Annotated in this window: 52 protein-coding genes (2 of these 52 only partly in view); 28 read left to right on the forward strand and 24 right to left on the reverse strand. The window is 70.9% G+C overall.

The genetic code is table 11. The features are described 5' to 3' along the window. The 3 genes from OG587_RS38990 to OG587_RS39000 all read right to left on the reverse strand — a co-directional run. On the reverse strand, positions 1-1,533 hold the 5' portion of the coding sequence (locus tag OG587_RS38990; protein ID WP_329083842.1) for a hydantoinase B/oxoprolinase family protein. 369 nt of this gene lie to the left of the window's left edge; the window shows 1,533 of its 1,902 coding nt (coding positions 1-1,533); its start codon is at positions 1,531-1,533; the stop codon falls past the left edge of the window. Positions 1,534-1,706: 173 nt separating this feature from the next. After that, a complete protein-coding gene (locus OG587_RS38995; protein WP_329083843.1) occupies positions 1,707-3,986 on the reverse strand; it encodes a hydantoinase/oxoprolinase family protein in 2,280 nt (759 codons plus the stop codon). A gap of 196 nt (positions 3,987-4,182) precedes the next feature. Beyond that, a complete protein-coding gene (locus OG587_RS39000) occupies positions 4,183-4,629 on the reverse strand; it encodes a hypothetical protein (RefSeq protein WP_329083844.1) in 447 nt (148 codons plus the stop codon). A gap of 302 nt (positions 4,630-4,931) precedes the next feature. On the opposite strand from OG587_RS39000, the gene OG587_RS39005 reads away from it, so the two are divergent. Continuing rightward, entirely contained in the window at positions 4,932-5,570 is a 639-nt protein-coding gene (locus OG587_RS39005; RefSeq protein WP_329083845.1) for an SRPBCC family protein, read from the forward strand. Between the two features lie 249 nt (positions 5,571-5,819). Next, positions 5,820-6,452, forward strand: a complete 633-nt coding sequence (locus OG587_RS39010; protein WP_329083846.1) for a thymidine kinase — start codon at positions 5,820-5,822, stop codon at positions 6,450-6,452. A 20-nt stretch (positions 6,453-6,472) separates the two neighbouring features. Here the strand turns inward: OG587_RS39010 and OG587_RS39015 are convergent, their stop codons facing one another. From OG587_RS39015 to OG587_RS39035, 5 genes are all read right to left on the reverse strand, one after another. Then, the gene (locus OG587_RS39015) at positions 6,473-7,171 is read right to left on the reverse strand and encodes a DsbA family oxidoreductase (protein ID WP_329083847.1); all 699 of its coding nucleotides are present in this window, start codon (positions 7,169-7,171) and stop codon (positions 6,473-6,475) included. 421 nt (positions 7,172-7,592) lie between these two features. Continuing rightward, positions 7,593-8,048, reverse strand: coding sequence for an ATP-binding protein (locus OG587_RS39020; RefSeq protein WP_329083848.1), 456 nt, complete (start codon positions 8,046-8,048; stop codon positions 7,593-7,595). Continuing rightward, complete coding sequence (locus tag OG587_RS39025) at positions 8,045-8,239, reverse strand: DUF5999 family protein (protein WP_329083849.1); 195 nt, start codon at positions 8,237-8,239, stop codon at positions 8,045-8,047. Before OG587_RS39025 ends, OG587_RS39020 begins: the two co-directional genes overlap by 4 nt. Before the next feature lie 37 nt (positions 8,240-8,276). Continuing rightward, positions 8,277-8,492, reverse strand: a complete 216-nt coding sequence (locus tag OG587_RS39030) for a hypothetical protein (protein WP_329083850.1) — start codon at positions 8,490-8,492, stop codon at positions 8,277-8,279. A 263-nt stretch (positions 8,493-8,755) separates the two neighbouring features. After that, entirely contained in the window at positions 8,756-9,943 is a 1,188-nt protein-coding gene (locus tag OG587_RS39035) for a LysR substrate-binding domain-containing protein (protein WP_329083851.1), read from the reverse strand. A gap of 180 nt (positions 9,944-10,123) precedes the next feature. On the opposite strand from OG587_RS39035, the gene OG587_RS39040 reads away from it, so the two are divergent. After that, on the forward strand, positions 10,124-11,005 hold the full coding sequence (locus OG587_RS39040) for a serine hydrolase (RefSeq protein WP_329083853.1): 882 nt from the start codon (positions 10,124-10,126) through the stop codon (positions 11,003-11,005). Between the two features lie 197 nt (positions 11,006-11,202). After that, on the forward strand, positions 11,203-12,177 hold the full coding sequence (locus tag OG587_RS39045) for an MBL fold metallo-hydrolase (RefSeq protein ID WP_329083855.1): 975 nt from the start codon (positions 11,203-11,205) through the stop codon (positions 12,175-12,177). 199 nt (positions 12,178-12,376) lie between these two features. On the opposite strand, the gene OG587_RS39050 is transcribed toward OG587_RS39045, so the two are convergent. The 3 genes from OG587_RS39050 to OG587_RS39060 all read right to left on the reverse strand — a co-directional run bounded on the left by OG587_RS39050 (position 12,377) and on the right by OG587_RS39060 (position 15,475). Continuing rightward, complete coding sequence (locus OG587_RS39050) at positions 12,377-13,276, reverse strand: hypothetical protein (RefSeq protein ID WP_329083856.1); 900 nt, start codon at positions 13,274-13,276, stop codon at positions 12,377-12,379. A gap of 237 nt (positions 13,277-13,513) precedes the next feature. Further along, the gene (locus tag OG587_RS39055) at positions 13,514-14,260 is read right to left on the reverse strand and encodes an SRPBCC family protein (protein WP_329083857.1); all 747 of its coding nucleotides are present in this window, start codon (positions 14,258-14,260) and stop codon (positions 13,514-13,516) included. Positions 14,261-14,407: 147 nt separating this feature from the next. Further along, positions 14,408-15,475 (reverse strand): fatty acid desaturase family protein, encoded by a 1,068-nt coding sequence (locus tag OG587_RS39060; RefSeq protein ID WP_443075326.1) that lies wholly within the window; start codon positions 15,473-15,475, stop codon positions 14,408-14,410. 276 nt (positions 15,476-15,751) lie between these two features. On the opposite strand from OG587_RS39060, the gene OG587_RS39065 reads away from it, so the two are divergent. The 3 genes from OG587_RS39065 (at position 15,752) to cydB (ending at position 19,644) form a co-directional block, all read left to right on the forward strand. Beyond that, positions 15,752-16,639: a polysaccharide deacetylase family protein gene (locus tag OG587_RS39065; RefSeq protein ID WP_329083858.1), complete on the forward strand. Its 888-nt coding sequence runs from the start codon at positions 15,752-15,754 to the stop codon at positions 16,637-16,639. A 591-nt stretch (positions 16,640-17,230) separates the two neighbouring features. Then, the gene (locus tag OG587_RS39070; protein WP_329083859.1) at positions 17,231-18,691 is read left to right on the forward strand and encodes a cytochrome ubiquinol oxidase subunit I; all 1,461 of its coding nucleotides are present in this window, start codon (positions 17,231-17,233) and stop codon (positions 18,689-18,691) included. A gap of 11 nt (positions 18,692-18,702) precedes the next feature. Beyond that, on the forward strand, positions 18,703-19,644 hold the full coding sequence (gene cydB, locus OG587_RS39075) for a cytochrome d ubiquinol oxidase subunit II (protein ID WP_329083861.1): 942 nt from the start codon (positions 18,703-18,705) through the stop codon (positions 19,642-19,644). Between the two features lie 125 nt (positions 19,645-19,769). Here the strand turns inward: cydB and OG587_RS39080 are convergent, their stop codons facing one another. Next, a complete protein-coding gene (locus tag OG587_RS39080; RefSeq protein WP_329083862.1) occupies positions 19,770-21,386 on the reverse strand; it encodes an LLM class flavin-dependent oxidoreductase in 1,617 nt (538 codons plus the stop codon). A gap of 149 nt (positions 21,387-21,535) precedes the next feature. Here OG587_RS39080 and OG587_RS39085 point away from each other — a divergent pair, with 149 nt between their 5' ends. After that, positions 21,536-22,105, forward strand: a complete 570-nt coding sequence (locus tag OG587_RS39085) for a MarR family winged helix-turn-helix transcriptional regulator (protein ID WP_329083863.1) — start codon at positions 21,536-21,538, stop codon at positions 22,103-22,105. Positions 22,106-22,212: 107 nt separating this feature from the next. On the opposite strand, the gene OG587_RS39090 is transcribed toward OG587_RS39085, so the two are convergent. Beyond that, on the reverse strand, positions 22,213-22,746 hold the full coding sequence (locus OG587_RS39090; RefSeq protein WP_329083864.1) for a hypothetical protein: 534 nt from the start codon (positions 22,744-22,746) through the stop codon (positions 22,213-22,215). A 469-nt stretch (positions 22,747-23,215) separates the two neighbouring features. Here OG587_RS39090 and OG587_RS39095 point away from each other — a divergent pair, with 469 nt between their 5' ends. The 7 genes from OG587_RS39095 to OG587_RS39125 all read left to right on the forward strand — a co-directional run bounded on the left by OG587_RS39095 (position 23,216) and on the right by OG587_RS39125 (position 29,891). Continuing rightward, positions 23,216-24,121, forward strand: a complete 906-nt coding sequence (locus tag OG587_RS39095; protein ID WP_329083865.1) for an LLM class flavin-dependent oxidoreductase — start codon at positions 23,216-23,218, stop codon at positions 24,119-24,121. Positions 24,122-24,310: 189 nt separating this feature from the next. Continuing rightward, complete coding sequence (locus OG587_RS39100) at positions 24,311-25,942, forward strand: hypothetical protein (RefSeq protein WP_329083866.1); 1,632 nt, start codon at positions 24,311-24,313, stop codon at positions 25,940-25,942. Then, a complete protein-coding gene (locus OG587_RS39105) occupies positions 25,939-26,373 on the forward strand; it encodes a FixH family protein (protein ID WP_329083867.1) in 435 nt (144 codons plus the stop codon). The genes OG587_RS39100 and OG587_RS39105 overlap by 4 nt, the downstream gene beginning before the upstream one ends. Before the next feature lie 11 nt (positions 26,374-26,384). After that, positions 26,385-27,503 carry a hypothetical protein gene (locus OG587_RS39110; RefSeq protein WP_329083869.1) on the forward strand — a complete coding sequence of 373 codons (1,119 nt, stop codon included), beginning with the start codon at positions 26,385-26,387 and terminating at the stop codon, positions 27,501-27,503. Then, entirely contained in the window at positions 27,500-28,090 is a 591-nt protein-coding gene (locus OG587_RS39115) for a hypothetical protein (RefSeq protein WP_329083870.1), read from the forward strand. The genes OG587_RS39110 and OG587_RS39115 overlap by 4 nt, the downstream gene beginning before the upstream one ends. Further along, a complete protein-coding gene (locus tag OG587_RS39120) occupies positions 28,087-29,223 on the forward strand; it encodes a sensor histidine kinase (protein WP_329083871.1) in 1,137 nt (378 codons plus the stop codon). The genes OG587_RS39115 and OG587_RS39120 overlap by 4 nt, the downstream gene beginning before the upstream one ends. After that, positions 29,220-29,891, forward strand: a complete 672-nt coding sequence (locus tag OG587_RS39125) for a response regulator transcription factor (RefSeq protein WP_329083872.1) — start codon at positions 29,220-29,222, stop codon at positions 29,889-29,891. Before OG587_RS39120 ends, OG587_RS39125 begins: the two co-directional genes overlap by 4 nt. 210 nt (positions 29,892-30,101) lie before the next feature. Here the strand turns inward: OG587_RS39125 and OG587_RS39130 are convergent, their stop codons facing one another. After that, complete coding sequence (locus OG587_RS39130; protein ID WP_329083873.1) at positions 30,102-31,328, reverse strand: glycosyltransferase; 1,227 nt, start codon at positions 31,326-31,328, stop codon at positions 30,102-30,104. 150 nt (positions 31,329-31,478) lie between these two features. Here OG587_RS39130 and OG587_RS39135 point away from each other — a divergent pair, with 150 nt between their 5' ends. Beyond that, on the forward strand, positions 31,479-31,643 hold the full coding sequence (locus tag OG587_RS39135) for a hypothetical protein (RefSeq protein ID WP_329083874.1): 165 nt from the start codon (positions 31,479-31,481) through the stop codon (positions 31,641-31,643). A gap of 238 nt (positions 31,644-31,881) precedes the next feature. Here OG587_RS39135 and OG587_RS39140 read toward each other — a convergent pair whose 3' ends face one another. Both OG587_RS39140 and OG587_RS39145 read right to left on the reverse strand, forming a co-directional pair. Continuing rightward, positions 31,882-32,301: a PPOX class F420-dependent oxidoreductase gene (locus tag OG587_RS39140; protein ID WP_329083875.1), complete on the reverse strand. Its 420-nt coding sequence runs from the start codon at positions 32,299-32,301 to the stop codon at positions 31,882-31,884. 541 nt (positions 32,302-32,842) lie between these two features. Continuing rightward, positions 32,843-33,328, reverse strand: a complete 486-nt coding sequence (locus tag OG587_RS39145) for an ATP-binding protein (RefSeq protein WP_329083876.1) — start codon at positions 33,326-33,328, stop codon at positions 32,843-32,845. Positions 33,329-33,720: 392 nt separating this feature from the next. On the opposite strand from OG587_RS39145, the gene OG587_RS39150 reads away from it, so the two are divergent. The 4 genes from OG587_RS39150 (at position 33,721) to OG587_RS39165 (ending at position 36,870) form a co-directional block, all read left to right on the forward strand. Then, the gene (locus OG587_RS39150; protein WP_329083877.1) at positions 33,721-35,097 is read left to right on the forward strand and encodes a helix-turn-helix transcriptional regulator; all 1,377 of its coding nucleotides are present in this window, start codon (positions 33,721-33,723) and stop codon (positions 35,095-35,097) included. Positions 35,098-35,284: 187 nt separating this feature from the next. Next, positions 35,285-35,938 (forward strand): DUF433 domain-containing protein, encoded by a 654-nt coding sequence (locus OG587_RS39155; protein WP_329083878.1) that lies wholly within the window; start codon positions 35,285-35,287, stop codon positions 35,936-35,938. Beyond that, positions 35,919-36,368 (forward strand): DUF5615 family PIN-like protein, encoded by a 450-nt coding sequence (locus OG587_RS39160; RefSeq protein ID WP_329083879.1) that lies wholly within the window; start codon positions 35,919-35,921, stop codon positions 36,366-36,368. Before OG587_RS39155 ends, OG587_RS39160 begins: the two co-directional genes overlap by 20 nt. A gap of 10 nt (positions 36,369-36,378) precedes the next feature. Continuing rightward, entirely contained in the window at positions 36,379-36,870 is a 492-nt protein-coding gene (locus tag OG587_RS39165; RefSeq protein WP_329083880.1) for a hypothetical protein, read from the forward strand. On the opposite strand, the gene OG587_RS39170 is transcribed toward OG587_RS39165, so the two are convergent. After that, positions 36,850-37,563 carry an NUDIX hydrolase gene (locus tag OG587_RS39170; protein ID WP_329094137.1) on the reverse strand — a complete coding sequence of 238 codons (714 nt, stop codon included), beginning with the start codon at positions 37,561-37,563 and terminating at the stop codon, positions 36,850-36,852. The genes OG587_RS39165 and OG587_RS39170 overlap by 21 nt on opposite strands. Before the next feature lie 91 nt (positions 37,564-37,654). Here OG587_RS39170 and OG587_RS39175 point away from each other — a divergent pair, with 91 nt between their 5' ends. The 3 genes from OG587_RS39175 to OG587_RS39185 are packed head-to-tail and all read left to right on the forward strand — an operon-like array spanning position 37,655 to position 41,021. Further along, on the forward strand, positions 37,655-39,427 hold the full coding sequence (locus OG587_RS39175; RefSeq protein ID WP_329083881.1) for a hypothetical protein: 1,773 nt from the start codon (positions 37,655-37,657) through the stop codon (positions 39,425-39,427). Then, positions 39,427-40,326 (forward strand): 5'-methylthioadenosine/S-adenosylhomocysteine nucleosidase family protein, encoded by a 900-nt coding sequence (locus OG587_RS39180; protein WP_329083882.1) that lies wholly within the window; start codon positions 39,427-39,429, stop codon positions 40,324-40,326. Before OG587_RS39175 ends, OG587_RS39180 begins: the two co-directional genes overlap by 1 nt. A 41-nt stretch (positions 40,327-40,367) precedes the next feature. Further along, complete coding sequence (locus tag OG587_RS39185) at positions 40,368-41,021, forward strand: hypothetical protein (protein WP_329083883.1); 654 nt, start codon at positions 40,368-40,370, stop codon at positions 41,019-41,021. A gap of 81 nt (positions 41,022-41,102) precedes the next feature. On the opposite strand, the gene cutA is transcribed toward OG587_RS39185, so the two are convergent. The 6 genes from cutA to OG587_RS39215 form a co-directional block, all read right to left on the reverse strand. After that, a complete protein-coding gene (gene cutA, locus OG587_RS39190) occupies positions 41,103-43,493 on the reverse strand; it encodes an aerobic carbon-monoxide dehydrogenase large subunit (RefSeq protein WP_329083884.1) in 2,391 nt (796 codons plus the stop codon). Beyond that, entirely contained in the window at positions 43,490-43,966 is a 477-nt protein-coding gene (locus OG587_RS39195) for a (2Fe-2S)-binding protein (protein ID WP_329083885.1), read from the reverse strand. Before OG587_RS39195 ends, cutA begins: the two co-directional genes overlap by 4 nt. After that, positions 43,959-44,828: an FAD binding domain-containing protein gene (locus OG587_RS39200; protein WP_329083886.1), complete on the reverse strand. Its 870-nt coding sequence runs from the start codon at positions 44,826-44,828 to the stop codon at positions 43,959-43,961. The genes OG587_RS39195 and OG587_RS39200 overlap by 8 nt, the downstream gene beginning before the upstream one ends. Continuing rightward, positions 44,825-46,210 (reverse strand): uracil-xanthine permease family protein, encoded by a 1,386-nt coding sequence (locus OG587_RS39205; RefSeq protein WP_329083887.1) that lies wholly within the window; start codon positions 46,208-46,210, stop codon positions 44,825-44,827. Before OG587_RS39205 ends, OG587_RS39200 begins: the two co-directional genes overlap by 4 nt. A gap of 209 nt (positions 46,211-46,419) precedes the next feature. Continuing rightward, positions 46,420-46,635 (reverse strand): RNA-binding S4 domain-containing protein, encoded by a 216-nt coding sequence (locus OG587_RS39210; RefSeq protein ID WP_329083888.1) that lies wholly within the window; start codon positions 46,633-46,635, stop codon positions 46,420-46,422. Between the two features lie 10 nt (positions 46,636-46,645). Continuing rightward, positions 46,646-48,226 carry a PucR family transcriptional regulator gene (locus OG587_RS39215; protein ID WP_329083889.1) on the reverse strand — a complete coding sequence of 527 codons (1,581 nt, stop codon included), beginning with the start codon at positions 48,224-48,226 and terminating at the stop codon, positions 46,646-46,648. A gap of 189 nt (positions 48,227-48,415) precedes the next feature. Here OG587_RS39215 and OG587_RS39220 point away from each other — a divergent pair, with 189 nt between their 5' ends. From OG587_RS39220 to OG587_RS39240, 5 genes are all read left to right on the forward strand, one after another. Next, a complete protein-coding gene (locus OG587_RS39220) occupies positions 48,416-49,309 on the forward strand; it encodes a DUF2877 domain-containing protein (RefSeq protein ID WP_329083890.1) in 894 nt (297 codons plus the stop codon). Continuing rightward, on the forward strand, positions 49,296-50,801 hold the full coding sequence (locus tag OG587_RS39225) for an FdrA family protein (protein ID WP_329083891.1): 1,506 nt from the start codon (positions 49,296-49,298) through the stop codon (positions 50,799-50,801). The genes OG587_RS39220 and OG587_RS39225 overlap by 14 nt, the downstream gene beginning before the upstream one ends. A 67-nt stretch (positions 50,802-50,868) precedes the next feature. After that, on the forward strand, positions 50,869-52,275 hold the full coding sequence (locus OG587_RS39230) for a DUF1116 domain-containing protein (RefSeq protein ID WP_329083892.1): 1,407 nt from the start codon (positions 50,869-50,871) through the stop codon (positions 52,273-52,275). A gap of 218 nt (positions 52,276-52,493) precedes the next feature. Then, positions 52,494-54,599: a serine/threonine-protein kinase gene (locus OG587_RS39235; RefSeq protein ID WP_329083893.1), complete on the forward strand. Its 2,106-nt coding sequence runs from the start codon at positions 52,494-52,496 to the stop codon at positions 54,597-54,599. Positions 54,600-54,767: 168 nt separating this feature from the next. Beyond that, on the forward strand, positions 54,768-56,069 hold the full coding sequence (locus OG587_RS39240) for an MFS transporter (RefSeq protein WP_329083894.1): 1,302 nt from the start codon (positions 54,768-54,770) through the stop codon (positions 56,067-56,069). 101 nt (positions 56,070-56,170) lie between these two features. Here the strand turns inward: OG587_RS39240 and OG587_RS39245 are convergent, their stop codons facing one another. After that, on the reverse strand, positions 56,171-57,671 hold the 3' portion of the coding sequence (locus tag OG587_RS39245; protein WP_329083895.1) for a bifunctional 3'-5' exonuclease/DNA polymerase. The gene runs 104 nt beyond the window's last position; 1,501 of the gene's 1,605 nt are visible here — the last part of the coding sequence; the start codon falls outside the window, past its right edge — the gene reads right to left on this strand; it ends in the stop codon at positions 56,171-56,173.

The raw sequence follows: 57,671 nt of genomic DNA on the forward strand, positions 1-57,671 counted from the left end.
GACGAAGGGCTGTCCGGCCCGGCCGCCGTTCACGCCCCAGCACGACAGGATCGAACGGTCGGCGATGGACATGAACGAGGCGTCGCGGAGCATCCGCAGGTGCTTGTCGTAACCGAGGCCGCCCCGGTAGAGGCCGGGGCCGCCGGAGTCACGGGCCAGGCCGAGCCGCTCGACCCGGAACGGCCAGCGGGACTCGGCGAACTCGACCGGGATGTTGCGCGAGTCGGGCACCACGTGGATGGTGTCCTCGCCGTCGGCGTACCACCGGCCGCCGGAGCCGCCGCCGAGAATCTCCCTCATCAGGTACGGGGTGCCGTCGGCGCCGTCGCCGTAGACGCCGGTGTAGCGGATGGTCTCCTGGTCGGCGGGCATCCGGCCGCCGGTCGCCTTGGCCAGCACCCCCGCCAGCACGCCCAGCAGGCGCAGGATCACGAACGTGCGGGCGTTGGTGGGGGCGGGGAAGATGGGGGTGAGCAGGGTGCCCTTCTCGGGGAACCGCATCTCGATGAGGGGCACGACACCCTCGTTGACGTCGAGTTCGGCCATCCGCTCGGGGGTGTCGGCCAGGTTCCGCAGGATCGGCGCCAGCCACTTCTTCAGGAACACCCCGTCGGCGTAGTCGCCCGCGTGGTTGATCGGGCCCTTGGCCTGCGGGGAGGTGCCGGTGAAGTCGATGACGAGCGGCACCTCGGCGGAGTGGTCGACGGTGAGGGTCATCCGCTGCGTGTGCAGGCGGGGCTCGTCGACGCCGTCGTGTTCGGCGTAGTCCTCCCACACGTGCGTGCCCTCGGGGATCTTGGCCAGCAGTTCCCTGCGGAACGTCTCGGTGGTGTTGGAAATGATCGCGTCGAAGCACGCCTCGACCGCCTCGCGCCCGTACCGGTCGAACAGCTCCCCCAGCCGCCGCGCGCCCATCAGGCAGGCCGAGCACTCGGCGTCCAGGTCCCCGGCGAGGGAGTCGGGCATCCGGGAGTTGCGCGTCATGATCGTGAGTGCCGCCCGGTTGGGCACGCCCTCGTCCCACAGCTTGATCGGCGGGACCATCAGTCCCTCCTCGAACACGCTGCGCGCGTTGCTCGGCATGGAGCCCGGTACCGCCCCGCCGATGTCGTCGTGGTGGCCGAACGCCTGTACGAAGGCGACGACCTGCCCGTCGTGGAAGACCGGAACCGTCACGCACAGGTCGGGCAGGTGCCCGATGCCGCCCTCGGACAGGTAGACGTCGTTGTGGAAGAACACGTCGCCGGGCTTCATCTCGCCGATCGGGAAGTCCCTGACGATCGGCTGGACCAGCGCCGAGTAGGACCTGCCGGTCAGCTTGCGCAGCCGTACGTCGTGGATGCCCGCACGGAAGTCGTGCGCGTCGCGGATCATGGGTGAGCGGGCGGTACGGGCGATGGCCGTCTCCACCTCCATCTCCACCGACGCGAGCGTCCCTTCGACGATCTCCACCAGCACCGGGTCGGCCACGCTCACCGGCCGCCCGTCCGTGGTCGCCGACCCCTCACCGCGCCGGGTTCGCTGCGCGCTCATCGGTCGCTCACCACTCCTCGCTCACCGCGCGGGCCACTCGTCCCTCGCGGACCACTCCGCTCACCGCGTCGGGTTCGTAGCGCACTCATCGGTCGCTCACCACTCCTCGCTCACTGCGCGGGCCACTCGTCCCTCGCGGACCACTCCGCTCACTGCGTCGGGTTCGCTCCGCGTCATGCACGGCGTACCTCCAGGTTTCCGAACTCGTCCATGGTCGCGGTGAAGCCGGGGTGGAGCGGCAGGGTGGAGCCGTACTCCTCGATGACCGCCGGGCCGGTGATCTCCGCTCCGGTGGCCAGGTCGGGGCGGCGGTGGATGGGGACGGTGCCCCACTCGTCGTAGAAGACCTCGCGGAAGGCCGCGGGCTCGGGCCGCCGGTCGCCGTGGGGCCTGCGCCCGATGACGGGGCGGGTGATCGGGCCGATGCCGGAGACGCGGAGGTTGACCCACTCGACGCCGTGCCGGGGATCGTCCCGGTAGCCGTACCCGTAGAGCCTGCGGTGCTCGGTGTGAAAGCGGTCCAGCACCTCGGCCCGCCAGGCCTCGTCCAGCGGGCCGGAGGGCGCGGGCACCCTGACCTCATAGGCCTGGCCGTAGTAGCGCAGGTCGGCGCTGCGCGCGTAGACGTGCGCGCCGGTGGCGAAGCCCTCGCGGTCCAGGGCCGAGGCGGCCTGCCCCTCCAGGCCGCCGAAGATCTCCTCGGCGGCCTCCAGGGAGAGGTCGCGGGTGACGAAGGTGCGCACGTAGTCGTTCTTGACGTCCACGGTGAGCAGACCGAAGGCCGAGACGTTGCCCGGGTCGGGCGGGATGATCACCGACGGCAGGCCGAGGATGTCGACCAACCGGCAGACCAGCAGCGGCCCCGAGCCGCCGAAGGCGACCATGGGGAAGTCGCGCACGTCCAGGCCGCGCTTGACGGTGATCTGGCGGATGGCGTTCGACTGGTTGAACGCGCTGATCTCCAGGATGCCCGTCGCGGTCCGTTCGGGGGACAGGCCTATCTTGCCCGCGAGCGCCTCGATCCCCTCTCGGGCGGCGTCGGCGTCGAGCGGGATCTCCCCGCCGAGCAGGTGCGGGGGGACCCTGCCGAGGAAGACGTGCGCGTCGGTGACGGTGACCTCGGTGCCGCCCCGGCCGTAGCAGAGCGGTCCTGGATCGGCCCCGGCCGATCTGGGCCCGACCTTCAGCGTGCCCTCGGGTGAGATCCACGCGACGGAGCCGCCGCCCGCGCCGACGGTCACGATGTCGATCATCGGGATCTTGCAGGGGTAGCGTCCGATGCTGCCCTCGGTGGTCAGGGACGGCTCCCCGTCGACGACCACCGCGACGTCGGTCGAGGTACCGCCGCCGTCCAGGGTTATCACCGAGGGGTGGCCCGCGGTGGCGGCGATCAGCGCGGCGCCGAGCGCGCCCGCGGCCGGTCCCGAGAGCACGGTGGTGATCGGCTGGTGCACGACCTCGGCCGCGGACAGCACGCCACCGTTGCTCTTCATCACGGAGAACGGCATGCCGCTCCCCCTCCCCGCACGCGCGACACCCGCCGCGGACGACGCCACCACCGCGACACCCGCCGCGACATCCTGGGTGACATCCGGCGCGGACGACGCCACCGCCGCGCTCCCCGGCGTGACATCCGCCGCGGACGGCGCCGCGCCCGCGACGCCCCTCTCGTATATCCGGCCGCCCGCGTCGTCCGCGTTCCCCTCGTACGCCCGGACGTCCGCGTCCCGCGCGTGGCTCGCCGCCTCCAGGCGTTCGGCCAGGTTGGCGATGTAGCGGCGCATGGTCGGTTTGACCGCCGCGTCGACCAGGGTGGTCACCGACCGCTCGTACTCGCGGTACTCGCGCAGCACGTCACACGAGATCGAGACGACGGCGTCCGGGTGCTCCCGTTCGAGGACCTCCCGCATGCGCAGCTCGTGGGCGGGGTTGGCGTACGAGTGCAGGAAGCACACGCCGATCGCGGTGATGCCACGGTCGCGGAACCACCGGGCCGCCGCGACGGCCTGTTCCTCGTCGAACGGCCGTACCTCGGCTCCGGTGTGGTCCAGCCGGCCGCCGACGGTCCTGACCCGGTGCACCGGGACGATGCGGGGCGGTTTCACCCAGAAGTAGGAGTTGCCGTAGCCGTCCGGCACGCTCTGGCGGGCGATCTCCAGGATGAACTCGAAGCCCTCGGTGGTGACGAAGCCCAAATCGGCGATGCGGTCTTCGAGGAGCTGGTTCGTGGCGACCGTGGTGCCGTGCACGACGGCCGACACGACCTCCATGGTCACGTCCTCCGCACCGGCCGCCTTCCGCAGGACTTTCCGCACCCCCTCCATGAACCCGTCGGCCGGGTTGGCCGGGGTGGAGGGAGTCTTGGTCGTGGTGATCTCACCGGTCTGTTCGTCCACCGCGACCACGTCGGTGAACGTGCCTCCGGTGTCGACCCCGATACGGACGCTGCGCATGCCCCCGTGTCTACCCAGTTCCGGCGAGTCCACAAATCGGCGGACCCTGCCGAAGCTGTGCCCGGTCCTTGGGCATTGTTGGCGGGAAGCGGCACCTTGCCCGGGACGGTCCCGCCCACGGCCGCGAGCGAGGCGGCCTCGCCGGAGACGCTCCCGCCTGTCACGGTCACGGGCCGGGAGGCCGCGGAAGCGGACCCTAGCGGCGGCGGGGACCCATGGTGGTGTTGATCACCGCGTCGGCGTCGTGCGCGTGGATCTTGGCGGCGAGGCGGATGGCCATCTCGTTCGTACGGCGCAGCTCGGCCTCGACCCGGTCCTTGCCGGACTGGCCGACCTGCACGCCGAAGTAGGCGCCGATGACCGCGCCCGAGACCCCGACGAGCCCGGCGAACGGCGCGGCCGTGTCGCCCTCGCGCAGCGCGATCACCACGAAGCCGATCAGGATGACCACGAGCCCCATGACGACGACGTAGAACCCGTACCGCCAGCGAGCAGCCTCGGCCTGGGCGGCGACGGCCTCGTCCTCGGTCATCATCGCCGCGAGCGCCGTGGGCATCTCCGTGGTCTCCGTACCGGAGGGGCCGGAGGTCACGACGGCCGGTGTCTTGCCGAGGGGTGGAGCGGAGTTATTGGTGGTCGTCACAGATTCTCCCACTTTTCGATAGACCAAAAGGAATCTCCCACGGTTTTCGCCGTCAAGCCAAGTCAGGTCATGTCATGGCTTGTCAACCGGAGACCACCCACTCCTACCAGCGCATCTTCCTCCCAAACGTCCTCATACGACCCACAGTTCACTGTCATGTGTAGATCGTTATCTTTCGGGCGGACGTACGAGGACGAACCTCCACGAAACATGGAGATCACGATCCGTGACCCGGTCCACAAAACCGCGATCAGATGAGATAGAAGACATTCACTACTTTCATCTGGTTCTCAGAGGTATCTGTGACGAAGCTCCTCCGGCTCCTCGTGGCGCCGCTGTCCGCCGCCGCTCTCCTTCTCACCGTGTTCTCCACCCCCGCCCGCGCCGACACCGACCCTGTGCTCGCCGCCCAGTGGCAGATCGCGTGGGACACCTACAGGTTCTACGAGTGCCTGACCGCTCCCCTCCCGATAACGGGACGCAGCCAGGCCAAGCGCGACATATCCATTGAGATCAACGCGCCGGTGGAGCACGTGTTCGACGCCTACTCGAACATCAACAACCACCTCGGCATGCACTCGTTCCTTAAGCGGGTCGTCACCCACGCCGACCGGACCGAGGCCGGGACGCGCTACGTCGACTTCACGGCCGTGGAGGACATCCCGATCGCCGGGCTGCCCGTCACCGCCAACACGCACGCGCAGCAGCGCATCCACCGCGACGACCTCTACTACGAGACCGACACCTGGACGCTGCCGAACGTCGTCACACACCAGAAGATCGTCTTTGAGGACCTGGGCGACGGGCGGACGCGCGTCACCGAGCATCTCACCTTCGAGGCGAGCATCCTGCTCATCGACTTCACCGTGACGAACGGCGTCTCCTCCCACCAGGCGACGCAGGCGGGCCTCAAGGCGGCCATCGAGAGCGGCGAGCTCTGACCCACCGGCCGAGGGGACTCGCCCACTCGCCCACCGGAATCGGGCGCGCTCCCCTCGGCTCTCCCGCCTTTTCCACTCCCTTGGTTCTCCGGTTCTCCCGGGCCGGAAGCCTCTCCCCGTGCGATACCCGGGACGGTCCCGCCGGGCGCGGTGGGAGATCCCGTACGTCCCGGCGGCAGGCGAGAGCGGCAAACCGATCATCAGGGGTGGAGATCGCGGAGCGTGGCCGGAGTACTAGGCTGGCCCCCCGTGACCGAGTTGTCTGCCCTCTCCCCCGTTCCCGCCGGTTCCCGGGACGGAGTTCTGCGCTTCTACTTCGGCCCGATGGACTGCGGCAAGTCCACGCTGGCCCTGCAGATGAACTACAACCACGGCCGCCGGGGCAGGCGCGGCCTGGTGCTCACCAAGCACGACCGCTCGGGAACGCCGCAGCTCACCAGCCGGATCGGCCTGGGCAGCGAGGCCGTCGAGGTCGTCGACGATCTCGACCTGGTGGCCCTGGTCCGCGCGCACGAGCCCATCGACTACGTCATCTGCGACGAGGCGTGCTTCTACACGGTCGCCCAGATCGAGCAGCTCGCCGATCTCACCGACGGCCACGGCGTCGACGTCTACGCCTTCGGCCTCGCCTCGGACTTCCGCTCGCGGATGTTCCCCGCCGCCCAGCGGTTGTTCGAACTGGCCGACGAGATCAGCCGCCTGCAGGTCGAGGTCCTGTGCTGGTGCGGACGCCCCGGGCGCCTGAACGCCCGGGTGGTCGGCGGCAGGATGGTCCGTACGGGCGAGCAGGTCGTCATCGGCGACACGGGTGCCGACCCGATCCGCTACCAGGTCCTGTGCCGCCGCCACTACCGCTCCGGCGAGCTCGGCCTGCCCGGCTGACCGCCCCGCTCGGAGGGATGTCAGACGGGGCAGTACCCCTCGTCGTCGCAGGCGTCTCCGCCGTTCGTGGCGGCCTTGACGGCCCTGGCGGCCGGCGACTGGCCGGTGCGCTCGGCGACCTCTTCGAGGGCGGCGAGCAGGGTGTCCTCGGGCTGGGCTCCGGAGACGGCGAACTGGCCCTCGAAAAGGAACAGCGGCACCGAGCTGACGCCGATGGCGCGGGCCTGGGCCAGTTCCTCCTTCACCGCCACCGCGCCGTCCTCCCCGTTCAGATCGGCCTGTACGCCGAGCTCTCGGGCCAGCCCGGCGAGAACCTCACGGGAGCCGACGTCGAGGCCGTCGGTGAAGTGGGCGCGAAAGAGTGCGTAGAGCGCCTCCTCCCCCTTGCCCTGCTCTCCGGCGAGCCGGATGAGGCGGTGCGCGTCAAAGGTGTTGGCCTGGATCGAGTGATCGAAGTCGAGCACAAGGCCGTCCTCGGCGGCGACCCCGGTCACCCTCCCGAACATCTGGGCGGCCTGCTCGGCCCCGCCGAACTTCACCGCGGCCCAGGTGAGCGTGAGCTCGCCGTTGGACTTCGCGTCCGGTGCGAGCTGGAACGGCCTGAACTCGACCTCCACCTCACCGCCCTTGGCCCGGTAGCGCTCCACGGCGCGGGCGAAGCGGGTGTGGCCGATATAGCACCAGGGGCAGACGACGTCTGAGTAAATTTCAACCTTCACACAACGCTGCAACCGGTACGGGAACCCGCTGATTCCGCTGATTCGCCCAGCTGACCCGTCCCGCCTGATTCGTCTCGCCTGATTCGTCCCGTCACCTGGGATCGCGGACGCGCGAGCCGCGCGGGCGGCGGGGACGGCGCCCGTTGCCTGGCGGGGTGTTCACGCCCGGCATCGAGGGTCAGTACGGCAGCGGCCTTCCCGACGGACTCCGCAGGTCCAGCACGCTCCGGGCAGGGCGCCGTGAGTGCTTGCGGATCCGGATCTGACGGCGCATCGTTCGGGACTCCTGTCGTGTGCGTGTACGGGTCTGGCCTGCCGATTCCCGCCGTGCGCCGCCGTCCGGGCGGCGCGAGTCGTCCATGTCGTTCATGAGGAGAGATTCTCCTGTCGTGGCGGGTTCCGGCGAGGTTCCCCGAACCTCTCAGGCCGCCGTACCGTCGGGATGCGCGGGGGCGGCCAGCTCGAACCAGCTGACCTTTCCCATGGGCGTGCGGTCACTGCCCCAGTGGTCGGAAAGCATGTCGATCAGCTGCAGCCCGCGCCCTCCCTCGTCGTCATCGCGGGCGTCGCGCGGGCTGGGCAGGGCCGGATTGGCGTCACCCACCTCGCAGCGCAGCGTTCCGTCCCGGTAGGAGACGGTGAGCCGGATCGGTCCCCACGCGTGGCGCAGCGCGTTGGTGACGAGCTCGCTGGTGAGCAACCGGGCGATCTCGCCCTGCCCGTCGATCCCCCACTGGGCCAACCGGTCGCCGATCAGCCACCGAGCCCTGGGAACCGAGGCCGGGACGGGGAAGAGCGGCCAGGACGCCCTCCTGGGACGGGGCCGAGGGAACGGGACGGCGACCACGCAGAGGGCGAGAACGGTGAACGGCCTCATACCGGCCTCCCGCAGGGGCCGCGATGGGCGGGAATACCGCGTCCGTCGGGCAGGAGTTCCCCGGTGTCCTCGAAGACCACCACACCGTTGCAGAGCAGCCCCCACCCCTGCTCGGGATGAGAGATCATGAGACGAGCCGCCTCATGATCGCGGGCGTCCGCGGGCGGACAGGCGGGCATGTGCTGACACACGGCTCTACTCCGATCTTGATTGGCCACGAAAGGGACTTTACGGAAGCCCGAGCGAGGGATCGTCCTCACCGGCTCGCCTCCGGATCAGCGACGACGAGACCGGCTCCATCTCCGGGCGGGAGGGGAACCATCCCGCTTCCACCACCCCGGCGACGGCGCCTTCGCGCGCCCGCGCCTCCGTGTACTTCGGCGCGGCCGGTTCGCGGCGGGCGGTTCCGGCGATGACCGGCCCCCCGTCGGCGACCACATCCACCCGTTCGATGACCTTTACGTGACGTGGAATCTTCTGTCACGCTCCCCAAGCGAACGCGGTGTTGATTTTGCCGCCGTTTATGTGTTGATTCATCTGTGTTTACACCCGTGTGCGTTAAGGGTCGATAGAGCCATGGTCTTGTCCTGGTAGAGCATTCTTTACGGCACGGAATTCTTCCTGCGCCAGGTAAAGACGGGCGGCGGCGAGGAGTTCACGGCCGGACGCGGCCAGCCGGCGGGGAGGGCGAACGCGACCGGCGGAAACTAGGGGGTGTAAACGACGGACCAGGGACGAGGCGCGGACGACGGTGACGTCTCGGGTGCCGCCCGCGATGTCCCGGCCGCGGCGTCCCGGGTGAGGACCTCGGCGGCCAGGGCGGCGAACCCGGCGGCGGCGGGGTGGGCCGACCGCTCCGGCCAGGCGACGCAGATCCCCCGCCGGAGGGGGGCACCGGCCAGGGGGCGCCAGACCAGGCGGGGCTCCCTGCGGGCTATCGCCTCCTGCTCGAACGCCACCCCGTGTCCCGCCAGTACGAGCCCCAGCAGGAACTCCGGGTTGCGGGCGTGCTGAAGCCGTACGGGCGAGAAACCCCCCGCACGGCAGGTATCGAGCATGCGGTCGTACCACGCCGGGGAGGTCTCGCGGGGAAAGACGACGAGGTCGTGCCCGGCGAGGTCGGCCAGCGCGATCTCCCACGGCCGTGACCTCGGCCGCCGCGACTCCGGCTGAGGCTCCGGCTCTGACCGCACCCCGGACCCGGCCCCCGACTGAGATCCGGCCTCAGCCCTGGACCCCGACCCCGGCTGAGACCCGGCCTCCGAGCGCGACTCCGGCTGAGAGCCGGATCCAGAGGCCGACTGTGGCCACGGGTCCGGCCCCGGCCCGGGTCGCGAGCCCGGTCGGGGGTCCGGCCGTGCCAGTGCCAGCGGGGAGGTACGTGGCAGCACCACGCCCAGCGGGATCTCCACGACGGGGCCGGACCGCAGGCCGGGAACGTCGACGGGGTGGTGCACGAGACCCGCGTCGAGCCTGGCGGAGGTGAGACGGCTCAGCTGTTCCGGAGTGGTGAGTTCGTGGAGCTCCAGGTGCAGTCCCGGTGTCTCCTCCCCGACATGCCGCAGCAGGGCGTGCAGCGTCACGGCCGGGATCTCCGGGGGGACCCCGACCCGGAGAGTTCCCAGCTCACCGTCGCCGGCCTGGCGCATCATCGCCCGCAGGCGCTCCTCACCGGCCAGGAACCGCCTGGCCTCCCCGACGAGGAGCCGGCCCGCCATCGTGAGCTCGATCTGCCGGCGCGAGCGGTCGAACAGCTCGGCGCCGAGCTCGCGCTCCAGGCGCTGGATCGACTGGCTGAGCGGCGGCTGCGCGATGCCCAGCACTTCCGCGGCGTGGCCGAAGTGCAGTTCTTCCGCGACGACGAGGAAGTGTCGCAGATGCCGGGAGAGGTCCACGGCGTCACGATAGGCGATCGTCCGCGGCCCCGCGGACCCGCAGCGCGTCGCGGGTCCGGTGGCGGGTTTGAAACGGGTCCGGTGATGGGTCCGGTGGCGCGTCCGGTGTTTTGGAGCGGGTCCGGTAGCGGGTTCGGAGCGGGTTCGAACAAGGTCACGGATCTGGATAGCGTTGCGGGCATGTCGGCAGAGGAACGGATAGCGGGAATCTTCGCGGCCGCCGGGGTGGAGGGGCACCTGCACGCACTGGACGTCGCCGGGGGCCGCGAGATCGCCGTACGCGCCGGTGAGCAGGTCGTGATCGCCTCGATCTTCAAGGTTCTCCTGGTCCTGGAGTTCGCCCGCCAGGCGGCGGCCGGCCAGCTCGATCCGGCCGAGCGCGTTCTCGTGACGGCGGAGGACAGGCTCGGCGGATGGGGCACCGCCGGATGCGCGGACGACGTGGAGATGTCGCTGCGCGACCTCGTCCACTTCGCCATGCAGGTCAGCGACAACACCGCCGCCGACCTGCTGATGCGGAGGATCGGCCTGGACACCGTACGGATGCTGGCGGCGGAGCTGGGGCTGGCGCGCACGCGCGTGATCGGCGGACCCAGGCAGGTGCTGGAGTCGATGTTCGCGGACGTGGGGGCGCGGGACGACGCCGAGTTCGCGCAAATCTTCCCGGCACTGTCCCCCGAGCGGGTCCGGGCGCTGCGGGTCCTCGATCCCGACCACACGACCTCCAGCACGGCGCGCGATGTGACCCGGCTGCTCGGGTTGATCTGGCGGGACGAGGCGGGGCCGCCGGAGGCGTGCGCGGCCGTCCGCGACTACATGACACGGCAGATCTTCTGGACGCGGATCGCCTCGGGTTTCCCACCGGGGACGCGGGTGGCGGCCAAGACGGGGACGCTGCCGGGCCTGCACATGGAGGCCGGAGTGGTCGAGTATCCCTCCGGGGAGAGCTACGCGGTGGCGGTCTTCGCCCGCAGCGGGCAGCTGCCCACCCGGCGTCTCGACGTCGACCTGGCGATCGGCCAGGCCGCGCGGACCGCCGTCGACGCACTGCGGGCCGGGTAAGTTCCGCCGCCCCGCGTGCCGCTCGCGTCCCGCTTCAGCTGCTCTGATACGCGTTCGCCTATGGGAGGCGACGGTCGCGGATCTTGGACGTGGCCGGTCCGGCGATGGTTGGGTCCTCATCGGGCCACACTCGGCCGGCGGTCGTCACCGGAGTACTCGGGTGACGACCGTACGTTCATACGCACCGAAGGGGAGACATGTCCAAATTCGATCGAAGGGGTTTCCTGCGCACCGCGACGGTGGGGGCCGCGCTGGCGCCGATTGCCGGGAGCCTCCTGTCCCCGTCCCCCACCGGGGCCGCGACACCGCGTCCGGGCGGTCCGGGCGGGACGAAGACCGCCGCGACGTTCCGCTGGCTCGGCACGTCGGGCTGGCGCGTGGACGCGGGGTCGTCGACGCTCCTCGTCGACCCGTACGTGACGCGGTTCGACACCGGTATGGCGGATGGCGCCTTCAATCCCGACACACGGCTTGAGGTCGACGCCGAGGCGGTCGGCAGGCACACGGGCACGCCGAAGGTGGTGCTGGTGACGCACGCGCACTGGGACCACTTCAACGACGTCCCGCACATCGCGACATCGACCGGGGCGCGGGTGGTCGGCACCGCCACCACGTGCAACCTGGCACTGGCGCTCGACGTGAAGGACAGCCTGCTCAGCCCGGTGAAGGGCGGGGAGGTCCTGGACTTCGGCGACTACGTCGTCGAGGTGGTGGCGTCGCTGCACAGCCGCAACGCCAACTACTCCATGCTCTTCCCCGGCGTCCGGCTGACCAGGCCGAAACACAGGCCGAAGAAGATCTCCGAGTTGCCCGAGGGCGACACCCTGGCGTTCCAGGTGACGGTCAAGGGCGGCCCGTCGGTTTTCTTCATGGGCGGCAGCGACTTCGTCGAGCGTAACCTCACCGGTCTCGCCCCGGACGTCGCGATGATTCCCACCACCTCCTCGTCGTCCACGTACGACTACGTGTCGCGCCTCCTGCGGGCCCTGGACATGCCGCGCGTGGTCGTACCGGTGCACTGGGACAGTTTCGAGGGGGCACTTCAGAACCCGCCGCAGGCCGACGAGAAGTCGAGGAAGAGCCTCGCCGAGCTCGTCGCGGCGGTGCGCAGGGTCAGTCCCGAGACGAAGGTCGTGATCCCGGACTATCTGACGCCGCACACCTTCGGCTGACGCCCGCGCCAGGACGGGCGCCTTCCCCCCACCGGGGCAGGGGTCCCCCACGGGGGCCGGGGAAACCACGGTCCACGCCGCCGGCCCCGCCCTACCGGTCTGCTCTACCGCTCCGCCTTGCCGGTCCCCCTGCCGGTCCGCTCCACAGCTCCGCCCTGCACTGCCGGTCCGCTCTACCGCTCGGCCCTCCCGCCCCGCGCTAGGGGACGGAGACGATCTCCTCCAGGCGGGCGGCCAGCTGCTCCGGCTCGCCGTCGACCAGGGCGGACACCCCGCGCCACCAGGCGAACCACTCGCCGCTACGCCACATCCAGTCGATCCGCTCGATGGAGGCGACGACGTCGCCCTTGTCGCGCCACACCTCACCGGCCTGCTCGGCGGAGGCGCCGTGGCGCAGCGCCCAGGCGTGCAGGGTCGCGGCGGCCTCGGCGTCGACCGGCTGCGCGTACGGGTCGGGGTGCTCGTCCAGCCGGTGGGGGCCGAGCCCGGCGGCGACGCCCCAGCTCCACTGGGCCTCGGCGGGGCGGGAGTAGCGGAGGGAGTCGAAGTCGAGGTTGGAGCCGAGCTCGTTGTCGGGGCGGTGCAGGACCACCGCGTCGAGGCGGCCGCCCGCGTCGAAGGAGACCACGATCCGCTGGCCGGGGTGCGCGTCCTCGGGCAGCTCGACCCGGTCCTCGGCCTGCCAGGAGTTGAGGTCGGTGACGGCGGACGGACGGCCCCAGGTCTCGTCGGCCGCGTCGTCGGCGATCCAGGCGGCGAGCATCTCCAGGACGGTCAGGTCGGTCCACGGTTCGATCGCCGTGGAGGTCCGGAGCACCTCCTCGGGCGCGGGCAGCTTGTCGCCGCGCTCCCAGCGCCACCACTCCTCGCCGAGTTCGCGGGTGCCGACCAGCAGACCGGCCAGCGCGGCGAGTTCGGTGGATCTGCGAGTGAGGGGGGCGCCGCGGATGAGCTCGACGGAACGCGCGACGCGGTCGGCGCCCAGCGCAGCCCTCGCCTCGCTCAGCAACAGGGCGGCGTCCGGCCGCTCCTCGCCCAGAAGGTCACGGATCAGTCGTCTGGCCTCGGTCCTTGCATCCTCCGCACGTGCATCACGCATACCGACACGGTACGCCGGGAGATCCTTAGGCGCGAGCGTCGCCGGGCGCTACGGCCGTACCGTCGTCCCCCGGCGACTCGGCGAGACTCGCCGCCCTTCCCGCCGTGCATGCGGCCATCGCCGCCGTCACCACCTGGTGGACGGCGATGAGCAGCTGGGTCCCGGCGATCGCCCAGTGGGGGTGCCGTAGCCACCTGGCCGGCAGGCCGGAGCCGCCGCGCGGAACGGCCCGCGCGGTTACCGCTTCCTGCCGGTACGGCCGAGCAGCCAGCCGATCACCGCGCTGCCGAGCGCGACGCCCGCGCCCATCCCGAACGCGGCGAGGAGTGACCAGGCGGGGACCCCGGGCCTGGCCTGCTTGGCCGGGGCCGGGGCCGGGCGCTCGAAGACGTGCGCGGGTCCGGCCCCGCTCGCCGCGACAGGCGATCCCGCCGCGGCGAGCGGGGCGGACACGGCGGGTGCCACGGGCGCGCCGGGCGACGGACCTCCGCCCGGCGCGATCCGGGCGAGAGCACCGTCGGCGAGAGCGGGAGCGGCGGGAATCCCCCCGGAGACGAGGTGGCTCTCCACGGCGGAGAAGAACTCCCCCGCCGTCTTCCTCGCGACGGAACCCAGCATGCGCTGGCCGACCCCGCCGATCATGCCGCCGATCACGGCCTCGGCGTCGTAGTCGATCCGGGTGCCGCCCTCGACCTCGCTGAGGCGGATCTCCACGGTGGCGTCCACGGTTCCGGGAGCGCCCTGGCCTCGGGCCCTGAGCACGAACCGTTCCGGCGCCTCGGGCTCCGAGAGGGCGACCTCGCCCTGGTAGACGCCCTTGATGGAGGCCACCCCCGCGGTGACGGTCATCCGGTAGGTGTCCGGCCCCGTCTCCTCCAGGCGCTCGCACCCCGGGATCGTGCGTACGAGCACGGCCGGGTTCTGGAGCGCTGACCACACACGATCTCTGTCGATGCCGAGTACGGCACTGCCTGCGAGCTTCACACCAAGCACCCTAGGCAATCGCCGGGCGGGCGGATAACAGCAACATCTGCCCGCCGCCGCGACCCGCCCTTGTCAGTGCTGCCTCAGCACCCCGGGCCTCGGCGGCCACGGGACGCGGAATGCCGCGCGGGACGGGCGGGACACAGGCTAACCGGCCACGGGACTCTTCGACCGCAGGGACGCGCCCACGTCGTACAGGTGCCGCAGCGCCTGCGCGTACGAGCTGACGACCCCGGACTCCAGGTAGTCGACCCCCAGCTCCTCGCAGTACGCCCGGACGATCGGCTGGGCGCGGCGCAGGTTGGGCATCGGCATGCTCGGGAAGAGGTGGTGCTCAATCTGGTAGTTGAGGCCGCCGAGCACGACGTCGAGGACCACGCCGCCGCGCACGTTGCGCGAGGTCAGCACCTGGCGCCGGAGGAAGTCGAGCTTGTCCTCACCCCTGAACATCGGCATGCCCTTGTGGTTGGGGGCGAAGGTGCAGCCCAGGTAGACGCCGAAGATCGCCTGGTGCAGGAGGAGGAAGACCACGGCCTTGACGGGCGACAGCACCGCGAACAGCGCGCCCACGTACAGGACGACGTGCACGACCAGCAGCGCGGCCTCCACGGCCCGGTGCTTCATCGTCGGGCGCAGCAGCGCCCGGACGCTGGCCACGTGAAGGTTGAACCCCTCGAACGTGAGCAGCGGGAAGAACAGGAACGCCTGCCAGCGGCCCACGAACCTGGGCAGCCCCTTGCTCTTGGCGGCCTGCTCGGGCGACCAGACCAGGAAGTCGGGGTTGACGTCGGGGTCGTGGTCCTCGTGGTTGGGGTTGGCGTGGTGGCGGGTGTGCTTGTCCATCCACCAGCCGTAACTCATGCCGATGGCGACGTTTCCGGCCACCAGCCCGGCGATCTCGCTGGAGCGGCGGGAGCGGAAGACCTGGCGGTGGGCCAGATCATGGGCGACGAGCCCGATCTGGGCGAACACCACCGCGAGGAAGAGTGCCACCAGCAGCTGGTACCACGAGTCACCGAGGGCGAAGAAGGCGGCCCAGCCGCCGACGAAGGCGGCCGCGACCAGGCTGAGCCGCGCGGCGTAGTAACCGGGGCGCCGGTCGAGCAGCCCCGCCTGGGCGATCCGACGCGACAGGCGGGCGAAGTCACTGCCCCGCTCCCCGTTTCCTGGGGCAGCGGGAAGATCCGCGTCATCGATCGCGGTTGAGTTGGTCACGGTTCTCCTCAGGTGGGCCGGATCACTTGACATGATTACGTCAGCGAGGAACGCCACAGATCGGCGTCAAGCAAGACGACCATCCCAGGATTCCGTGGTCGCCGTGATCGCAAACCCCCGCTCCCACCCCAGCTTGTGGTAGTGCTGACCCTACCCCGGCAGATGCGTGGATTTACGGATGATCACAAAATAGCCACTGGAGCAACCACCTTCCGACCCTTCACCCCCTTCGGACCCGCTAGGTCGGACTCCCGGCTGCTGGCAGGATGGTCATCCATGGCATCGGGGACATACTGGACGATCAGTGCGACGGCGGCGACGGCCCTGGCGGTGAGCACCGGGTGCGCCACAGGTCTCGACGGTGGAACCGAGGACAGCGCCACCGGCGCCACCTCCGCGCCGGGCGCCTCCCGGGCGTCGAAGGCCCCCTCCGGCGCCGACGACCGGGCGGCGAGACCCGCCGGGCCGCCCGGGGTGACGCCCAGGCCGGGTGAGGTGGGCAGGCTCCCCCGCCCCGGCGACGGCCTGCCTCCGGTGATCAGCTCCATTCCCACCCGGCGGAAGGTCGTCTTCCTCACCATCGACGACGGCTGGGAGCAGGATCCCGGCTTCGTGGCGCAGGTCCGCGACCGGCGTATCCCGGTGGCGGCCTTCGTCACCCGCGACGCCGTGGAGGCCAGGGGCACGGCCGACCCGACCGCCCAGGGCGGCAGGTTCCTCGGTGCGGGCAAGTGGGGGTACGTGCGCGAGCTGCGCGACGCGGGAGCGACGATCGAGAACCACACGCTGACCCACCCGAACCTCCCGGCACTCGGCTACGAGGGCCAGAAGACCGAGATCTGCGGCGTCTCCAAGCTGATCCGCAGGCACACCGGCACCGCGCCCACCCTGTTCCGGCCGCCGTTCGGCAACCACAACACCCTGACCCGCAGGGCCGCCAAGGCCTGCGGCATCGACGCGCTCCTGCTCTGGACCGCGACCGTGCAGCCGGGCGGGAAGATCGCCTACCAGGTGCCCGACAAGAAGCTTCGCCCCGGCGACATCCTGCTGCTGCACTTCCGCCCGAACCTCGCACGCGACTTCCGGATCCTCGTCGCGAAGATCAAGCGCCGGGGTTTCGAGATCGGCAACCTCGACGCGTACCTGAAAGCGGCGACCCGCTGAACTTCCCCGGCCCCTCCGAACGGTAGATGTCGCCCCGGTCCCACTCGACGGCGATCCAGCCGCGACTCTTGGCCAGGTGGTTGGACGGGTAGTAGTGGCCCCGGTTCTCGCTGTGGACGTAGCTGGACGAGCCGGACTTAGCCGGACGAGCCGGTCGCGGCCGTGGCCGTGGCCTCATCGGGGCGGTGCGGATCCACCGGGGTCGCGGGCAGCGCGACGGCGGGTCCGCCGCCCGGCGTACCCGGAAATCACCCCGGAGGCGGACGCCCCGCAGGGAGCGCCCGGCCCACCATGGAGTCACGCCCCGGGGGGGAGGCGGGCGCGGGGGGCGCCCGGTGTGAGGGGACGGATGTCCCCGCCGAAAGGGACATCCGGGAGAGATCCCCGGGGGCGCGAGGGAGAGCCGGCGTCGCGAGCCGACAGAGACGATCTTGGTCCGGCGGAGAGGTGCGGTCTCCCCCCGGACCATGTGACAAAGATCGCAGTGGCTCGCGGCGCCCCTCTCACTCATTGCTCTACAAGTCGTAGTACTACTAGAAGTAGAACTACAAGCTGTAGAGCTTCAGGCCCGCGAAGGGAACACGAGGGAAGATGGACGCACTAGACCTGGCCCGGTGGCAGTTCGGGGTGACCACCGTGTACCACTTTCTGTTCGTACCCCTCACGATCGGCCTCGGCGTCTTCGTGGCCGGCCTGCAGACCGCGTGGCACCGGACGGGCAAGGAGCACTACCTGCGGCTCACGAAGTTCTTCGGGAAGCTCTTCCTGATCAACTTCGCGATGGGCGTGGTGACCGGCATCGTGCAGGAGTTCCAGTTCGGCATGAACTGGAGCGAGTACTCGATCTTCGTGGGCGACGTCTTCGGCGCCCCGCTGGCGCTGGAGGCACTGCTCGCGTTCTTCCTGGAGTCGACCTTCATCGGCCTGTGGATCTTCGGCTGGGACAGGCTGCCGAAACGTGTCCACCTGGCCACCATCTGGGCCGCGGTCATCGGATCCAACCTGTCTGCGTACTTCATCCTCGCCGCCAACGCCTGGATGAAGCACCCGGTCGGGTACGAGGTGGTCGACGGCAGGGCCAGGATGACGGACCTGTGGGCGGTGCTCACCAACTCCACGGCGCTCGCCCAGGTGCCCCACGTGGTCGCGGGGGCCTTCGTCGTGGCGGGCGGCTTCGTGCTCGCGGTCTGCGGCTACCACCTCCTGCGCGAGCGCCACGCCGACACCGCCCCCGGCGGGAGCACGGAGGCGCCGCGAGGCGGCGCGAGCGTTTGGCGGACCCCGATGCGGGCCGCGCTGCTGATGACGGCGATCGCCGGGGCCCTGGTCGCGGGCAGCGGCGACATGTCGGCCAAGCTGCTGTACGAGCAGCAGCCCATGAAGCTCGCCTCGGCCGAGGGGCTCCGGCATGACACCGCCGGCGCGCCGTTCTCGCCCGTCCCGGGGCTGGAGATCCCCATGCTGCTCAGCTTCCTGGCCACCGACGACCCGAACGCCGTCATCCAGGGCACCGAGGACCTGCAGGCGCGGTACGAGGAGCGGTTCGGCCCCGGCGACTACCGGCCCAACCTTCCGGTGGTCTTCTGGTCCTTCCGCGTAATGATCGTCTTCGGCCTGTCCACGGTGGGCCTGTCGGTGCTCGGCCTCTGGCTGACCCGCCGGAGGCGCCGCGGCGCCCCCGTGACCGCCCGCACCCCGAGGGAGATTCCCGCCTGGTTCGCCCGGATCTGCCTGCTCGCGCTGCCGCTGCCGACCATCGCGATGATCGCAGGCTGGCTGCTCAGCGAGATCGGCCGCCAGCCGTGGACCGTCCAGGGCGAGCTGCTCACGGCCGCGAGCGTCTCGCCGGGCGTCAGCCTGGCCGAGGTGGCCGTCTCGCTGGCGGTCTTCACGGCGCTGTACGGCGCGCTCGCGCTGGCCGAGGCGATACTGCTCACCCGCCACGTCAAGGCGGGCCCCGAGCCCGTCGCCCCCGCCGCTCCCCTCACGCCGCCCTCCCGCGGTGACGACGAGAGCGCGGACGCCCGGCTCCAGCCGACCCTCATGTACTGAAGGCGACGACGATGGAACTCACCACCTTCTGGTTCGCGGTCATCGCGTTCCTGTGGACCGGCTACTTCGTGCTGGAGGGCTTCGACTTCGGCGTGGGCATGCTGGCACCGGCGCTGGCCAGGAACGAGGCCGAACGCAAACAGGTCCTGGGCACGATCGGCCCGGTCTGGGACGGCAACGAGGTCTGGCTGATCACCGCGGTCGGCGCGATGTTCGCCGCCTTCCCCGCCTGGTACGCCGGGCTGCTCAGCGAGTTCTACCTGCCGATCGTGCTGGTCCTCGTCGGGCTGATAGTGCGCGGCGTCGGCCTGGAGTGGCGCGGCAAGGTCCGGCACGCCTCCGACCGCGCCTGGTGCGACCTGGGCGTGCTGGTCGGCAGCGCCCTGCCCGCGTTCCTGTGGGGCGCGATCTTCGCCGACCTGCTGCGGAGCAGCGCGACGGCCGCCCTGGTCGGCGGGGTGTTCTCGCTCTCGGTGTGCGTGCTGCACGGGGCGGTGTTCGTCGCGCTCAAGACCACCGGGCCGGTGCGCTCCCGCGCCCGGCGCGCCGCGATGATCGCCTCCGCGGTGGCGCTGCCCGCCGCGGTGGCGGCGCTGTCGCACATTCCCGTCGCGGGTACGGCGATCGGCGCCTGGTCGGCGGTCCCGTGGCTGTGGGCGGGCGCGCTCGCCTCGATGGCGGCCCTGGCCGCCGGGATCGCGCTGACCTGGCGCGGCCGGGACGGCTGGGCCTTCGCCGCCACGGCCTCGTCCATCGCGCTGGGCGGCGCCGCCCTGTTCGGCGCCCTGTGGCCGTCCCCGTTCCCCGGCCTCACCGTCGCCGAGGCCGCCTCCGGCCCGTACACGCTGGGCGTGCTGACCTGGATCGGCCTGATCGCGCTGCCGTTCGTGCTCGGCTACCAGGCCTGGTCGTACTGGGTCTTCCGCAAGCGCCTGGTCGCCGAGGTCTCCTGAGAAAACCGGCCGTCTCAAAGCGTCTGATCGCCGAAGTCTCCTGAGAAAACCGGCCGTCTCACCCGACCGGCCTCAACCGGCCTCTCAACCGGCCGCCTCGGTGCACGCCGAGCCGGGCGAGCGGCTCAGTGCACGCCGAGCCGGGCGAGCGGCTCGACGAGCTCCCTCTCCTCGTAGGACAGGTGCGACAGGAGCGTGTCGGTCAGCAGGTCCATGGCGGCCCGCAGGGCCTTGTGGCCGTCCGGTTCGGCGACGAAGGCGACCAGCGCCCGGTCGACGCCCTCGAGGACCTCGTGGATGGCGTGGTGCTCCTGCTCCAGACGGTCGACGACGGGCACCAGCCTGGGGTCCGCGCGGCGCAGGTGGGGAAAGAGGGTCTGGTCCTCGATGGTGTGGTGGGTCGTGACGACCCGGCAGTAGGACTCGCAGTACACGCCGACCGTCCAGTTGTTCTGGCGCATCGTCATCGTGTTGATGTGCGAGCGCGCGACGCCGGGATCCATCGCTCCGGAGGTGACCTCCTCGACGAGCCGCCGGACCTCGGCCAGCTCCTGGCGGAGGTGGTCGTGGACGTCGACGAGATGGCGTCCGGCCGCCTGCTCCCTGGGGGTGTAGGTGCGGGCCGGATCAGGGGCCGGGCCGGTGGGACGGGTGGTCTCGTCCCAGATCCGCACGTCGGCGAGCCGGGTGCCGTCGTCCGGGGTCGGCGTGACCCCCAGGGCGGGAGGGACTCCGCCCCCGGTGCGGGCGGGCACGTTGACGGGCGCGGCGGCGGCCGGTGGGGCGCTTCGCGCGTCCGCCGTCGTGCCCACCTCGGCGGGCAGGGGCCGGTCCGCGGTGGCGGGCGCGCTCGAACCGGCGCGCTCGGCGTCCACGAGCTCGCGCACACCGGGAACGACCTCGGCGGCGAAACGCCGGATGTCGTCGGGGTCGTCACTCGCGAGGATGTAGGCGCTCATCCCCTGCTCCAGGGTGAGCTCGGCGAGCTGCTCGACCCAGACGTCCGCCGGTCCCTGGAGGAAGGCGCGGCCGGACCCGGTGAAGGTTCCGGCGATGTTGTACAGGCGCCGGACGTCGGCGGGTGAGCGTCCCGCGCCGAGCGCGGCCTCGTCGATGATCGCGTTCATGGCCGGGAGGGCGTCCAGGCCGGCGTAGGCGTGGCTGGGCAACCAGCCGTCCGCGAGCCTGCCGGTCATGTCGAGCATGCGCCTCTTGTAGGCCCCCAGCCAGATGCCGACGTCGTGGATGGGCGCCGGGCCGGGGTGCGCCCCCCAGACGCGGTGGTGACGGCCGTCCACCCGTACGGCTCCGCCCCCGGCCTCCCACATGGCCCGGATGACCTGGATGCCCTCCTCGAGCGCGTCGACCCCCTGAGCGGCGGTCAGCCGCGGGCCGCCGACGGCGGCGATGCCGTCCCAGAAGGCGCCCGCTCCGAGCCCGAGCTCGACGCGGCCACCGCTGAGGATGTCCAGGGTCGCGACGCTGCGGGCGAGCACCGCGGGCGGGCGCAGGGGCAGGTTCGCCACGTTCGGCGACACCCGCAGCGTCGAGGTGCCGGCCGCGATGACCGACAGCAGCGTCCACGTGTCCAGGAACCGCGCCTGGTACGGGTGATCCTGCACGGTCACCAGGTCCAGGCCGGCCTGCTCGGTGAGCCTGGCGAGCGCGACGACCCTCTCGGCCTGGTCGGCCACCGGGGTCAGGAAGGTCCCGAACAGCAGCTCGTGCCCGTAGTCGGCCATGTCTCTCCTCGGTGCGTCATCTCGGATGCGCGGCACGCGTCCCCCGGACGCGCGGCACCGCGATGGTGCGGCAGGACAGATCGTATGTAAAGCAGATGAATTGTCAAACAGAAGGTCTCACAGACCGTCGATCCTGGTAATCTCGTGGCATGCCGGCAACCCGACCTTCCAGTGCCGAGATCCCGGACGCCCTGGACAGCGACCTGGGCTGGACCCTCGGAGTGGTCTTCCGCTCCTACGTCAGGACCGCGAACGCGCTGGTCAGCCACCTCCCCGGCGGCCCGCGCGGCTACCAGGTGCTCGCCGCCGCGGCCCAGGGGCTCCCCGGCGGCCAGGGCGCGCTGGCACAGCGCCTCGGCGTCGACAAGACGGTCATGACCTACCTGCTCGACGACCTGGAGAAGGCCGGGCTGGTCGAGCGCCGCCCCGACCCCGCCGACCGGCGCAACAAGCGCGTCGTCGCCACCGAGCGGGGCAGGGCGACCTGGACCGACACGCAGACCCGGCTGGAACACGCCGAGGACCACGTGCTGGCACCGCTGGACCCGGACGACCGCTCGGTGTTCCGGGAGCTGCTGCGAAAGCTGGCCGCTCAGGCCAACAGCCTGGACCCGGTGCACGACACCTGCCGGCTCGTCGAGGAGCTCGCCCCCGACAGCGTCCCCACCGTGCGGGGTCCCGCGTCCCCCGCCAAGCCGCGGCGCTCCCCCCGCGGCTGACCACCGGCCGCCGCGAGAGTCCCACGAGGACAGCCGGAATGCCTGGAGTGCCCGGAGCGGCCCGGGGGTTGCGCTCACCCCCGGGCCCAAACGGACCCGAACGCGGGTCAGCCGGTGGCCAGGATCAGCGTGGAGCTGTAGGCGGAAGAGGCTCCCGCACCGAATCGCTGGTTGTTGACCACCGATCCGTAACCGGCGCCGCTGGCCCAGTGGAACCTCATCACCGGCCGGTTCCCGCTGAAGTCGATGTTTCCCACCACCTCGGTGAAGCTACTGCTGCCGCCGATCCGCGACGAGCCGTTCGCCGCGAAGACCCAGCTGTCTCCCTGCCTCTGGAACCGGCCGCGCAGGGGATAGAGGTCCGAGCGCACATTGGTGGTGGTGAAGGCGAAAGTGCCGTTTCCCGAGAAGACCCACACCGCGTTCTGGACGCGCGAGAGCGCGCTGTTCGCCCAGGCGGCCTGACCCTTCACCTGCTCGAACCGGGTGACCCTCGCCGTACGGAACCGGTACGGGAAGGCGGCGCTCGCCACCTGCCCGGACGCGGCGGGCGCGCTCGCCCCGGCCGGTCCCCGCGTGGCCGCCTGCGCCGGGGAAGCCGACAGCACGGCCCCGGCGAGCAGCGCCGCCGCCGCGAGCACCCTCGCGGCCTTTCCCCTTCCCCTGCTTCCCCTTCCTCCTCTTTCCCCGGACGTTTCCCCGGACCTTTCCACGGACCGTGCCCCGTCCTCGTCCACCCCCGGACGGAACAGACTCCTCGACCCCATGAAATCCATGCCGATCTCCCTCCCGGCACCTTCCCCACCTATGTATCCCACCCGGCAGCAAAAGGTGCATTGCTGACTACAGGAGTAGCGTAAAGCGCCAGGCGGCCTTCGCGGAAGCGAAACATAAGACGATCGGAAGAAGTAAGGAGATACAGGCGGTGAAATACGGCACAGACCTCTGCCATCTTCATGGTTGATGCACTATTTGTCAGCATTGCCCTTAATTTAGCTGGCTATACTTATGGTCGTGTTCACCATATCGACAGAGGACGTCGAGCCACAGAAGCGCCTTCATGGACGCGAGGTTGACCTCAAGAATGCTTGAGGTTGAAGGATGGCCGCCATGGCACCCTTCATGGACATCGGAGTGATCCTGCCCACCGTCGCCGCGCAACGGGCGCAACGACTCGACCTGGGCACCGCCGCGCGGCACGCGGAGGAGGCGGGGCTGGACGGCGTCTGGCACGGTGACCACCTGGCCACCGGGACGGCGTCGCTGGACTGCGCCGTGGCGCTGGCCGTCGCCGCGGGGGCGACGACGCGGATCCGGATCGGGATCGGGACGAGCGTGTTCATCCCGGCGATCCGCCCCCTGGCGTGGGCGGCCAAGCAGGTCGCGAGCCTGCAGCACGTCTCCGGCGGGCGGCTGGTCCTGGGCGTCGGGTCCGGCGGCGGCGCCGGGCAGTGGGCGGCGGCCGGAGTGCCGTACGGGGAGCGCGGCAGGCGCACCGACACCGCGCTGGAGCTGCTGGGACGGCTGCTGGCCGGGGAGACCGTCGCACTGGTGGACGAGCCGGGAGAGGTACGGCTCGAACCGGCGGTGACACCCCCGCCGATCTGGGTCGGCAACGCGTCGGCGGTGGCCGTGCGGCGGGCGGCACGCCACGGGGACGGCTGGTTCCCGTCGATGATCCCCCCGGCGGCGGTGGCCTCGGGCAGGGCCAGGCTGACCGAGCTCGCCGCCGCCCACGGACGTCCGGAACCGGTCGTCGCCATCGGCGCCGCCGGCGTCCTCGGCTCGGCGCCCGGCCTGCCCACCCGCGAGTCCATCGCCTCGGGCATCACCGGGTACGGCATCCCCCTGGAGGAGGCGATGAGGCTCCCCGTCACCGGCGAGCCCGCACGGGCGGCCGAGCAGCTGGCCGCCTACCACGAGGCCGGGGCGCGTCACGTGGTCATGGGATTCGCGGGAGGCGACTGGCGCGAGCAGTGCGACCTGCTGGCCGAGGCCCGCGCCCTCCTGTCCTGACCCACCGGCCGGGGTGCCGCCGGTGACCCGTCACACGACCTCGCCGGGAGAACCGGTCCGGGCGGGAGCCGATCATCCGGCGGCGGCCCCGGCCCGCCTCCAGGGGCGGTCCGCTAGTTCTCCGGAACTACGCGGGTCAGTGCTCCGGCGTGATGTCCGGGGCGGGTGGTCGTTCCTAGGCTCCTCGATGTGCTGAAACGTCTGTTCCTCATCCTCGCCGTACCGGTGGCGATCGTCTTGACCGGCGCGGCGCCGGCTCTGGCGCACGGCGGCAGCGCGGAGGCCGACGTCCGGTTCGCCCAGACGATCGCCGGCATGGAGCTCACCGTGGTGATCCGGGCGAACGACCGCGTACCGGCCCCGCTGAACGTCGACGTGGTCGCCCACGGGCCGGACCGCGACGCGCGGGTCACCCTGGGGGTGCGTTCGACCGAAGGGGGCGGGACTTCCTCGGACGCGGTACGGATCGTGGCCGGGCAGGGCGGGATGTATCCGGCGGAGCTCTGGGTGGACCGGGTGGGACCGCACGAGCTGGAGCTGCGGGCCGGTGGGGAGCGATCCGTACTGCCCTTCCGCGTCCTGGTCCCGGACCTGGAGCTGTGGGAGGTCGTCGCCTACGGGGCGTTCGCCTGCGCCGCGGTGTCGCTGATCGCCGCCATGGTGTGCGCGCCGCTGTCCAGGCGGGGCGCCACCGCGGTGTTCGCCGTCGGCTTCGTGATCGCGGCGGTGGTCGCGTTCACCACGGCAGCGCTCTCCCCATGGATCCGGCCGACCCCGCCCGAAGGCGCGGCGCCGGCGCCGGGCCTCGCGTCGGATCTCGCACCGGGCTTTGTGTCGGGCCTTGTGTCGGGACGGCCGAACGCGCAGCCGGTGATCGAGGCCGTCCCGGAGCGCCCGGCACGGGGGACCGAGTTCCGTCTCCGCCTGAAACTGTTCGACGGCTCGACCGGCCTTCCGGTCGACGATCTGGTGGAGCATCACGCCGCGCTGACCCACGTCGTGGTGACCAGCGACGACGGCACCCACTTCCGGCACGTTCACCCTGCCCGCACCGCCCCGGGAACCTACGAGGTGCGGCTGCGCGCCCAGAAGCCGGGACGGCACCTGGTGTACGCCGAGTTCGAACGCGCCGACGCCGGTGGCCGGCTCGTCTCCGGAGAGTTCACGGTCGGCGACGCGACCGGAGAGGACGGCGACAGCCCTGCGCCGCGACCGGCGACGAACCGCCAGTCCCCGGACCGGCCGTCACCAAACCGGTCAACCCCGGATCAGGCCCCCTCGGTGTCGGCGAGTACCACGGTCGCGCCCCCCTCAGAGCCATCACCAAACCGGTCGACCCCAGACCAGGCACCCCCAGACCCGTCGGTTCCGAACCGGCCGGCCCCGGACCGGCCGTCCCTGGACCCGCCGGCCTCGAACCCATCGCTCCCACCCCCGTCGGCACCGGACCCGCCGTCATCGGATCGGCCGGTGGTCGTACCGATGACCGATCCGCCGCACCCGGTGGCGGGGCGGCCGGTCCGCGTCCGGCTGGACACCGGCGCCGATGACGTGCAGCCGTGGCTCGGCATGGCCGGCCACTTGATCGTCCGCAGCCGTACCGGCGACTTCCTCGGCCACGTCCACGAGCGGAGCTCCATGCCCGCGATTCCCGGCAACCCGCCGGACGAGTCCGTGGCGATCTACGGTCCGGGGCTGGAGTTCACGTTCAGCTTCCCCGCGCCGGGCCGCTACCTCCTCTGGATCCAGTACGCCCGCGACTTCGAGATCGTGACCGTGCCGCACGTCGTCGACGTCGCGGCGGAGGGGAGCCCGCGATGACATGGCGTCGTGTCATGGTCGCGCTGCTGGTCATCGCCGGTGCGATCTGGGGATACGGGGTGCTCGGGGGAGGCACGCCCGGCCCGGTCGAGCTGGCGGGAACGGGCGCGCGCTACGCGATCGGCGTCGCGCTGGACAGGGCGCGCCCCGGACCGGTCGAGATCAAGATCACGGCCACCACGGCGAAGGAGCCGGTCACCACGGCGAAGGAGCCGGTCACCCCGGCCGCCGTGGCGGAGGTCTCGGTCTTCGCGGTGATGCCGCACATGGGCCACATCACCACCGAGATCCCCGCGCGGCGGGAGCGACCCGGCCGGTTCGTCGCCCGCGGCGAGCTCTTCACCATGGCGGGGGTCTGGGAGATCGCGGTCCGGGTGGACGGACCGTCAGGCACCGAGGTCATCAGAGTCAACACGCTGGTCGGAGAATAGGAGAACCGTACATGACCGTTCAACCGAGAACAGATCCATCACCCGAAACCGAGGCGAGCATCCGTGACGTGCCGCGCCGGGAGGTGACCGGCGCCTGGTTCCTGATGGCCGGCTACGCCACGCTGCTGCTGGGCATGGTGTGGGACGGACAGTGGCACGGCGACGTCGGGCCGGACAACTTCTTCACCGCTCCGCACCTCCTGCTCTACGCCGGGACCGGAATCGTCGGCCTCACCTGTCTCACCGTCGTGCTGCTCACCACGTGGGGCGGCGGGGCGGCGAGCGGTACCCCGGCGGTGACGGTGTTCCGCACGTTCCGCGCGCCCTGGCCGTTCCTGGTCGGCGGGCTCGGCGCGTCGGGCAACCTGCTGTACGGCGGCGTCGACCTGTGGTGGCACGACGTCTACGGCTTCGACATCGCCGTCCCGGCGACGCCGTCGCACCTCGGGCTTGGGCTGTCCATCCAGGTGGAGATCTTCGCCATGGTGATGGCGTTCGCGGTGCTGCGCCGCACCCGGGCGCAGCGCTGGGGGCTGGCTCTTGCGGTCGGGCTCGCCACCATGGGATCGACATCGGCGTTCGGCATGGTCTCGGAGCTGGTGTTCGGCTGGATCCCCGGGATCGCGCCGCGCGTCCTCGGTCTGGGGGCGGTGTCCGCGCTGATGCTGAGCCTGGTCGTCGGGCTCACCCGCGGGGCGCGCTGGCCGGCCGCCACCGGTCTGGTGTTCCTCGCGGTCCAGGGCGCGCTGGCCCTGTTCGCCCCGGCCGCCACCCGGTGGTACGCCGAGGCGATCGGCCAGCCGATGCGCGACTACGCGAGGAACCTGCCGCAGTCGCTGATCGGTTTCCCCGCCACGTTCCCGCTGGTCGCGTTACTCGCGGCGGGCGCGGTGTGGTGGGCCGCGCGGCGAGGCACCGGCCCGGTCGGGGTGACCGCGGCGGTCGGGGCGGTCGCCGGAATCAACGCCGCGCTCTTCTACAACGTGGTGGGGATGGAGATGAACCTGCTCGTCACCCTCGTCGCGGTGGCCGGGGTCGGTGCCGGAACGGGGTGGCTGGGCTGGCAGTGCGCCACTCTCCTGCGCCGGTTCGGCCGGTTCGACCAGATCGGTCGCGAGGTGGCCGCATGAGACGCCTACCGAAGGCGCTGACGGCGCTGGCGGCGATCATCGTAACCCTGCTGGCGAGCGCGGCTCCGGCGTCGGCCGCGCCACCCCTCGACGGTGAGATCGCGCACACCGAGACCGTACGGATGGGCGGGTCCTCACTGACCGTGTCGTTCACCCAGTGGCCGGTCCGGGCCCTGCGATCGCTGGACTTCGCCTTCGAACCGGAGGGCGGGATCGAGGGACGCGTCGGGCTGCTCCGGACGATTTCGCCGTCCGGCGATCCCAGGGGACTGAAGGGGATTGTCCTGGAGCGCCGAGGTGACAGCATCGTGTTGCCGAGGCATCCGCGGGCGCGCCAGGTCTGGGGACTCGACGTCGTCTCGTTACAGGAGGAGGGCACATGGCGGTTCGAGTTCACCGTGGAGGACTCCGGCGGCGCCCTGACCGGCGTGCTCCCGATCGAGGTGACCAGTCCCCCGGGCCCGCCGCTCGCGCTGAGCTGGACGATCGCGCTGGCGCCCTGGCTCCCGGTCGCGCTGCTCCTGGCGTACGGCTGGCGGCGGAGCCGGCCGATCCGGCGCGGCGCCGGACCCGCCTGGAGTGGGTGAGCGACGGCCTGCTCGTCCTGCTCCCCCCACTGGTCGGCTGGCTGGTCGGGCTCGCGAGCGGGCTCGGGGACACGCTCTGGATCCTGCTCGCCCTGACCTTCACGCAGTCGCTGGTCCTGATGTGGTACCGGCGGTTCCCGCTCGCGGTGCTGGTCGTCGTCGGCGCTCTGGACCTGGTGCTCGCCCTGCTCAAGATGCCGATCATGGTCGGTTACCTGGTCGCCGCCTCCCGCCTCGGAGGGTGGGGCCGGGGCAACCGGCAGAGGATCGGTGTGCTGTCGGGACTGGCGGTGCTGCTCGTCGGACTGCCGCTCGCGGTCATCCACGACGGTGAGCCGATGACGGTGGCGGCGGTGTTCTCGGCGATGGCGGTCCTCTTCCTCGGGTTCTGGGCGGTCGGCCGAGTCGAGGGCAGGCAGCGCGCCCGGATCTGGGAGCTCCAGGCGCGCTCGCGGCGGCTGGAGGCCGAACGGGAACTGGCCGAGAGGCGTGCCGCCGAGCGCGAGCGCGCCCTGCTGGCCAGAGAGCTGCACGACATCCTCAACCACTCGGTGACCGCCATGGTGCTGGACGCCGAGGCGGCGGCCGACACCGGGGAGGAGGCCGAGGCGACGCTGCGGCGGGTGGCGAACACCGGCAGGGAGTCACTGGCGGAGCTTCGCCGGCTGCTCGGCGTGCTCAGGGAGCCACCCGACGGGCACGACCCGCTCGTCCCGCCCCCCAGGCTGGACCAGCTGGAGGACCTGGTGACGTCCTCACCTCCCGGCGGCCCGCGGGTCCGGCTGGAACGCGACGGGGACGTACGGCAGGTCGACGCCAGTATCGAGCTGGCGGCCTACCGAGTCGTCCAGGAGTCGTTGACGAACGTCGCCAAGCACGCCGGCGCGGTGGACGTCCGGGTGGTGTTGACCTACTCTCCGGACCGGCTGGAGATCCGGGTCGGCAACCCCGTACCCGGACCGCCGTCGCGGGACGGTGACGGCGGGCCGGGGGGAACGCCGGGGAACGGGGGCGGGGTGGGACTGATCGGCATGCGGGAACGCGTCGAGCTGCTCGGCGGGTCGGTGCGGGTGGTCAGGAATCCGGGCGACTTCGAGGTACGCGCGACGCTGCCACTGCGGAACGCCTCGTGACCGCGATCCGGGTGCTGGTCTGCGACGACGAGCAGCTGTTGCGGGAGGCGCTGACCCGGCTGGTCGGGGCGGCGGAGGATCTCACCGTGGTCGGCGCCGTCGGCGACGGCGCCGCCGCGGTCACCGCGGCCGTCGAGCATCGGCCCGACGTGGTGCTCATGGACATCCGGATGCCCGTCATGGACGGGATCGAGGCGACCCGCAGGATCGTCGCCGGGCGCGGCACCGCGCGGACCCGTGTCCTGATCCTCACCACGTACGACCTCGACAGTTACGTGTACGCGGGGTTGCAGGCCGGTGCGAGCGGGTTCCTGCTCAAGGACGCGCCCGGCGAACGGATCCGCGACGGCATCCGCATCGTCGCAACCGGCCAGTCCGTCCTGGCACCGGAGGCGACCACCCGGATGATCGAGGCGCTGCAGCCCGTGATGCCCACGGCCGAGGACCACGCGTTGCGGCAGGCGGCACATCGGCTCACCGACCGGGAACGCCAGGTCTGCGAGCTGATCGCGGAGGGCCTGTCCAACGACGACATCGCGCGTCGGCTCGTGATCAGCCGCTACACGGTGAAGGTCCACGTGTCGAGCATCCTGGCCAAGCTCGGCCTGCCGGACCGGGTGCACGTCCTGCTCGCCTGGACCCGCCTGCGCACCCTGCGCCTGCGCTGAACCACTCCCCCGGGCCCCGCCGTCGTCCCGTGCGGCCGGGCACCCACCGCGTACGGACATCACGCGCCACGGCCCGACTCGATGATGTCGATGAGGACCGGGTGCCCGTGCCGGTCCACCAGCACGTGGTCCGGTCCGAGTTCGCCACTCGCGCCGAGGCGAGGCGGCAGGTCACCGAACGTCGCCTCCCCTCCATGCCGCCTTACCGGGTCAGTCGCCGAGCCTGCCCACCGCCTCGACGACGGCTCCGGCACCGTCCTCGGCCTCGACCTGTCCCGCGAGAATCCGGGCTCTGTCGCGATAGGACCGATCCGACACGGCGGCGCCGAGTGCGTCCGCGAGCCGCTCGGCCGACAGTCGCCTGAGAGGGATCGCGGCCGGTCCCACACCGAGTGCGGTGAGACGCGAGGCCCACAACGGCTGGTCGGTCATCGCCGGTATGCCGACGGCGGGCACGCCGGCGCGCAGCCCGGCCGCCGTGGTTCCACATCCGGCGTGGTGCGCCACCGCGGCCATCCGGGGGAACAGCCAGGCATGTGGCACGTCTCCGATGTGGAGCACGTCGTCATCGTCGAGGGCCGGGTCGGCCGCGCCGGTCTGCAGCACCCCGCGCAGCCCGGCCCGCCGTAGCGCGGCCACGGCCACCTCGCCGAACCGCGCGAGGGGGCCGGAGCCCATGCTGCCGAACCCGATGAACACCGGTGGCGGCCCCGAGTCCAGGAAATCGGCCAGCTTCGCGGGCGGCCGCCAGCCGGGCGAACTCTCCGGCCACCAGTAGCCGGTCACCTGGAGTCCCTCCCGCCAGTCGGCCGGGCGCGGCAGCACGCTCGGGCTGAAGCCGTGGAAGACCGGCCAGCGGGTGGACTCGCGACGACGGTACAACGCGGTGGCGGTGGTGCCGGGAAGCCCCAGACGGGCACGCAACTTCTTCGCCCCCAGATAGAGCGGCGACGGCGTGGTGAACGCCAGCCGGGACATCGCCCGGTTGCCCCGGCGGCCCAGCGAACGGGTGAGGGCACCCACGACCGGGGGAAAGTCACCGGTCGGATCGACGGGCTGGAGGTACACCCCCATGCTCGGAACGCCCATGGCCTCGGCCACGTGGGTTCCCGCCGAGGCCGGCACGCTGAGAAGCAGCACGTCGGCGCCACGCTCGGCCGCGTCCACGACCCCCTCGCCCGTCTGGCGCTCGTACTCGGCGAACATCCCGACCTTGGCTGCGACGGACGTCCTCTCGCCTCCCTTGCCCGCCCGGAGAAGGGAGATCGGGTCGCCGGGGATCGGACGGAACTCCAGACCGCACGCTTTCACCATGTCCGCGTACGGCTCATGGGCCGCGATCGCCACCTCGTGCCCGGCGGCACGAAGCCGGCTGCCCAGCCCGGTGTAGGGGGCGACGTCGCCTCGGGTGCCGATCCCGATGATCAGCACTCGCATGCGGGCGGTCCTTCCAGGCGCGGCCGGATGTCGACACAGTGGGCGGGAGAGACGGGCATGGGTACGACCTCCTCGGACGGCACAATGCAATGCACTCGCATTGTAAAAGCAGGAGGCATCGTATTCAATACGACCGCATGGGAAAAACGTATGCCAAAGAAGGTCGACCATGAGGTGCGGCGACGGCACATCGCCGAGGCCCTCCACCGGATCATCGACAGGGACGGGCTGGACGCCGTCAGCCTGCGGGAGGTGGCGACGGAGGCGGGCGTGTCCATTTCGCCTTCGCCCAGGGCCTGGTCAACCCGGCACTGATCGGCCACTACACCCCGGAGGCCGTCGTGGCGGCGGTGGACTACCACCTGGACAGACTGTTCACCTGACACGGAACCCGTACGAGCACGGCCTGGAGTCCGCGTCGCGGCACGCGACGGCCGGGCGGCCTCAGGTCGCGTCCATCAGCGGCGGCCGGAGCACGAACCGCGCGGCGCGTCCTCGATCAGGTTGGTGGCGGCCCTTCGCGCCTCCCGGATCCCGCCGCGGGCAGCGGTCGTCAGCCGGGCTGGTTGTTGTCCTTGTGCGCGCCCCAGCCGTGCCAGCCGTCGATCTCGATCCAGGCGCTGACCCGGCCGCGGTCCCGCCGCGGGTACGGCTCCCCGAGGTAGTGCCGGGCCACCCTGTCGATGTCGGCCAGATCCCTGTCCTCACGCATCTCGGCGACATGCCCGATAACGCTGACGTGGGTGTACCAGTCGCTCCCGTCGAGCACGGTGAGGGAGACCCGGGGATCGTCGCGCAGGTGCTCCAGCCGCTTGCGGCCCTCGTCCATGTTGACCAGGATCCGGCCGTCCTCCCAGAGATACCAGGTGGCCGTGGACACGGGCCGGCCGTCGGGCCGAAGCGTCGTGATGACGGCGGGATTCGGCTTCCTCAGCATGGCGACTGCCTCATCGGGAAGCGGTGGCTTTGACATGATCACTCCTCTTCGCCTCGGCGTCCCCCGGCGGTGAAGGGTGACGCAAGCGGTTCACGAGATGTACGTCCACGGTGTCACATCACGAATAGCGACGACTCGGCGACCCTCCGTAAATAACCCATCCCGTAACCGGAGCCTCGGCGGAATGCCCGCCAGGGTCGGCGACTGCGGGCGGAGCTGGAACGCCTGCGGACCGTGGCCCACACCGGCCTACGCCGCCTGGCCACGGCATGCCCCCCGGGAGCGCCGGACCAACCGGCCGCGCACCCTCATCCTCCGGGCTGTACCCGAACGACCTCCGGCGCCGCTACGAGCCCGCTGCGCCTCCATGCTTCTCGCCGGCGCGGCGGCCGGGACACTCCCTGCCCCGGCCACCGAAGGGGAACACCGGGCCGCGTCCTGTCGACCTCCGCCGTACGCGACCGGAGAACCTCCTGGCGAGCCGAAGGGATCAGGTTCCGAGCCCCGGCTCCTCCCCTCGGCGACCGGCGACCATGGCGATGACGGTGAGGAGCGAGGCGGGGCAGGAGCGCAGCGCTTATCCCGATGACCGGTGTCGGAATTCGGAGAAATCGGGGAGGGACGGGAAGATCAGACGGTTGCCGAAGAGGGTAGGCAGAGCGAAGGCGACGGCCTTACCGGGGGTGGCGGTGGTGAGGGTGACGACCGGATAGGTCTGGCAGTGGCCGTGCGAGAGCCGGTGGGCCAGGAGCAGTCCGCGACCGTTCTCGGCGAGCAGAGGCAGGCCGATCTCCTCCACCGAGTGCAGCAGGTTGAGGATGATGCGGATCTCGTGCAGGTCCTGGTCCCCTTCGACGATCTCGCACCAGGTGGGGGTGCCGTCCAGACTGAAGACGCGCAGCTCGTATGGAGGGCGGGCATGCTTCTCGGCGTTGGCGGCGAGTTCGGCGACGATGAGTTCGGCGGTGTCGATGTCGTCGTCGGGCAGGCCGGCTTGCTGGAGCACCTCCCGGACGACGGCGCGGGCGCGGCGCGAGGCGGAGCCGGGTCGCAGGACCTTCACCAGCGCACGGATGTCACCCCGCCTCGTCGCATCACCCTCCCCTCCCGCCGCCCCGGTCTCCCACACCGCCGCAGCGGCGCTCTGGCCGGTTGCGCCGAGGTGTCTCCAGCCCTGGTCCGGCAAGGGAGACGGGCTTTCAGCCGGGTGGTGCTGGGCACTTGGGGGGATGTCGTCGGCTGCCCGCATGAGCACGCTCCGTTCGCTGTGGGACTGTGCACAGCAGGAAACGCCCGCGCGAGCGGAGGAGGAACGTCAATGTTGCTCGTTGATCGTTGATCGACCACGTTACGTTCCGGAGGTGGACGTTAACTGAACGTTTTCTCGAAGGGTGGCGGTCGAGGGCCTCTCAATATCACAATGAGTTGTCTTTCGATTACCAAAGGAGAACGGTCGTGGGTGAGCTGTGCGGCGGTAAGGGGCGTCCTGAGCTGGCCAGGGCACGCAAACGGCGGGGCATGACCCAGGAGGCGGCGGCGGAGGCAGTCGGGGTGTCCGCTGCGGCCTGGGGGCGGTGGGAGCGGGGCGAGCAGGGGGTCAGGGCCTACAGTCGGCAGCGGATCGCCGCCGTGTTCGAGGTGGACGCGATGGAGGTCGAGCGGTGGATAGAAGGGTGGGCCTTCACAGCGACATCATCGTGGCCGAACGCCGACTTCGGAGACGGTTCACAGGCGGCTACGGTGAAGGCGGTCACGCATCTGTGGAGGTGTGAGTTGGACTCGTCCCGGCGCGAAATGCTGGCCGCGTTGCCGTTCGTGCCCGCCGCCTTGGGTGAGTGGCTGGTCTCCTGGAGCTACGGCGTCCCCGTCGAGTCGACCGCGCATCACGGATCCGGGCCGCTCGTGGGTCTCTCCGACGTCACCCGGATCAACGAGTCCCACAGGGCGTTCGGCCAGATGGACCAGCGGTTCGGGGCCGGGGTGGTGCGCCCGGTGGTCATGAACTATTTGAACAGCAGCGTGACACCACTACTGCGTGGTCGCTACAACGACAAGGTCGGGGCCGAACTGATGGTCGCGGCGGCGGGGATGACCGAGTTGGCCGGCTGGACCGCCTTCGACCTCGGCCACCATGGCAAGGCTCAACACCACTTCGGCCAGGCCCTCAAGCTGGCGAAGGCTGGGAACGACCTCCTCGCGGGCGCCTGGGTGCTGATGACGCTGACTCAACAGGCGATCTATCTGCAGCAGCCCAGGTGGGCGGAATGGCTGGCCCGCGCCGCCGTCGACACCGCACGCCGCGCCGGAGCGCCTCCACGTGTCATGGCGCTGATGCTGGTCAAGGAGGCCGGGGCCATGGCTTCGCGGACCAAGGGGGACGCGACCCCTGACGGGCATGTCGCCAAGCAGGTCGAGCGACTGCTCGCCGAGGCCGAGCGCGCGTATGACCAGGGTTCCGACGACCGCGACCCGGAGTGGCTGGCCTCGTACGGCAGACCGGGGCTGGTCGCGGCCATGGGCTGCTGCTGGCAGCAGATCGGCGAGCACCGACGAGCGGCCGCCTTCGCGGAAACGGCGATACAGGGCTACGACGGACGCTTCATCCGCGCGGTGCAATTTGTCCAGGCCAACGCTGCTGAGGCGTACCTCGGGACGGGTGAGCTGGAGCAGGGGATCGCTCGCGCACGGGCCGCGATTCCGGCGATCAAGGCGCTGGCCTCCCCTCGGCTGGTGGAGCGCCTGCGGCAGTTCGCCGGTCAGCTTGAGCCGTACAAGGGCAGCATGATGGTCCGCGAGTTCCGCGACCATCTCAACCACGAACTCGCCGCCTGACCTTCACCCGCCAGGCAGTCGGCGGCCTCGAAATCCCCTGCGACGAGGGCAACGGTGACGACGTCTCTCGTTCGGCCGGAAGCATCGAGATTGCGAAGGGCGTCGTGTAATGCCTGCCCGGCGTAGCGGGATTTGCGATGATGGCCGGGCAGGGGCACAGTTCACGGAGTGCGAAAGGGGTGAGGTGATGACGTACGACCCGAAATTGGCTGCCGCGCTGTCAGGCGCCACGCTCCGCCAGCTCGCGCATTGGCGCAAGACCGGCGCCAGACGGGGTGCGGTGCTGATACCGGAGATCTCCGGCACGCGACCTGTCCTCTACTCCTTTCGCGATGTGGTGGCGCTGCGAACCTGCGTCAAGCTGCGTAACGACGCCTCACTGCAGAAGATCAGGCGGGCACTCGACACGCTTCGTGGCGATCTGAAGGAGCACGACCATCTCTCGTCGTACACGCTGGTCGCCGATGGCAGCAGCATCTATCTGGCCGAGCCCGATCAGGCGGTCGATCTGGTACGAAAGAAGGCCAACGTGGTCATCCACGAGATGGTCGACGTCCTGCAGCCGTTCTATCGTGACGGCAGGCACATCCCGCCGTTGCTGCGACCTCGCGCGCACGTGACGGTGGACCCGGCGGTTCGCGGTGGGGTGCCCGTGATCGAGGGCACCCGCGTCCCCTATGACGAGGTCGCCGCACTGCTCCGAGACGGGGTTCTCCCGGAGCGGATCTCCGAGTACTACCCGAGCGTCACCGCCACGGCGGCCCTGGATGCCGCCGATTTCGCCGATTACGTCGACAGCTACAATCCCCCCAAGGAGCCGCGTGAGGCTGCTGCTGGATGAGAACGTGTCCCGGCCGCTCCACCAGGCCATCACCGCTTTCGTCCTGGGGCATGAGATCGTCCATCTGCTGGACCTCGATCGTTGGTCCGGAACACGGGATGAGAACCTCTATCCCCGGGCAGCGGCCGAAGGGTTTCACGTCATCCCGACCAACGACGCCCGACAGATGCAACGTCCCCGGGAAGTCGAGGCGATCGCCGCTTCCGGATTGCATCGGATCGAATACCCGCACAAGCATCCTGGCCTGATCGGACTCGGTCTCGCGATCGCCACGGTTGCCGCCGGACTGCCCGCTGCCCTGGCTCTTCTCGCCGAGGCGGACGGGCAACGTCTGGTGACCTTACGCGGCGTTGACCCGACCTCGGCCAGCCGCCTGCGCGTCGTCGACCCGGCCATGATCCCGCCGAAACACTGGCCGTCTCTGACGTAACCCCTCTGCCGTGACCCTGCACGAGAGCAGTCTGCCCGAGGAGGTCACCGCCGAGCAGGCCGAGCGCCGGCTCCTTGACCTGCTACCGGAGCTCCTCAGGCGTCTGCACCTGTACTTCGCCACGCGTGGCGCCGTCTCCGCACCGGCCGTACTCGCCGGGATTGGCATCGCCGTACACCAGACCACCGGCCGGGCAACCTCGGGCAGGCAGCTGAGCCAGGACGAACTGGTCGAGCTGCTGGACTCGGTGCGCTGGGAGCGCGAGACCTGCTACTGGGACGGCATCGCCGCCAGTGCGAACGCCCAAAGGACCCTCAGCTTCGGCGGCGGGGCCAAGGACTCCGGCGGGCGCGTCGCCGACGCCCTGCTGCACCCCGACACCGAGCAGGCCGCAAGATCCGCAGCTGATGATCGAGGCTATGGCCGGTTCGGGATGCGCCGATTCGCCGGTGTACCCCGAACCGGCAGCCTCACAAATGAATCAGGAAGAGACTTCGCTTGACCGCAACAACGGCGGGACCAGCAGCGATGCGGTCCCCCGGCGGTAGAGGGCCGCGGGCCTGCCGGTCTCGGGAAAGCGGCGTTCGCCCGTGGGTTCGAGGAATCCTTCCGTTCGTGTCATCTTTCTGCGGAAGTTGCTGGGATCGAGCTTGAATCCCCACACAGCCTCATAGATGCGGCGGAGGTCGCCAACGGTGAAAGGCTCAGGGCAGAACGCTGCGGCCACCGTGGTGTGCTCAAGCTGCGACCTTGCCCGTTCCAGTCCATCGCGCAGTATCGCGGCATGGTCGAAGGCCAGCGAGGTGTCGTTGGCGAGGGCGGATGAGATCGGCTCCCAGCGTGCCGCTGTGGCATCCGTTCCTGCGACGGGCAGCGGCATGTCGGGGCCGAGTGCCAGGTAGGCCACGGTGATGACTCTGCCCCGCGGATCGCGGTCCGGGTCGCTGTAGGCGTGTAACTGCTCCAGATGCAGCTTGCGGCCGTCGAGCCCGGTCTCCTCGCTCAACTCCCGTAGTGCCGTCTCGTCCAGAGTCTCCCCGTCGCGGACGAAACCGCCAGGTAATGCCGACTGCCCCAGATATGGCTGATTGCCTCGCTCGATCAGCAGAACCTGCAGTTGATCCTGCCGAACGGTGAGGATCACCAGATCAACGGTCGCGGTGACCGATGCCCGTCTTCGACTTGATCTTTCCATCACAGCAACACTTTAGCTAAAGGTCACCTTGACTCAAAGTTCTCTTACAACTTATGGTCAAGTAGACCTAAACGAGGGGTGGGAGGGCGGCGTGGCCCGATCGGAAGCAGCGCGAAACGAGCCGGGGCACCGCGGTTCCTTGAGACAGGACACGGCCACCCGCAACCTCTGCGCGGGCGTTTATCTGGACCCCGCCTTCTGCCGCGTCGTTCTTCGTCGGGTTCACAACGACACGACACGCATGGTCGCCCCGTCGTACGGTTTTGACCTCGTCTCGGTCGTCAGGCACGCCTGGTGGGCATGGGGCCTGGAGATGGCACAACACGTGTGCGTCCTGACGATCTTCGCGATCGGTTTCGCCGTCGATCCACTGGCCACCTTCACCGTCGCCAGTGGAGCCGGGTTCTGGTATCTGTCCCACCTGGTGGTCAGAAGTGCCCGGGTGGTGCTTCCTCTCCGAGCCAAGGCGGCAGTGAACAAATGGCTGCGGAAGACGAGATGGCACAGCGAATCGGACGAACTCCGGCAGCAGACACGCCTTCTACGTCTCAGCAGTATGGGATGCGCCGTCCTGGCCGTACTGCCGTTTTTGATGGCCGCGCTCTCCAGCGTTCCACTGGACGACATGACAAGAGCGACGGTGTTCCTCGCGCTGCTGATCGCCGTCGCAGTGGGCGGAACAGGTGCCGCCTACCAGTGGCGTCTCAATCGCATGCACAAAACAGAGTCGCTGGGACCGCAGAAACTCACCTTGCGCCTACAGGCGATCGAGGACCAGCAGTCTCATCCCTACGTGATCTACCGCAGACCCTTGCTGCCGGTGGACGAAGCGGAACCGGAAGACCTCCTCGTCTTCAAGTTGGTCGACGAGGACCAGAGCCCGTTCGTGGGCAGTGGCGAGCTCGTGCACCGATGGCTACCCCCACTCACCGTCCAGCTCCTGCGATCAATAAAAGATCTGACGGATCTCAAGGAACACAAACCGATGGAGGAGCTGGAGCCTCCGACACCACGTTTTGAAGCCCACGAGCTCGTGGCCTATTTGAAGAATGCGATGGGTCCCATGGGGGATGCCAACGATCCGACCGGGTTGCGCGGGTTCACCATGCGGGACCGGTTGTACATCGCCGAGGCCGATGTGCCGCCTCGACCTGAATGGCTACGGAAGCGACCTGATCAGAGCGACATAGACAAAATTATCGATGATCCATACGACGCCGTTCACCACTTCCTGGAGATCGGTGCCAGCGCCACCGGAGAGCTGGTCACAACGGTCTTCCTCCGGGTCACGGTCAAGGGTCGGGCACTCAGTCTCGATTTCGCCGCCTGCGCGCTGACCCGCACTCCTGTCGAGTATCACGTGCTCAACGGCTTCGCAGAGAGCGGCGCGAGCGCGGTGGCGCGCTCCATATTGCTCAAGTTGTTCAATCTTCCCGCCGAGATAGCCGGAATGTGGCGTCTGGCCGAGGTTCCCTTGCTCTTGACCAAGGCTATACGAGCCCGAAAGAACCGCATGCTCAAACCCCGACGCGGGATGGCCATCGGCGCCAAAATAAGCATCCGAGAGGAAAAATCCACCCCGTGGAAGCATGCACAACTGGATGAGGTGGCCATCCACGACCACATGAAGCTTATCGAACAACGTCTACTCAAAGCAGTCGAAGACTTTCTCGAATTACATGAGCTCGACACCTCTACGTTCAAAAAAAGGGCGACCAGCATCATCAACACGGGCGTGCTGAATATGGGAGGAAGGACCGAGATCAAACAGTCGGCGATAGGCCCTAACTCACAGGTACGTGCGGACACTCGCGAACCCGACAAGAACACCGAGCAGTCCTCGAAAAACGAAGGAGATCAGTGATGAACAGCAACAGCGGCATTGTCAACCATGGGGGATCCATGGAAGTCAGCCAGTCCGCGGTCGGGCACGGAGCGACGGTCAACGTGTCGGCCGACCGCGAGCAGAAGGCACGACACGGCAAGCATGCCGACGTGGGGGTGATCACCGTACTCGGCAAGGAGGCCAAAGCGGTTTACGAGGTGCTCGGCCTGCAGCGGGCCCGCAACGGCAACCTTCCCTTCTTTGAGGGGACCGTGAACGTCCTGGACACAGTCATTCGGGTCGCCGCCATCCGAGCGCTGTACCAGGGACAGCGCTCGACCGTCATGGCCTTCGACCACCTCCGCCGGCACTACAACCCCGCCGTTGTCGTACTGGTCGGAATCGGTGGAGGCATCCACGCGGACGTCGAAATCGGCGATGTCGTCGTAACTCCTCGGGTCGTTTACTACGACCTCCGCAAGGAGACCCCGGATGGGCAGCGGCGCAGAGGCGAGGAGCGCGAAGCACCGGCTGTGATCGGCCACGCCATCAACTCTTTTTTCATCGACTACGACGAGCCGGCCGATTTCCAGACCACCGACCCCAACGGCGTCACGCGTGAGTACCGAGCGCTCACCGGGCCGATCGGTTCGGGCGAAGCAGTGATCGCCGATGCCAAGTCGGAGATCATCCGATATTTGAAAGCCTTCAATGACAAGGTCCTCGCCGTGGACATGGAGGCCGGCGGTCTGACCCAGGCATTCCATGAGCAGGACGGGGCCCAAGCCGTACGCGGCTGGGTCGTCGTGCGTGGAATCTCCGACGATGCCAGCCCGACCAAGAACGACGGCTACCACGACATCGCCGCGCGGCACGCGGCAACCGTCCTGCACAGCCTCCTCCCCTACCTGCATCTGCCGACAACCGACACGACGTGACGTCCTTGTTCTCCCGGCGGCCACCGACGAAGGAGGCGAACATGAACGAGTTCACACTCGGTGTGGTGAGCTCCCTCCTGGCCACTGTCCTCACTCTCGCGGGAGGCTGGATCTTCTCCATGCGTTCCCGCCAGTGGCCGGTCGCGCTTCTTTCTCGGCTGACAGGTCTGGGGGTCCGGCGCGTTATCTCGCGGCAGCGCCTGGCCTCCAGTGAACTGACGGACGAGCTGACCCGTGCACGTTGGGTGCGCGTCCTCGCCGGACGAGGGAACGAACTGACACGCGACGGGTTCGCCGCGGTCTGGGAGTCAGCGAGCAGGCGTATGGAGTTCGTGCAGGTTCTGCTGCCCGACGCCGACCTCGGCCCCGACTCCTGGCTCTCCAGGCGGGAGGAAGAGATGCGCCGCGTGGATCTGGGCTTCTCCTCCGGATTGCTCGCCGAGCAGGTACGCGTCAACGCCGCTTACGTGCGCGAGGTCGCCCGGCACCGCGAGAACGTCTCGCTGCGGTTCTACGACCTGCCCAACGTGCACCGCGTCATCGTCACCGACCACGTCGCCTACCTGACCATCTACCAGCAGGCGGAACATGGCCGTAACTCCCCGTGCATCGTCGCCCGCTCTCCCGGGCTGATGTACGACTACGCACTGATCCTCTTCGGCACCGCTTGGGACCACGGCCGTCCGGCCGAGTGATCCCGCGGATCTCCCGAAGACGACCTCGTCACTCCGGAGATGACTCCTGCCCGTCTGAGAAGGCCCTGAGAACGCCAAGGGTCAGCCCGTGGCGGCGCGGCGCAAGTCGAAGAGGTCCGACGGGGAGATGGGCATCTTGTCGATCCGGATCCCCTCTGCGTCCTCGATCGCCGAGGCGAGCACCGCCGAGACCGGGATGACCCCCGCCTCGCCCGCGCCCTTGATACCGAGAGGGTTGAGCGGGGACGGCGTCTCCAGGTGGGCGGTCTCGATGAAGGGCACCTCGGTGGCGTACGGCATCAGGAAGTCCATGAACGAGGCGTTCAGCAGCTGGCCATGACCGTCGTAGACCATCTTCTCGTACAGGGCGCCGCCGACGCCCTGGGCGACCCCGCCGTGGATCTGACCCTCGACGATCATCGGGTTGATCAGCTTGCCGCAGTCGTGCACGACGGCGTAGCGCAGGATGCGGATCTCGGCGGTCAGCGGGTCGGTCTCGACGATGGCCGCGTGCATGCCGGAGGCGAAGGTCGAGCGGATCGGCGAGTAGTAGTCGCGGCCCTCCAGCCCCGGCTCCTCCCCCTCGGCCACCGGAGGCCGGTCGTAGGACGCGACGCCCGCGAACTGGGTGGCCCTGGCCGCCTCCTCGTCGAAGGCGTAGCGCAGCGGGTTGGACAGCACCGCCACGGTCGCCAGCGGGATCGAGGCGCCGGGGGTGCCCGCCACCCGCACCTCCCCGTCGACGATCTCCAGGTCGCGGGGGTCGGCCTCCAGCGCGTCGGCGGCGATGCGCAGGGCCTTCTCCCTGACCTTCCTGCAGGCCAGCGCGATCGCGTTGCCGCTCATCACCGCGGCGCGCGAGGCGAACGTGCCGACCGCGTAGCCGAACCTGCGGGTGTCGCCGGTGACGACCGAGACCCGTTCCATCGGCACGCCCAGCTCGGACGCCGCGATCTGCGCGAACACCGTCTCGTGGCCCTGCCCCTGCGAGGTGAGCCCGGTGGAGACGTGCACCCGGCCGTCGGAGGTGATCTGGACGTGCCCGCCCTCGTACGGGCCGACGCCGGTTCCCTCGACGTAGCAGCCGACGCCGATCCCGATCGCGCGGCCCTCCTCGGCGGCGCGGGCCTTCAGGGCGGGGAAGTCGTCCCAGCCGATCAGCTCCTTGAGCATCCGCAGCGACTCGGGATAGTCGCCGCTGTCGTAGATCAGCGGGCGGCCGTCCTGGAAGATCAGGCCCTGGTCGTAGGGGAACTCGTCGGGCTGGATGAAGTTGGTCGCGCGCACCCGCGTGCGGTCGGCGCCGAGGTACTCGGCGATGTGGTCCATGGTGCGCTCCATGCAGAAGACCCCCTGGGGGCGGCCCGCGCCCCGGTACGGGGTGACCTGCACGGTGTTGGTGTAGATCGAGGAGAACTCGACCCGGTAGGCGCCGATCCGGTAGGGGCCGAGCAGCTGGGTGGAGGTGATGATCGGCACGATGATTCCGTACGGCGTGTAGGCGCCGTGGTCGTGCAGGATCTCGACGTCCAGGCCGAGCACCCGGCCCTCGTCGTCGAAGCCGACCCGGACCGACTGCACCTGGGCCCGCTCGTGCGCGGAGGAGATGAAGTGCTCGCGCCGGTCCTCGGTCCACTTGACCTCCTGGCCGAGCGTGATCGCCGCCCACGGGACGAGGATCTCCTCCGGCCACGGGTGCACGATCTTCACGCCGAACCCGCCGCCCACGTCGGGGGCGATCACCTCGACCTTCGGCAGCGGCAGGCCGAGCTTGGCCGCGATGGCCATGCGGACGCTGGTGGAGGTCTGGGTGCTGGAGTGGACGCGCAGGGAGTGGTCGTCGGCGTCCCAGCGGGCGTGCACGCCGCGTCCCTCCAGCGGCATGGACGCGCTGCGCTCGATGTCGAGCCGGAAGGACAGTGTGTGCGGCGCGGCGTCGATGGCCTCACGCGCGCCGAGCCCGGCGGCCGAGGGCACCTCCTGGACCAGGTGCGCGCCGACGTTGCCCGGCACGCCCTCGTGGACGAGCTGGGCCGACTGCGCCGCCTCCTCCACGCCGACCACCGGCTTGAGGATCTCGTAGTCGACCTGGATGAGCGCGCAGGCGTCCTCGGCGAGGTAGCGGTCGCGGGCGACGACCATCACGACGGGCTCGCCGACGTGCCTGACGATCTCGCGGGCCAGCGGGTACGCGGTGCGGCCGTGGGTGAGCGCCGGGTGCGGGATGAGCAGCGGCAGCGGCTGGGCGAGCGCACCGGGGAGGTCCTCCCAGGTGTAGATCGCCACCAGCCCGTCGACCTCGATGGCGTCCGAGACGTCGATGTCGCGGATCCTGGCGTGGGCGTGCGGGGACCGGACGAACGCCGCCTCCAGCGCCCCGGCTCCCAGGTCGTCGACGTAGCGGCCCTGACCGGTCAGCAGCCGGGGGTCCTCTCGGCGCCGGACCGGTTCACCGAACAGTTTCGTGGTCACGGCTCCTCCGCCATGATCTCGGCCGCGCGGTGGACGGACTTGACGATGTTCTGGTAACCCGTGCACCGGCACAGGTTGCCGGAGATGCCCTCCAGCACCTCCTCGTCGGTCGGCGCCGGGTTGTCGCGCAGCAGTGCGGTCACCGTGCACAGGAAGCCGGGGGTGCAGAAGCCGCACTGCAGGCCGTGGCACTCGGCGAAGGCTCGCTGCACCGGCGAGAGCGTGCCGTCGGTGCCGTCGAGTCCCTCGACGGTGGTGATGTCGCGCCCGTCCACGGTGACCGCGAACGTCAGGCAGGAGCGGACGGGCTCGCCGTCCAGCAGCACCGTGCAGCACCCGCAGACCCCGTGCTCGCACCCGACGTGCGTGCCGGTCAGGCCGAGGTCGTGCCGCAGGCAGTCGGACAGCAGCCGCCGCGCCGGGACCTCGGCCTGCCGGAGCACCCCGTTGACGGTCAGCGTGATCTCATGCATCCGCGGCCTCCCTGGCGGCGTCACGAAGTGCCTGCTCGGTGAGGACTCCGGCGAGGTGCCGCCGGTAGGCGGCGGTCGCGTGGATGTCGGCCTCGGGGTCGACCCGTTCCCGTACGGCGCGGGCCGCCGAGGCCCAGTCGGCCGAGGCGGACGGGCGGTGGCCGACGGCCTCGGAGACGTCCACGAGCAGCGGGACGGGGCCCAGGCTCACGCACGCCACCGTGGCCGAGGTGATCCGCAGGTCGTCGTCCAGGACGACCAGCGCCGCGATCCCGGCCAGGGCGTAGTCGCCGTGCCGCCGGGCGACCTCGCGGAACGCGGTGCCCGAGCGCGGGGGCGGCGCGGGGAAGAACGCGGAGACGGCCAGCTCTCCCGGGTCGATCGCCGACTCCAGCGGGCCGGTGAAGAAGTCCTCCGCGGGGACGTCCCTGGCGGCGCCGGGCCGCGCCAGCCGTACCGAGCCCCTCAGCAGGGTGAGGACGGCGGGCAGCTCGGCGGCGGGGTCGGCGTGGGCCAGGCTGCCGACGACGGTTCCCCGGTTGCGGATCACCGGGTGGGCCACCAGCCGGAGCGCCTGGCGCAGCAGCGGCTGGGCCGCGGCGGCCGGTTCGTGCCGTTCCACCTGGGCGTGCCTGGCGAGAGCGCCGACCCGGACGCCCTCCGGTGCGACGTCGACGAACGCCAGCTCGGACAGCCGGTTGATGTCGACCAGGTGGGCGGGGGCGGCCAGCCGCATGTTCAGCATCGGGATCAGGCTCTGCCCCCCGGCGAGCACCTTGCCGTGCTCCCCGGTCCCGGCGAGGGCGTCGAGCGCCTCGCCGAGGGAGCGGGGAGCGTGGTATTCGAACGGGGGTGGCTTCACCCGGCGACCTCTCGTTGCGACTGGGGCACCTTCGGACCGACGCCACCACCGCCGCCCCGGCCCGCGATGACCCGGAGCAGGTGGTAGCCGGCCACCACCACGATGGTGCCGAGGGCGATGCCCTCCAGCGTGAAGTCCGAGCTGATCATATGCTTGACCGGGCCGATGGCGAGGATGATCCCGGCCCCGATCGGGACGAGGTTGACGGGGTCGGCGAAGTCGACCCGGTTCTCGATCCAGATCTTCGCGCCGAGCAGGCCGATCATGCCGTACAGGATGACGGTGATGCCGCCGAGCACGCCGCCCGGTGTGGCCGCGACCAGCGCGCCGAACTTGGGGCAGAGGCCGAACAGTATCGCGATGACGGCGGCGATGTAGTAGGCGGCCGTCGAGTAGACGCGGGTGGCGGCCATCACGCCGATGTTCTCGGCGTAGGTGGTGGTCGGGGAGCCGCCGAAGGTGCTGGCGACGACGGTGGCGGCGCCGTCGGCGGCGACCGCCCGGCCCATGTACGGGTCGACGTCGGTCTTGGTCATCTCGCCGACGGCCTTGACGTGCCCGACGTTCTCGGCGACCAGCGCGATCACCGCCGGAAGGACCAGCAGCACGGCGGAGAACCTGAAGTCGGGGAGGTGCATGCTCGGCAGGCCGATCCAGTCGGCCGCCGCCACGCCCTCGAAGCTCACCCTCGGGTGCGTGTCGACCGCGCCGGTGCCCGCGTTGAAGGCGGTGATGTTCCCGAAGACCCTGTCGGCCCCCCAGGAGAGGACGAAACCGATGATCAGGCCGAGCAGGATGCCGATCCTGCCGACGAAGCCCTTGAAGAGCACGATGATGACGAAGGTGACGGTCATCGTGATCAGGGCGATCCACTGGTCCTGCGGCCAGTAGATGTCGGCGACGACGTACGCCAGGCCGAAGCCGATCAGCATGACGACGGCGCCGGTGACGACCGGCGGGAAGACGCGGTTGATGATCTGTACGCCGAGGAAGTGGATGGCCACGCCCACGAGCGCGAGGACGAATCCGGCGACGAGGATGGCGCCGGTGACGATCGCGTCGGTGGCGGGCGTGTCACCGCCCATGAGCGCCCGGATCGCGAGCACACCGCCCACGAACGACGCGCTGGTCCCGAGGTAGCTGGGGACCTTCCCCTTCACGATGAGCAGGAACATGATCGTTCCGACGCCCGAGAACATGATGGCGACGTTGGGGTCGAGTCCCATCACCAGGGGGAAGACGAAGGTCGCGCCGAACATCGCGACGACGTGCTGCGCCCCGAACCCGACCATGCGCGGCCATGACAGCCGCTCGTCGGGTCTGACCACCTCTCCAGGAGTGAGTGTTCTGCCGTCGCCGTGTTTCGTCCAACCTGCAGCCATCGAGCCCCACCTTTCACCGGGCCGTCGGTCGGTGACCACCCCGCGGGCTCCCTCCGGCGAATCCCCTTCACAACCGTTGCGGGCACGTTAGGACCGAAACCATGCCCTTACACCGTCATGATCTGCCAAATCTGAGGGGCCGACCAGTGGACACCTCGCGCACGGCGTACCTGCCGCGCCGGTGAGGAGCGCGAGCGGCAGGGCGCGCGCTATTTCCCGACCACGTGGATCTCGAAGCCGTCGCCGGTCACCACCTGGCCGTTACGGATCTTGCAGGTCTTGCGGAGCTCGACCTCGCCGTCCACCAGCACGTTGCCGTCGGCGATGAAGTGCTTGGCCTGGCCGCCCGTCTCGGCGACGCCGCAGTATTTGAGCAGGTCGCACAGCGGGATGTATTCGGTTTCCAGCTCGAAGGTCTCGTTCACGCCGAACAGCTTAGATCCCGCGCATCCGCAGGACGTGCAGGGCGAGGGTGAGGTTCAGCCGCAGGTGGGCGTCCTCGGTGAAGCTACCGAGCATGCGCTCCAGCTTGCCGATCCGGTAGCGCAGCGTGTTGTAGTGGAAGTGCAGCCTGCGCGCCGTCTCGGCCACGTTGAGGTTGGTCTCCAGCAGCACCTGCAGCGTACGGCGCAGGTCGGCGTTCTCCGCGTCGTCGTCGGAGGCGAGCGGGCCGAGGGTCTCGCGGACGAAGGCGTGCAGCTCGGAGGTGTCGTTGACCAGGGACAGCAGCCGGTAGACGCCGAGCTGGTCGAAGTGCGCGACCGCGCCGTTGCCGTGGAGCTGACGGCCCACCCGTGCGGCCTTCAGCGCCTGGCCGTACGCCTCGGGCAGCGCCTCGGCCCCGACTGCGGTGCGGCTGGCGCCGGTGGAGAAGGTGGCGGGCAGGGACTCGGCGAAGGCGGCGGCGGCGTCCTTGGCGAGGCGGCCCGCGTCGACGGACGCGTCCACGATGGTGACGACCTCGTGGGAGAACCCGGCCACCGCGCCGCGTGCGTCGTGGCGGCGCATCGCGCCGGTCCAGCAGGTGACGAGGCGGTCCTGGGCGGCGCGCTCGTCGCCCTCGGGGTCGAGCTCGGCCACCAGCACGGTGACCGGCCGCTGCAGGTCCCAGCCGAAGGCCCTGGCCCGGGAGGCGACCCGCTCGGAGCCCCCGGCCCTGCCGGTGAGCACGTCGCGCAGGAAGTCGGCGCGGTACTTGCTCTCGACGGCGTTGACCGCCTCCTGCCGGGTCACCACCAGCGCGGCGACCGTGGCGGCACGTTCCAGGATGCCGACGTCGCTGTCACCGATCGACCCGACCGGCCCGCAGGCGACGATCCTGCCGTGGTGGTGGCCGCCCGCCACGACCGGCACCGAGGTGTGGCGCCCCTCGGGGGCCCCGGAGGCATCGGAGGCGTCGCGCAGCGCGGCCACGTGCTCGACGGGCCCGGCCGCGGCCAGCACGTGGCCCATCCCGTCCAGCACGGCCACCCCCACGCCCAGCAGCCCGGCGACCTCGGCCGTCACCTCGCGCAGCCCGCCCCCGGCGAGCACGACCTGGACCAGCGCCCGGTGCGCCTCCTCCGCCCTGGCCAGCACGGCGGCCTGGCGGTTGAGGATGTCGGTCAGCACCTGGTTGAGGATGTCGTCGAAGCCGACGTCGTCGGGAAGCTGGATCAGCGGGAAGCCGAGCCGGTCGGCCTGCTCCACCATCTCCTCGGGCAGCTCGTCGAGATAGCGGCCGAGCTTGATGGCGAGCGCGGCCAGGCCGCGCTCGTCGAGGTCGGCCACCAGCCTGCCGAGCGACTGGGGCGTGTTGCGCAGCGGGTAACCGGTGGTGAGCAGCAGCTCGTGCGGCTTGACCCAGGCCAGGACGTCGGGCACCTCCATCACGTTGAGGCGCTGCACGACGCGGTCCAGGCCCCGTTCCCCCGCGATCAGCCGGGCTCCCGCCAGTGTCGAGACGCCGAGGACCTCGCCGACGGCGACGCCGTGAATGATCGTTCCGGTGCTCGCCGGGCGCACGGGGGGTTCCATGAGGTGATTGTGACTGATGGAACCGTCTGTCAGGAAGAGCCAACCTTTGAGCAGACTGTTGGCATCTTTCTCCGTACGGCCTGCGTCCACGCCCGTTCTACCGTCGGCTCAATGGATGGGGGAGTCCGTGAGCGAGCGAACCGCTGGAGAGAGCACCTTCACACCCACGGGGCCTGCCGAGGAGCGCTCATGACCGTTGGAACACGCCCGAGGGCGCAGCGCGCGGACGTACGGACGCACGGGACCGGCGCGGCCAGCACGGCCCTGCGCCGGATGCTGGAGGCGCCCCGCCGCCCGGCGCGGGTGCTGGCGGCCTTCCCCTCCGGCGTCTACCTTGAGGTACGCACCGAGCTGGAACCGCAGGTCATCGCGGTGGTGACCGGGGATGCCACCCGCCTGCCCAACGCCATGGTCGTCACCGACCCGATGCCTCGCGTCGCGGTGGGCGACGAGGCGTCCGTCGGAGACGGCTCGATCGACGTCGGGCGGCTCAGCCTGCGGGCCCACCGCTGGTGGAACCCGGCCCCGCCGCTCGGTGCCGTGGACGTGGCGCGGCTGGCCCGCTCGCTGCCCGTGATGGCGGAGCTGTGCGGGCGGTCGCCGAGGCGTCCCGGGCTGGAGGGCAACGGCGCGGCCGGCCTGCTGGCCCAGGGCTGCGCCGAGGGCTCGCTGCTGAAAAGCGTGGTGGCCGCCGAGCAGCTGGTCGGCCTGGGTCCCGGACTCACGCCGAGCGGTGACGACGTGCTCGCGGGACTGCTGGTCGCGCTGCGCCACCTGGGCGGCGCGACGGGTGCGGGCCGTGCCGTGTGGCTGGCCGACTGGCTGGCCGCCGCGGTGACCTTCGACGTGCGCGGCAGGACCACCCCCATCTCGGCGGCGCTGCTGCACTGCGCCGCCCGGGGCGAGGCCAGCGGCGAGGTGCTGGCCGTGCTGCGGGGCCTGGCGGGACGGCAGTCCCTGGAGGCGGCGCTGCACCGCCTCCTGCAGCTGGGCCACACCTCCGGGGCGGACCTGGCGTGGGGACTGCGGATCGGGCTCGCGGCGGTGATCGATCTGGAAGGCGGGGGCAATGGCGAGTACTGATGTGGTCCGGACGCGCACGGGGGTCTACCACGACTCCGTGAGCCTGATGCGGGTCAGCCGCGCGGCGACCGCGCTGTCCGGCGTGGAGGTCGCGGTGGTGGCGATGGCCACGGAGCTCAACCTCGGGATCGCCGCCGAGCTGGGTTTCGACCTGCCCCAGGCCGGTCCGGCCGACCTGCTGATCGCGCTGCGCGGCGAGGCGGACGCCCTGGAGGCCGCGTCGGCGGAACTGGACGGGCTGCTGGCCGCGCTGTCGGCCCCGTCCGCGGGTGGTGGTGGCGGTGGCGCCGAACGCCCCCCGCGCACCGTCCGCGCCGCGGCCCGCGAGCGCGCCGCCACCCTGGCCCTGGTCTCGGTGCCCGGCCCGCACGCGTTCGCCGAGGCGCTGGACGCGGTCGAGGCGGGCCTGTCCGTGATGATCTTCAGTGACAACGTGCCGGTCGAGCAGGAGGTGCTGCTCAAGAGGCGCGCCGCCGAGCGCGGTGTGCTGGTCATGGGTCCCGACTGCGGCACCGCGGTGATCGGCGGGGCGGGTCTCGGCTTCGCGAACGTCCTGCGGCCGGGCCCGGTCGGGCTGGTGGCCGCCTCGGGGACGGGTGCGCAGCAGGTGACCTGCCTGCTCGATCTGGCGGGGGTGGGGGTGTCCCACGTGCTGGGCGTGGGCGGTCGCGACCTGTCCGCGGACGTGGGCGGGCTGTCCACCCTGCGCGCCCTGGAGGCCCTCGACGCCGACCCCGCCACCGAGCTGATCGTCCTGATCTCCAAGCCCCCGGCCCCCGAGGTCGCGCGGGCCGTCGGGGAGGCCGTCGCGAAGCTCGGCACGCCGGTCGTGACCGCGCTGCTCGGTCCCGGCCAGGACGATCTGACCTCGGTGACCGAGGCCGCCCTGCGCGCCCTCGGCGTCCCGGTCCCCACCTGGCCCTCCTGGCCCGCCCCCGGCGCGGCGCGGACGGAGCAGCGGGCGCCCGGCGCGGCACCCGGGCTCCCCAAGACGACCACCGCGGCACCCGGGCTTCCCGAGACGACCGGTGCCGGAGCCGGAGCCGGAGCCGGAGCCGGGGGGAACGTGCGGGGAATCTACTCGGGCGGGACGCTGTGCGTGGAGGCGCGGCTGATCGTCGGGACCGGAGAGTTCACCGATTTCGGCGACGACGCCTACACGGTGGGCAGGGCCCACCCGATGATCGACCCGACGCTCCGTCTGGAGGCCCTGGCCGAGGTGCCGCCCGGCGACGTCGCCCTGCTCGACGTGGTACTCGGCCACGGCGCCGACCCCGACCCCGCCGCCAGGCTCGCGCCCGCGGTCGCCGAGGCCGTCGCGAGAGGCGTCACGGCGGTGGTCGCGCTGGTCGGCTCCGAGGGCGACCCTCAGGGGCTGGCCGCGCAGGCCGAGGCCCTGAACGCGGCGGGGGCCACGGTGTTCACGTCCAACGCCGAGGCCGCCGGGTACGCCGCGCGCGCGGCCACCGGGGTCGCCGCGAACGCTCGTTGACCGTTCGCCCGAGGCCGGAGGTTTCCGGGCTCGTTTCAGGCTCGGGTTCCAGGTTCAGGGAGAATTAATGACGCTGTCCATGCTTTCCGGCGAGCCGGAAGTGATCACTGTGGGGGCCGACGTGCTCGGCGAGGCGCTGGACGCGCAGGCCGTCCCGCGGGTCCGGGTGGACTGGCGCCCGCCGATGCCCGGCACCGAGGCGGACCTGGCCAGGGTGCTGGCCGATCCGCGCAGGGTCCGTGCCAACGAGACGGCCGTGGGCCGCCTGGTCTCGGCGCGGCCGCAGCTTGTCGGGGTACGGCCAGCGCACGAGGTGCTCGACCTGCCGAAGGGCACTTTCCTGCACGCGGGCCCGCCGATCGAGTGGGAGCGGGCGTCGGGGCCGATGCGGGGCGCGCTCATCGGGGCGATGCTGCTGGAGGGGCTGGCCGCCGACGCCGAGGAGGCCGAGGAGCGGCTGGCCGCCGGGCGGGCCCGGTTCGACTCCTGCCACCACCACCGGACCGTCGGGCCGATGGCGGGCGTGGTCACCCCGTCGATGTGGATGTTCGAGGTACGCGACGCCGAGCACGGCGGCACCGCCTACTGCTCGCTCAACGAGGGCCTGGGCAAGGTGCTGCGGTACGGCGCGTACGGCCCCGAGGTGCTTGAGCGGCTGCGCTGGATGGCCGAGGTGCTCGGCCCGGTGCTTCAGGCCACCCTGGAGCGGAGCGGGCCGCTCGACCTCAGGTCGCTGGCCGCGCAGGCCCTGCAGATGGGCGACGAGCTGCACAACCGCAACCGCGCCGCCACCTCGCTGATGGTGCGCGAGCTGGCCCCCGACGTGGTGGAGGCCGCTCCCGGCCACGCCGCCGAGGTCCTGCGCTTCGTCAACGGCAACGACCACTTCTTCCTCAACGCGGGCATGGCCGCCTGCAAGGTCGCCGCGGACGCCGCGCGGGACGTCCCCGGCTCCACGATGGTCGTCGCGATGGCCCGCAACGGCACGGACTTCGGGGTCCAGGTCTCCGGGCTGGGCGACCGCTGGTTCACCGGCCCCGCGGGCGTGCCGGACGGTCTCTATCTGGGCGCGTACGGCCCCGACGACGCCAATCCCGACATCGGCGACTCGACGATCACCGAGACGGCGGGGCTGGGCGGCTTCGCGATGGCCGCCGCCCCGGCGATCGTGAGGTTCGTCGGCGGGAACGTGTCGGACGCGATGGCGGCCACCCGGTCCATGTACGAGATCACCCTGGCCGAGCACCCCGCGTACCAGATCCCGGGGCTGGACTTCCGGGGCACGCCGGTCGGCGTCGACGTCACGCTGGTCGCCAGGACGGGCCTGCTGCCCACCGTGAACACCGGTATCGCCGGACGGGTCGCGGGGACCGGACAGGTCGGCGCGGGCCTGGTCAGCCCGCCCGCCTCGGCCTTCACCTCGGCCCTGGCCGCGCTGGCCGCGGCGGCCGATCATGAACATGCGTCGGCTTAGTGATCTTTTGTCTATTAAGATTGGGTAAAGCTGACAATTTCTCCATCCGCCGGTAGCATTCGGCGACGTCAGAGCGCGGACGCAGGCTCAGTGATCTGAAGGAGACCGATCCTGACAAATACCGTCACGCGCCTTCTCAGCATGCAAACTTCCATAACCAAATGCCATCCCGATATCGTGTCCACCTCACAGGGGTTGGTTATGGGGAACGGGGAACGATGACCGATCGCTTGCTCGGGAGAAACCCCCAGGGGCCTGAGGGCGGCGATTCCGCCGGCGGAACACCGGAGGGCCAGGGCAGGCTGGTGGGCAGGCGCTACCGCCTGGTGTCGCCGGTCGGCCGTGGCGGGATGGGCATGGTGTGGCACGCGCACGACGTCCTGCTCGACCGGGACGTCGCGGTCAAGGAGCTGATCCTCCCCTACGGGCTCGACCACGCGGGCAAGCAGGGAGCCCACCGGCGGATGCTCCGCGAGGCCCGCTCGGCGGCCCGGCTCAGCCACCCCGGCATCGTCACCGTCCACGACGTCGTCGAGGAGGACGGCCGCCCCTGGATCGTGATGGAGCTGGTCCGCGCCTGGTCGCTGGAGCAGGCCGTGCGGCAGAGCGGGCCGCTGCCGGTGGTCCAGGCCGCCGAGATCGGCGTCCGGGTGCTCGACGCGCTCCGCCACGCCCACGCCGCCGGGATCATGCACCGCGACGTCAAGCCGGGCAACGTGCTGCTCACCTCCGACCGGGTGGTGCTCACCGACTTCGGCATCGCCGCGATCGAGGGAGACGTGGCGATCACCCAGACCGGCCTGATGATGGGCTCGCCCGCCTACATCCCGCCGGAGCGGCTGTCGGGCCAGCCGGTCACGCAGTCCTCCGACCTGTGGTCCTTCGGCGCCACGCTGTACGCGGCGGTCGAAGGGCGGCCCCCCTACGAGGGGCCGGACGCGGTGGCCGTGCTCGGCGCGATCCTCACGCAGGAGCCCAGCCGGCCGCAGCGGGCCGGTGCCCTGATCACCGTCATCGAGGGCCTGCTCCGCAAGAACCCCGCCGACCGGATGAGCGCCTCGCAGGTGTCGGACCTGCTCGACCGGGTGCTGCGCAGCCACGGCTCCAGCACCCCGAACCGCGCGCCCAGCCCCTCGCCGTCGTCGATGCCGGTCCCGGGCGACTCCATGCCGATCCACCTGATGCCCCCGCTGGACGTGCCGTCGGGACCGATGCCCTCCCGGATCATCGAGACGCCCTCGGGCCCGATCCGGGTGCCGTACACCAACGACTCCTCGGGCGGCCACCCGCTCCCCTACGACGCGCTCTCCAGCCCGTCGGGGTCCCACCGCGCGGACCTGCTGTCCTTCCCCGCCACCGGCACCGGCGGGTTCCCGCAGGCGGGCGGGCCGCAGTTCGACGCGATCACCGGTCTGACCGGCGAGCACCGGCGCGGCTACGACGCGCTGCGCATCCCGGCGACCGGCCCGGACGGCAATCCGTTCGACCCGCTGACCAGCTTCTCCGGCGACCTGCCCGCCGCACCGCCGTCAGCGCCACCGGCCGCGCCGCGCCGCGGGCAGAGCGAGGCGTCCAAGGCCCGCGAGGCGGCGCTCTGGCCCACGCCCACCTCGCGGGAGGCGTCCTCCCGCGCCGCCGTACGGGACTCGCAGTCCATGACCTCACCCAGCCGGAACGGGGCACGCGGAAACGCGCGCCGCGCCCAGGGAAACGGCGGGGGCGGCCCCGACGTCCGCCTGCTGATGCTCGGCGGGGGCGGCGTGCTGGCCATCGTGGTCGCCGGGCTGCTCGTCTTCCTGCCCGGCGGAAACTCCGACACCCCGGTCTCCACGATCCCGTCCACGCCGGCCTCCACGGCGGCCGAGCCGGTGCCCCCCGCCGCGCCGAGCGAGGAGATCCCCGAGGGCTTCAAGCTGGCGAACGCCGCCGGTGTCTCCGGCGCGGTGCCCGGCGACTGGACGGTGAAGGAGAGCCCCGGCGGAGCGGTCACCTTCTCCGGGCCGAAGAGCGGCGGGCAGAGCATCGTCGTCGTCGAGGTGCCGGTCACGGATCCGGTGACGGCACTGAGCGGGGCGAGCAAGAAGGGCCTGGACGAGTACACCGAGGTCGGCGTGACGGCGGTGAACTACCGCACGTGGAAGGCCGCGGACTGGGAGTACACCTACGTCCAGCCCAACGGCGTCCCGATGCACGGGCTGACGCGCTACGTCGCCCTCAACGGCCGGACCGCCTACCAGATCACGTTCAAGGTCCAGGACCTGGACTGGGAGAAGAACTCGGACATCCTGGAGACGTTCTTCGCCACCTTCACCTCGGTCGGCTGACCTCGTCCGCCGTCCCGTCCTCCCCCGGCCTCACCGCCGTCCCGTCACGCCCCCGGTCCCACCGTCCATCACCCCGGCCCCGTCACCCCGGCCCCGTCACGCCGGTCCTGCCACGCCGCCCGCGAAATGACCTCGTGGTGTGGTCATGAGTGATGGCAGACTTCGCTCGTGACCGCGAACCCCCCGAACACCACGGCCCCCGGCATCTCCCCCGACGGCGGAGAACGGATCGCCGCCGTGCAGCGGCGGACGCTCACCGTTCTGTCCGCCGCCCAGATCAGCGGCGGGATCGGGGTCGCCGTGGGGCTCACCTTCAGCTCGGTGACCGTGGAGGAGCTCTCCGGCTCCACGGCGCTCAGCGGGCTGGCCGGGACCGCGACCGTGCTGGGCGCCGCACTGCTGGCGCTGCCCACCGCGAAATCGTCCGGCAGGGGCGGCCGGCGGGCCGGGCTCGTCCTGGCCTACGGCTGCGCCCTGCTCGGCTGCCTGGTCTCGCTGCTCGCGGTCGGCCTGGGCTCGTGGCCGCTGCTGCTGGCCGGGCTGGTGCTGTTCGGCGCGGCCAGCGCGGGCGGCCTGGCCTCACGCTACGCCGCGACCGACCTGTCCCCGCCGGGGCACTCGGCCCGGCACCTGTCGCTGGTGGTGTGGGCCACCACCGTCGGGTCGGTCACCGGGCCGAACCTGGCGGGACCGGCCGAGCGATTCAGCTCCGGGCTCGGGCTGCCGCCGGGCGGCGGCCCGTTCGCCATCGCCCTGGTGGGCTTCGCGATCGCCCTCGGCATCATCGTGATCGCCCTGCGCCCCGACCCCCTGCTCCTGGCCCGCTCCACGGACCCGGCCCCGGAGGCGTCCCCCGCGCCCGGCACCTCCCCGGCCCCGGGGAAGACCGGGGGCACGCTCCGCACCGCCTGGCGGGTGCTGCGCGGCACCCCCGTGGCGGGCCGCGCGCTGGTCGCGATCGCGGTGAGCCACACCGCGATGGTCTCGATCATGTCCATGACCCCGGTCCACCTCGACCACGGCGGCTCGACGTACACGGTCATCGGCATCGTGATCAGCCTGCACATCGCCGGGATGTACGCCCTGTCGCCCGTGGTCGGCTGGCTGGCCGACCGGGCCGGGAGAACGCCGGTGCTGGTGCTGGGGATGGGCCTGCTGCTGGCCGCGGCCGTCCTCGCGGGCGGGGCCGGGGCGCACGACGTCACGCGGGTGACCGTCGGGCTGGTCCTGCTCGGCCTCGGCTGGTCGTGCGGGCTGATCTCCGGCTCGGCGATGCTCAGCGAGGCCGTGCCGCTCGAACACCGCACCCCCGTGCAGGGCCTCTCGGACCTGCTGATGAACGTCTGCGGCGCGACCGGCACCGTGATCGCCGGGGTGGTCGTCGGCACCCTGTCGTACGGCGTGCTCGGCGCGACCGTCGCGGTCATGGTGACGGTCACCGGCGCCTGGCTGACCCTGGCCCGCGCCTGAGCCGCGACCGCCCCTCACCTCGGCCCCCTTCACCCTCGACCGCGCCCGGCCCGCAGCCGGTTGCCACCGGGACCGCCCGGGACGCCCGGGGACGCCGGGCGTCATTTGGCGTCGGCGTAGCACCTGACCGGGACGGCCAGCATGGGGAAGCGCACCGGGGTCGATCCGAACAGCAGCCTGGTCGCCTCCTCGGCGGCCTTGCCGACCGCCGCGACGACCTCGCCGGCCTGCTCGGCAGGGCAGTGCACCATCACCTCGTCGTGCTGGAAGAACACCAGCCTGGCCGGGTCGGGCAGCAGGCCGCGCAGCACGGCCATCAGCACGAGCGCCCACTCGGCCGCGGTCGCCTGGACGACGAAGTTGCGGGTGAACCGGCCGCGGTCGCGGGCCGCGCGGCCTCCCTCGGGGCCGGAGACCAGCTCCCGCCAGCCGGCGGAGGGCGGGGGCGAGGTGCGGCCCAGCCAGGAGCGGACCACCTTGCCCTCCTCACCCGCCCTGGCGGCGTCCTCCACGAACCGGTAGGCGCGGGGGAAGCGCCGGCGCATCACGGCCAGCAGCTTGGGCGCGTCTCCGCTGGTGCCCCCGTACATCGCCGACAGCATGGCGATCTTGGCGTTGTCACGCTCACCGCCGAACGCCTGCGCGAGCGCCTGGTAGAGGTCGATCTGCCCGGCGGCCCTGGCCAGGCCGCCGTCCCCCGCCATGGCGGCCAGCACACGCGGCTCCAGCTGGGCCGCGTCGGCGACGACGAGCGTCCAGCCGTCGTCGGCGACGATGACCTTGCGCATCAGCTTGTGGATCTGCAGGGCCCCGCCGCCGTTGGTCGCCCACCGGCCCGTCACCACGCCGCCCACCACGTACTCGGGCCGGAAGCGGTGGTCGCGCACCCACTGGTCGGCCCAGGCCCAGCCGTGGAAGCTGTAGAACCTGGCCATCTCCTTGTAGGCGAGCAGGGGCGCGACGCCCGGATGCTCGACCTGCTTGATGTCGTGGGCCCGGGTGGAGGCGACGGGCACGCCCGCCGCCTTGAACGCCCGGACGATCTGCTGCGGGGAGTCGGGGTTGAACGACGTGCCGAAGGCCGCCGCCACCTGGTCGGCCAGGGCCTGGAGCTTGACGGGCCGCATGCCGTGCACCGGTCGCGGGCCGAGCAGGCCGGTCAGCAGCTCGTCGTGCACGTCCTCCCGCCAGGGCATGCCCTCCCGGGCCATCTCCGCGGCGATCAGCGCCCCGGCCGACTCGGCGGCGACCAGCAGCCGGAACCGCCCCGGATCCGCGGTGGCCTCGACCCGCCGCAGCTGGTCGGCGTAGACCTCGGCGACCAGGTCCGCGTCCGGCGGGGGCGCCTCCTCCTCGAAGAGGGTCGCCTGCCGCGCCTGCCCCCCGGCGGGGCCGTGGTGGTCGTCGGGCACGGGGAGGCCGTGCAGCCGGGCGTGGGCCGCGGGGGCCGACCTCGGCTCGCCGAAGCGCCCCTCGTGGGCCAGGAGCAGGCCCTCGGTCAGCGCCAGGTCGTGGCAGCGCGCCAGCCGCACCCCGGCGGCGAGCAGCGCGGGGTAGACCTCCCGCGTGTCGGCCCAGACCCAGCGCGGGCTCCGGGTCTCC

The sequence above is a fragment of the Streptosporangium sp. NBC_01469 genome (genome assembly GCF_036227305.1).
Lineage (GTDB): Bacteria > Actinomycetota > Actinomycetes > Streptosporangiales > Streptosporangiaceae > Streptosporangium.

What these genes read in the sequence shown, in the direction of transcription:
- OG587_RS38995 (WP_329083843.1), bottom strand. Translation starts at nt 3,986, where the DNA reads ATGCGCAGCGTCCGTATCGGGGTCGACACCGGAGGCACGTTCACCGAC.
- OG587_RS39020 (WP_329083848.1), bottom strand. Translation starts at nt 8,048, where the DNA reads ATGAGGCCGTTCACCGTTCTCGCCCTCTGCGTGGTCGCCGTCCCGTTC.
- OG587_RS39040 (WP_329083853.1), top strand. Translation starts at nt 10,124, where the DNA reads ATGTCGGCAGAGGAACGGATAGCGGGAATCTTCGCGGCCGCCGGGGTG.
- OG587_RS39045 (WP_329083855.1), top strand. Translation starts at nt 11,203, where the DNA reads ATGTCCAAATTCGATCGAAGGGGTTTCCTGCGCACCGCGACGGTGGGG.
- OG587_RS39050 (WP_329083856.1), bottom strand. Translation starts at nt 13,276, where the DNA reads ATGCGTGATGCACGTGCGGAGGATGCAAGGACCGAGGCCAGACGACTG.
- OG587_RS39065 (WP_329083858.1), top strand. Translation starts at nt 15,752, where the DNA reads ATGGCATCGGGGACATACTGGACGATCAGTGCGACGGCGGCGACGGCC.
- OG587_RS39070 (WP_329083859.1), top strand. Translation starts at nt 17,231, where the DNA reads ATGGACGCACTAGACCTGGCCCGGTGGCAGTTCGGGGTGACCACCGTG.
- cydB (WP_329083861.1), top strand. Translation starts at nt 18,703, where the DNA reads ATGGAACTCACCACCTTCTGGTTCGCGGTCATCGCGTTCCTGTGGACC.
- OG587_RS39080 (WP_329083862.1), bottom strand. Translation starts at nt 21,386, where the DNA reads ATGGCCGACTACGGGCACGAGCTGCTGTTCGGGACCTTCCTGACCCCG.
- OG587_RS39085 (WP_329083863.1), top strand. Translation starts at nt 21,536, where the DNA reads ATGCCGGCAACCCGACCTTCCAGTGCCGAGATCCCGGACGCCCTGGAC.
- OG587_RS39095 (WP_329083865.1), top strand. Translation starts at nt 23,216, where the DNA reads ATGGCACCCTTCATGGACATCGGAGTGATCCTGCCCACCGTCGCCGCG.
- OG587_RS39105 (WP_329083867.1), top strand. Translation starts at nt 25,939, where the DNA reads ATGACATGGCGTCGTGTCATGGTCGCGCTGCTGGTCATCGCCGGTGCG.
- OG587_RS39110 (WP_329083869.1), top strand. Translation starts at nt 26,385, where the DNA reads ATGACCGTTCAACCGAGAACAGATCCATCACCCGAAACCGAGGCGAGC.
- OG587_RS39115 (WP_329083870.1), top strand. Translation starts at nt 27,500, where the DNA reads ATGAGACGCCTACCGAAGGCGCTGACGGCGCTGGCGGCGATCATCGTA.
- OG587_RS39130 (WP_329083873.1), bottom strand. Translation starts at nt 31,328, where the DNA reads ATGCGAGTGCTGATCATCGGGATCGGCACCCGAGGCGACGTCGCCCCC.
- OG587_RS39135 (WP_329083874.1), top strand. Translation starts at nt 31,479, where the DNA reads ATGCCAAAGAAGGTCGACCATGAGGTGCGGCGACGGCACATCGCCGAG.
- OG587_RS39140 (WP_329083875.1), bottom strand. Translation starts at nt 32,301, where the DNA reads ATGTCAAAGCCACCGCTTCCCGATGAGGCAGTCGCCATGCTGAGGAAG.
- OG587_RS39155 (WP_329083878.1), top strand. Translation starts at nt 35,285, where the DNA reads ATGACGTACGACCCGAAATTGGCTGCCGCGCTGTCAGGCGCCACGCTC.
- OG587_RS39170 (WP_329094137.1), bottom strand. Translation starts at nt 37,563, where the DNA reads ATGGAAAGATCAAGTCGAAGACGGGCATCGGTCACCGCGACCGTTGAT.
- OG587_RS39180 (WP_329083882.1), top strand. Translation starts at nt 39,427, where the DNA reads ATGAACAGCAACAGCGGCATTGTCAACCATGGGGGATCCATGGAAGTC.
- OG587_RS39185 (WP_329083883.1), top strand. Translation starts at nt 40,368, where the DNA reads ATGAACGAGTTCACACTCGGTGTGGTGAGCTCCCTCCTGGCCACTGTC.
- OG587_RS39195 (WP_329083885.1), bottom strand. Translation starts at nt 43,966, where the DNA reads ATGCATGAGATCACGCTGACCGTCAACGGGGTGCTCCGGCAGGCCGAG.
- OG587_RS39205 (WP_329083887.1), bottom strand. Translation starts at nt 46,210, where the DNA reads ATGGCTGCAGGTTGGACGAAACACGGCGACGGCAGAACACTCACTCCT.
- OG587_RS39215 (WP_329083889.1), bottom strand. Translation starts at nt 48,226, where the DNA reads ATGGAACCCCCCGTGCGCCCGGCGAGCACCGGAACGATCATTCACGGC.
- OG587_RS39220 (WP_329083890.1), top strand. Translation starts at nt 48,416, where the DNA reads ATGACCGTTGGAACACGCCCGAGGGCGCAGCGCGCGGACGTACGGACG.
- OG587_RS39225 (WP_329083891.1), top strand. Translation starts at nt 49,296, where the DNA reads ATGGCGAGTACTGATGTGGTCCGGACGCGCACGGGGGTCTACCACGAC.
- OG587_RS39230 (WP_329083892.1), top strand. Translation starts at nt 50,869, where the DNA reads ATGACGCTGTCCATGCTTTCCGGCGAGCCGGAAGTGATCACTGTGGGG.
- OG587_RS39235 (WP_329083893.1), top strand. Translation starts at nt 52,494, where the DNA reads ATGACCGATCGCTTGCTCGGGAGAAACCCCCAGGGGCCTGAGGGCGGC.